This window comes from Novosphingobium sp., assembly GCF_031417815.1.
GTDB lineage: Bacteria > Pseudomonadota > Alphaproteobacteria > Sphingomonadales > Sphingomonadaceae > Novosphingobium.
Genome location: NZ_JANOWI010000043.1, coordinates 55,357 through 110,986, shown reverse-complemented (window position 1 = coordinate 110,986; position 55,630 = coordinate 55,357). Strand labels below are relative to the sequence as shown.

The following is a 55,630-nucleotide window of genomic DNA, read 5'->3' as shown; positions in this document are numbered from 1 at the left end:
CAGGCTCGCCGGGTTGGCGGCGAATTCCTTTGCCACCACGACATCATAGGGCAGATGCACGGTGCAGCCGGCTTTGTCTGCGCTGTCGAGGATCGCCTCGCAGGTGGACGCGAGTTCGTGTTCGCACAGGCTCTTGCCGACATTGACCCCGCGCGCAGCGAGGAAGGTATTGGCCATGCCCCCGCCGATGATCAGGTGATCGACCTTGGTGACCAGGTGGCTCAGCACATCGAGTTTCGACGATACCTTGGCCCCGCCAACCACCGCTGCGACTGGGCGTTCGGGATCACCCAGCGCGGCCTGCAGCGCCTTGAGTTCGGCTTCCATCGCGCGACCGGCATAGGCCGGCAGCACATGCGCCAGGCCCTCGGTGCTGGCATGGGCGCGGTGCGCGGCGGAGAAGGCATCGTTGACGTAGATATCGCCATTGGCCGCGATCGCTTTGGCCAGGTCCGGATCGTTGGCCTCCTCGCCCTTCCAGAAGCGGGTGTTTTCCAGCAGCGCGATATCGCCGGGTGCAAGGATGCCGATCGCCTGCGCGACCACCGGCCCGGTAATCTCGGGCACGAACATTACCTCACGGCCCAGCACCGCCTGGACCGCATCAAGCGTCATCGACACCGACAGGGTCGAGACTTTCTCACCCTTGGGCCTGCCAAAGTGCGCCAACAGCAGCACCTTGGCGCCCTTGTCCGCCAGTTCCAGGATCGTGGGAGCGCAGGCGCGAACCCGCGTATCGTCGGTCACCCGCACGCCGTCCATCGGCAGGTTGAGGTCAACCCGCACCAGCGCGACCTTTCCGGTCAGATCGCCGGGAAGGTCATCGAGGGTTTTGAACTTGGTCATTGCTTACTCCAGTGCCCCTCCCGCCTGCGGGAGGGGTTAGGGGTGGGTGAGACAGCGGTTGCGGGTGGGGTCCCGACTGGCCCACCCCCGACCCCTCCCGCCAGCGGGAGGGGGGGTCATTACCCCAACTTCCCCATCGCCCCGGCAGTATCGATCATCCGGTTCGAGAAGCCCCATTCGTTGTCATACCAGCTGAGCACGCGGACCAGCTTGCCGTCGATCACCGTGGTTTCCAGGCTGTCGATCGTGCTCGAATTGGCGCAGCCGTTGTAATCGATCGAAACCAACGGCTCGTCAGAATAGCCCAGAATGCCGTTCATCGCGCCATCAGCTGCGGCTTTAAGCAGCGCGTTGACTTCGTCCTTGGTGGTATCGCGGCTCGGTGTGAAGGTCAGGTCGACCACTGAGACATTGGGGGTCGGCACGCGAATCGCCGAGCCATCGAGTTTGCCCTTCAGTTCGGGCAGCACTTCGCCCACCGCGCGGGCGGCGCCGGTGGTGGTGGGAATCATGCTCATCCCCGCAGCGCGGGCGCGGCGCGGATCTTCGTGGATCTGGTCAAGGATCTTCTGGTCGTTGGTATAGGCGTGGATCGTGGTCATCAGCCCGCGCTCGATCCCGATTGTGTCGTTCAGCACTTTGGCAAACGGCGCAAGGCAATTGGTGGTGCACGAAGCATTGGAGACCACGGTGTGGCCCGCTTCCAGCTTGTCGTGATTGACGCCGTAAACCACGGTCAGGTCAACGCCCTTGCCAGGAGCCGAAATCAGCACCTTTTTGGCACCGGCGGCAATGTGCTTTTCGCAAGACGCGCGATCGGTGAAGAAGCCGGTGCATTCCAGCACGATATCTATGCCGTTGGCACCGTGCGGCAGATTGGCGGGATCGCGTTCGGCGGTCACCTGGATGCGCTTGCCGTTGATGACAAGGTCGTTGCCATTGGCCGCCACGCTGCCTTGAAACATGCCGTGCACGCTATCGCGCTGGAACAGCATGGCATTGGCCTGCGCCGAGGCGAGATCGTTGATCGAGACCAGCTCGAGATCGTGGTCGGTCCGCGTCAGCAGCGCGCGCGCCACATTGCGCCCGATGCGTCCGAAACCGTTGATCGCAACCTTGATCGCCATGAAAATTCTCCTGCTTACTGGCCTAACCGGGCCTTGATCTGGGGGACAATCTTGTCAGCCGTAAGGCCGAAGTAATCATACAGCTGGTCCGCCGGGGCCGAAGCGCCGAACCGGTCGATACCGATCGCCAGGCCATCGCCGATGTATTTCTGCCAGCCCAGCGTCACCCCGGCCTCGATCGAAACCTTGAGCACGCCCGCGGGCAGCAGTTCGGCGCGGTAGGCACCGTCCTGTTCGTCAAACAGTTCCCAGCACGGCATCGAGACGACATCTGCGCCGATCCCCGCCGCTTCAAGCGCAGCCGCGCTGCCCAGCGCAATCTCCACTTCCGAGCCACTGGCGACCAGCACAACTTGCCGCGCAGCGTCTGCCGACTTGAGCCGGTAAGCGCCCTGGGCGGTCTTCATCTCGGCCTCAAACCGCACCGGCGGCAGGTTCTGGCGGCTAAGTGCCAGCACCGAGGGCCGGTTCGGTTCCTTGAGCGCCAGCATCCAGCTTTCGGCGGTTTCAATTGCGTCGGCCGGGCGGAACACCAGCAAATTGGGAATCGCGCGCAGGCTCATCACATGTTCGATCGGCTGATGGGTCGGTCCATCCTCGCCCAGCCCGATGCTGTCATGGGTCAGCACATAAACCACCCGCGTACGCTGGATTGCCGACATGCGGATCGCGTTGCGGCAATAGTCGGCAAAGACCAGGAAGGTCCCGCCATAGGGGATCACCCCGCCGTGCAGCGCCATGCCGTTCATCGCCGCCGCCATGCCGAATTCGCGGATGCCATAGTGGATGTGCCGTCCGCCATAATCAGCCACGCTGAACGGGGTGGTGGCCTTGGTCTTGGTCAGGTTCGAGCCCGTAAGGTCGGCGCTGCCCCCAACCAGTTCGGGGATCGATGCGGTCAGCGCCTCAAGCGCCATTTCGCTCGCCTTGCGGGTTGCCACCTTGGGCGGACCCGCGACCAGCGAGGCAAGATAATCGTGCGTGGCGCTCTCGTCCGCGGGAAGCGCACCCGCCATCCGGCGGGAAAGTTCTGGCCCTTGCGGATCGGCGGCCAGCCGCGCTTCCCATGCGGCCCGGGCAGTAGCACCCTTTGCGCCAAGGCTGCGCCAATCCGCCATGATGTCAGCCGGCACTTCGAACGGGGCCGAGGTCCAGCCCAGAAATTCGCGGGCCGCCGCAATCTCGTCTGCGCCCAAAGGCGCGCCGTGAACGCTGTGGCTGCCTTGCTTGTTGGGCGCGCCCTTGCCGATCACCGTCTTGCAGGCGACCAGTGAGGGACGCGGATCGGCAGCGGCTTCGGCCAGCGCGCGGCTGATATCGGCATAGTTGTGGCCATCGCAGCTGACGGTGTGCCAACCGCTGGCCCGGTAGCGCGCCAGTACATCCTCACAGGTCGAAAGGCTGGTATCGCCATCGATGGTGATATTGTTGTCATCCCACAGCACGTTAAGGCCGCCGAGCTGCAATGTCCCGGCCAGGCCAACCGCTTCGTGGTTGATTCCTTCCATCAAGCAGCCATCGCCGGCCACCACCCAGGTCTTGTGATCAACCAGATCGCCGCCGAACCCAGCATTCAGATGCCGCTCGGCAATCGCCATGCCCACCGCCATCGCCAGCCCCTGGCCCAGCGGCCCGGTGGTGCATTCGATCCCGGCCAGCTCGAAATTTTCGGGGTGGCCAGCGCAAGGGCTGTGCAGCTGGCGGAAGTTGCGGATATCCTCGATCGTCGGCGCGTCATATCCGGTCAGATAAAGCAGCGCATAGATCAGCATCGAACCGTGGCCCGCGGACAGCACAAACCGGTCGCGATCAGGCCATTTCGGCGCTGCGGGATCGAATTTGAGCGCTTGCGAAAACAGCACGGTCGCCACATCGGCCATGCCCATCGGCATTCCGGGGTGGCCCGAATTGGCCGCCTGGACCGCATCCATCGAAAGCGCCCGAATGGCGTTGGCCATGGGCGCGAGGCGGGTGTGATCGAGGCTCATGATGTCGTGGCTCCAGGCAGGCGCGCAGATACGCGGCGATTCGGCGCCGGGCCTCCTTTGCCAAGCCGCGCCCCCGCGTCAAGGCGGGGCCGCCTGCGCGGGCTAGCAAACCGTGGGAAAAGCATGGCCCAACGCTTTGCCTTGGCACTGTTTCGCGTTAAGCAACGCCGATGGACGGGGATCGCAGCAAATCGGCAATCGCACGGATCGAGGCAGCGCTCGCCCGGATCGAGGCCGCCGCGGCCCGCCCGCCTGCACCATCGGGCGACCAGGAACTGGGCAAATTGCGCGACAAGCACGACCGGTTGCGCGCCGCGGTGCAGGATTCGCTCGGACAGCTCGACCAGCTGATCGAAGGGGCACAGGGGTGATCGCGCGATGAGCAATGTCACACTCTTGATCGGTGGCCGCCAATACATGGTCGCCTGCGACGCCGGGCAAGAAGCCCATGTCGCCGCGCTGGGCGAAATGCTTGAGGCCAAGGTGCGCGAAATTGGCGCTACCGGGCACAACGAAGTACGCCTGCTGCTGTTTGCCGCGCTGCAACTGGCCGATGAAAACCATGAATTGAGGGCAAATGGCGGCGCTGCCCCTGCGGCTGCGCCCGTCAGCGAAGGCCCTGCTGCCGGGGCGCTTGAGGCACTGGCCGAGCGCCTAGAAAAGTGCGCCGCTATGCTCGAACAAACGGCCTGATCCCCGTTTTTCAGACCCTGCTGGTTCGCAAACGCAGTGGGTTGTCTGGAAACCTTTCAGGGCCTATCTTGCATCGCGACGGGTACTGCCCGGTGCGAGCCTTTGAAAATCCCTGAGGCTATAAGCAAATCCATGGGGGCTGTCCCTGGTTGGGCCCTGGCCTGGCACACACGGTTCCCACCTGACGTGAACGCGTCAGAGGATTTCCTGGCAACGGCCCACGGTGGTCCCGTCACCTAAATCCTTCCCGGTACGGGAAGGCGTTCCGGAGCCGTGCGTGACCGACAAGAAAATGCTGCGCGCCGAGCTTAAACGTCGCCGCGCCGAATTCGTGGTCGCGATTCCGGGCAACATGCGCGCGCTGTTGTTCAACCGCCCGCCCGCCGCGATTGCCGATCTGGTTCCGCAAGGCGCCGTAATTTCCACCTTCCACGAAATGCCGGGCGAACCCCCCGCATCCAATTATGGCCGCTGGTTTGCCGAACGCGGCCATAGCATCGCGCTCCCTTGGCTGGCGGCGCGCGGCGCGCCGATGCTGTTTCGCGAATGGGCCAACCCGTTTGCCAATGACGGCCTGGTCAGCGATCCCTATCAGGCGCTGCAGCCGCCCGCCGATGCACCGCTGCTGGTCCCCGATGTGATGTTCTGCCCGCTGCTGGGCTTTACCAGCCGCGGCGGGCGGATCGGCTATGGCGCAGGGTTCTATGATCGCTGGCTGGCGGCGCACCGCCCTTCCCTCGCCATCGGCCTCGCCTGGGATTGCCAGCTGGAAGAGGCGATCCCGCTTGAGCCGCATGATCAATCGCTTGATCTGGTAGTAACGCAAACCCGCGTCTATGGGCCGTTCGCATGAGAACTGAACCCACCCTGCGCATCCCGCTTGGCATCCTCGCGCTGTTTGCGGCGCTGATGGTCTATGGCGTGCTAGTGGCGCGCTATGTTGCGCCGTGGATCGAGCACTGGCCCGCACTGGCGCAGACCCCGGTCTATGTCGTGCTGGGGGTGATCTGGCTGCTGCCCTTGAAGCGTTTCCTGATCTGGATGGAAACGGGACGCTGGCGCTAAGCTGACGCGCAGCGTAACTCTTCGCCGAAGCAGGAGGGCAATCGCATGAGACGCATGATCGCGGTTGTCGCTGCTGTGCTGGCGATCACCATGGGACTGGTGCTGGTTTTCGGACGCGGTGCAATCGGTGAACGGGCGTTTCAAAGCGCGCTCGACAACAATGTCGGGGTGGATCAATCCGCCAAGCTCGGCGACGGCTTGCACGCCTATGTCTGCGGCAGCGGATCGCCGATGCCCGATGCTGACCGCGCCGGGCCGTGCATCGCGGTGCTGGCAGGCAACCAGGCCTTCATCTTCGACTCCGGCTCCGGTTCTGTCCGCAAGCTGATGCGGATGGGCTTCCCAGTGCAGAAGCTGCAGGCCGAATTCCTCACGCACCTGCACTCCGATCATATCGACGGGCTGGGCGAGGCTTTGCTGCAGGCCTGGGTTGGCGGCCACCGCAACACGCCGCTGCCGGTCTATGGCCCGCCGGGAACCGACAAGGTGGTGGCCGGGTTCAACGCGGCCTATCAGATCGACAGCACCTACCGCGTGGCGCACCACGGGCCCAAGGTGGTCCAGCCCGGCGGCTTTGGCGGGGTGGCGCAGATCATCGCGCTGGCCGACGGTGCCGACAGTCAGGTCGTCTATGACAAGGACGGGGTGCGCATCACGGTGATCCGGGTCAACCATGCCCCGATCAGCCCGGCTTATGGCTACCGGATCGATTACAAGGGCCGTGCGATCGCAATCAGCGGCGATACGGTCTATGCCCCCAGCTTCGTCTTAGCTGCCAAGGGCGCTGACCTGATGTTCCATGAAGCGCTGAACAAAAGCATGATCGCAGCGCTGGGCAAAAAACTTGCTGAGCGCGGGCAGGCCAGCAACGCGCAGATCATGACCGATATCCAGAATTACCATGCCAGCCCGGAAGACGCCGCGCGCGCTGCAAAGGAAGCTGGCGTCAACACGCTGGTGCTTTACCACCTCGTCCCGCCGCTGCCTTCGACGCTGATCGAGCCGTTGTTCCTGGGCCAGGCGTCGTCGATCTTTGGTGGAACCTTGCTGGTCGGCAAAGACGGCATGATCATCAGCCTGCCGGCGGGCGGCAAGGCGGTAAACGTAACGTCAGCGTGGTAGGAAAGTCCCCAAGTGGCGCGAGTGACGGGGCTCGAACCCGCGACCTTCGGCGTGACAGGCCGACACTCTAACCAACTGAGCTACACCCGCGCAGCCACTTGGGAGCAGCGCCACTAGGACAGCACGCCGGGGCTGTCAACTGCGTTCGTAGGAGACCTTGCGGCTTGCCGCAAATGCTTTCGTAAACCATCCGCAGTGGCGCAATTGCGGGGCTGGCGCGCCGCTGGTGGCGCAGCCCCTGCCCCGGCATTAACCATTCCTTTGCCCCGATTTGCGAGAAGCCTCGTGTCGTGTCGTACCGGCGCAACAGGGGGTTCTTACCGCGTGACATTTCGCCGCATTGCCGCCCGCCTTGGCCTCGCCCTGGCGCTTTGTATTCCGGCTGCCGCGCTTGCCGCGCCGCTGATCGCGTTCGACAGCGCGGTCTTCATCGAACGGATCAAGCCCGGCCAGGGCCGGCTGCTGCAGCCCGCCGCCACCTTCAAGCGCGGCGACCGCGTGATCTATGTGGTCAGCTGGATGCGCAAGAGCGGCACCGGCGCTTTCATCGTAAACAATGCGGTGCCGCGCACGGTCTATTATCAGGGTAGCGCCGACGGCTCGGAAGAGGTTTCGATCGACGGCGGCAAGCGCTGGGGCAAGCTAGAGCAGTTGCGCGTCGGCACCCGGATCGCCACCCCGGAAGATGTCACCCACTTGCGCTGGCACCTTTCCGCAGGCGATGCGGCGCGTGGATCGGGCGAAATCACCTACAGCGCGATCGTGCGCTGATTTTCAGCAGTTCTCGTACTTCCAGTTGCGCTTCTTGCCTTCGGCCAGCCATTCGACCGCCTGAACGATTCGTTTGTCGCGTGTTTCCGGGCGCTTGGCTTCGATAATCCATTCAAGATATTCGCGCCGGTGCGACGGGGCGAAGGCTTCAAAGGTGGCCTTGGCGGCTGGATTGACAGCAAGTACTGACACCAATTCGGGCGGCACCGGCAGTTCAGGCTTGGGCGCGCGCGGTGCTGCTTTTGGCTTGATCGCAGTGCCGGCCGTATCGATCCGCGCTGCCGCATCGGCCAGCTTGGCCTTGATCACATTATCGCCCGGCAGATCGGCCAGGCCGGCGATCTTGCCATACTGCCCCATCGCTTCACCGCGTCGCCCATCGCCGTGGATGATGAACGCACAATGCGCCTTGAACGCCGAAATCCCGGCCAGGTTCTTACCCTTGTACTGGAAGTGCGGCATGCCCCACTTGATCGTTTCAACCAACCCCGGCAGCGCGGCGTGGATCGCTGCGCGCAAATGGATCAGGATCGGCTGGGCGAACGGCGCAGCCTTGGCGATATAGGCATCGATTTTCGGGTCCTGCGCCATAGGTTCTCCCTTCCTTAGTTCCTCTCCATTTTTGGCGAAGGCCACAAATGGGGAGGTGGATGGGCCATAAGGCCCAGACGGAGGGGTTTTTGCCCTCGCGCCAATACCCCTCCGTCAGCGGCTGAACGCCGCTGCCACCTCCCCATTTGCGCCATTCGGCGAAAATGGAGAGGATCGAAGATGGTCAATCCGCCAGCAGCAGCACCGGCACCTCGATCAACCGCTTGACCGCCTGGATGTAACTGGCGGCATCCCAGCCATCAACCACGCGGTGATCACAGCTGATCGAAATGTTCATCAGCTTGCGCTTCTCGATCCGCTCACCGCCCATGCCATCGGGCACGAACATCGGGCGTTCGACGATCCGGTTGGGGCCGATGATTGCCACTTCGGGGCGATTGATGACGGGCGTTGTGGCAACGCCGCCCAAGGGGCCGAGCGAAGTGATGGTCAGCGTTGAACCTGACAATTCATCGCTCTTGGCGCTGCCATTGCGCGCGGCTTCGGCCAGGCGGACGATCTCGCTCGCCAGCTGCCACAGGTTCTTGTCCTGTGCATCGCGGATCACCGGCACCATCAGCCCGCCATCGGTCTGTGTTGCCATGCCCAGGTGGACCGCGCCATAGCGCTGCACCACCCCGGCTTCGTCATCATAGCGCGCGTTGAGCATCGGAAAGTCCGGCAAGGCGCGGCAGATCGCAGTGATCAGCAGCGGCAGCATCGTCAGCTTGGGGCGGTTTCCGCGCGCGGAATTGAGCTGCGCGCGCAGTGCTTCCAGCGCGGTGACATCGCATTCCTCGACATACGAGAAATGCGGAATGTTGCGCTTTGCCGCGGCCATGTTCTCGGCAATCCGGCGGCGCAGGCCGATCACCTTGACGGTCTGGTCGAGGCCCTTGGCCCCCGCCGCGCGGAAACCGCCAGCGGCGTTGTAGGACAGGAAAGCGTCAAGATCGGCGTGGCGGATGCGGCCATCCTCGGCCGGTTTGACCTGTGCCAGGTCGATCGCAAGTTCGGCGGCGCGGGCGCGCACGGCGGGGCTGGCAAGGACTTTGGCGTGATCACCCTGCCCTACCCCAGGATCCGTTCGCCCCGAGTTTGGCGAAGGGCTGCTCTTTTCTTCTGGGCTTGGTGCTTGCGGCGAAGGCAAGGGCGGTGCTTCGACAGGCTCAGCACGAACGGGAGGCGCTTTGAGAGGCTCTGCCGCAATCGGCGCCGAAGCCCCCGGCCCTTCCACAACCTCGCCCTCGACCGCGATCACTACCAGCGGCGATCCGATCGCCAGCATGTCGCCTTCCTCGCCGCCGATCGACAGGACGATCCCCGAAACCGGGCTTTCCATTTCGACCGTGGCCTTGTCGGTCATGACATCAGCGACCTTGTCGTCTTCCTCGATTCTATCGCCAACCTTGACGTGCCAGGCGACGATCTCAGCCTCGGCGATGCCTTCGCCGATATCGGGGAGGTTGAAGGTGAAAGTGCCCATTGTCTTATGCCTTCAAGAGCCGATCGACCGCTTCGCCAATGCGGACGGGACCGGGGAAATAAGCCCATTCAAGGCTGTGCGGATAGGGGGTGTCGAAGCCGGTGACGCGCTCGATCGGGGCTTCGAGGTGGTAGAAGCAGCGTTCCTGGACCAGCGCGGAAAGTTCTGCGCCAAAGCCGCCGGTGCGGGTCGCTTCGTGGACGATCAGGCACTTGCCGGTTTTCTTCACCGACGCCTCGATCGTTTCGATATCGAGCGGCACCAGCGTGCGCAGATCGATGATTTCGGCATCAATCCCGTGTTCGGCGCAAACCGCGGTGGCAACATGGATCATCGTGCCATAGGCCAGCACGGTCATCGCCTCGCCCTCGCGCACGATCCGGGCTTTGCCCAGCGGGATCTTGTAATAGCCTTCGGGCACTTCGCTGCCGGGATGCCTGGCCCACGGCTCGACCGGCTTGTCATAATAGCCGCTGAACGGGCCGTTGTAGATCCGTTTGGGTTCGAAGAAGATCACCGGGTCGTTGTCCTCGATCGCGGCTATCAGCAGCCCTTTGGCATCGTGCGGGGTGCACGGGATCACGGTTTTGAGTCCCGCCACGTGCAAAAACAGCGCCTCGGGGCTCTGGCTGTGGGTCTGCCCGCCAAAGATCCCGCCGCCAAACGGCGAACGCACGGTTATCGGCGCGGTGAAATCCCCGGCCGAGCGATAGCGCATCCGCGCCGCTTCGGAGACCAGCTGTCGAGCCCGGGATAGATATAGTCGGCGAACTGGATTTCGGGCACCGGGCGCAGGCCGTATGCCCCCATCCCCACCGCCGCACCAATGATCCCGCATTCGTTGATCGGCGTATCGAACACGCGGCTTTTGCCGTATTTCTTCTGCAGCCCCGCCGTGGCGCGGAACACCCCGCCAAAATAGCCGACGTCCTCGCCAAACACGACGACATTATCATCGTGCGCCATCATCACGTCGAGCGCATCGTTAATCGCCTCGATCATGTTGAGGCGGCGGGTGGGCGCATCGCTGAGGCTCACCGGGCCTTCTTCGATCTCGCTCATGTCTCTTTCCAATCGGGCCATTTGATCCGGCGCTCGCGGATCGCCTGTTCGGCCTGTTCCTCAAGGTTCCACGGCAGTTCCTCGAACACATCCTCGAACATGGTGTGGAACGGATGGTGCAGGCCGTGGCCCAGCACGCCGTTTTTCTCGGCCTCCTTGGTCGCGGCTTTGACCTGCTGCGCCAGCTCCAGGTCCATCGCCTCGTGCTGCGCTTCAGACCATTCGCCCAGCGCCACCAGGTGGCGCTTCAACCGCATGATCGGATCGCCCAGCGGCCATTCGCCGCGTTCATGCGCCGAACGGTAGGCGCCGGGATCGTCCGAAGTCGAGTGCCCCTCGGCGCGGTAGGTGAAGTGCTCGATCAGCGTCGGACCCTGATTGGCCCGTGCCCGGTCGGCGGCCCAGCGCGCCGCAGCATAGACCGCCAGAGCATCGTTGCCATCGACCCGCAGGCCGGCAATGCCATAGCCGATCGCCTTGGCGGCAAAGGTCGCCCGCTCCCCCCCGGCAAAGCCGGAGAAGCTCGAAATGGCCCACTGGTTGTTGACGATGTTGAACACGCAAGGAGCGTTGAATACGGTGGCGAACGTGAACGCGGCGTGGGCATCGCCTTCTGCGCTTGAGCCTTCGCCGATCCAGGCGCTGGCGATCCGGGTATCGCCCTTGATCGCACTGGCCATCGCCCAGCCTGCGGCCTGCGGGTATTGCGTCGCCAGGTTGCCGCTGATCGAAAAGAAGCTGTGCTCCTTGCTCGAATACATGATCGGCAGCTGGCGGCCCTTCAGCTTGTCAGCCCGGTTCGAATAGATCTGGTTGACCATTTCGACGATCGGATAGCCGCGCGCGATCAGGATCCCCTGCTGGCGATAGGAGGGGAACACCATGTCATCGTTATCAAGCGCAAAGGCCGAAGCAACGCTGGTCGCCTCCTCGCCAGTGCACTTCATGTAGAAGCTGGTCTTGCCCTGGCGCTGGCCGCGGTACATCCGGTCATCGAACGCGCGGGTCAGCGCCATCACCCGCAGCATCCGGCGCAGCGTTTCGGGATCGAGTTTCGGATCCCAGGCACCGACCGCCTTGTGATCGTCGTCCAGCACCCGGATCAGGCCGTGGCACAGGGCGTGGGTTTCAGCGGTATCGCAAGCCTCGTCCGGGCGCGGCAACTGACCGGCGGGCGGGATGTCGAGGAAGCTGTAGTCAACCGGATCGCCGGGGCGGAAATGCGGTTCGGGCACATGCAGTTCCAGCGGCGGCAAGTTGCCGCGCGGCGGTCCGGAATTTGCGGGGCCCTGGGCCATCGCTCGCTCTCCATGCTTGCTCCCGGATGGGACGCAAAATTTTAGGTACGCGACATATTATTTCAAACTGGTTTCAGCGTCAACTATACCGCCACCGGTGCGGAAATGGCTGCCTGCGGGGCATAGCCGCTGACCTCGAAGTCCTCGATCCGGTAATCGAACATGCTGTCCGGGCGGCGGTTGATGGTCATTACGGCCTCGCCCGCCGGTGGGCGCGAAAGCTGCTCTTCAACCAGATCGGCATGGTTCAGATAAAGATGCGTATCGCCGCCCAGCCAGACCAGTTCGCCCGGTTCCAGATCGCACTGCTGCGCCAGCATCCGCGTGAACAGCGCCGCCCCGAGCAGATTGAACGGCAGCCCCAGCGCGACATCGCAGCTTCTCTGATAGAGCGCGCAGTTGAGCCGGCCTGACCCGACGTGGAACTGATAGGTCTTGTGGCACGGCGGCAGCGCCATCCGGTCCAGCTCGGCCACGTTCCAGCCCTCGACGATATGGCGGCGGCTGCCGGGATTGGTCCGCAAGCTGTCAACCACTTGTGCAACCTGGTTGATCCCCGGCCCCTTGCGGTAAAGCCCTTCCCCTGCCGGTTGGTAAGTCGGCCAGTCGATCCATTGCTTGCCATAGACCGGGCCAAGATCGCCCCATTTCAACGCAAACGCTTCGTCATCGGCAATCCGGCTGGCGAAGTCTTCAAGCGAGATCGCCTCGCCGGTCGCCTTCACATAGCCTGCATGCGGCCATTCGTTCCAGATCTTCACCCCTTGCAGCACAAGCGGGCGGATGTTGGTCTCGCCGGTCAGGAACCACAGGAATTCGCGCACGGCGGTTTTCCAGTAGACCCGCTTGGTGGTCACCAGCGGCACCGCCCCGCCTGACAGATCAAAGCGAATCTGCGCGCCCAGGACCGATCTGGTCCCAATCCCGGTGCGATCGATCCGTTCGTCGCCATGCTCCCAGATGCGGCGCATCAGATCGAGATATTGCCATTCCCAGTGGGTCTTGTCGGTTGTCTGGGCGGGAATCGCTATGCTGGCCATAAAGTCACGTTAGCGTGAGATTGCCCGCTTGCCACCTGCGATATCGCCCCTTATAGGCGCGCTCCTGCCTTGCCCCTGCTTGGACCTGTTGGTTCTTCGGGGGCAGACGATCGGTCGGGGAATAGCTCAGCCTGGTAGAGCACTGTCTTCGGGAGGCAGGGGCCGGAGGTTCGAATCCTCTTTCCCCGACCAATTTTTGCGAAGAAGAAAACGTCCGGGGGACGTTTTCCGCAAAAATTCCCGAGCGCAAGCGTCGGGGCACGCTCTCGGCACGACAGGCCCGGTCCCGGCAACCCCTCCGCCCCGTCCCGTATTCCCCAAAGTCCACGCTCAATTGCACTTGCACCGCCGGCTCGCGTTCCGCACAATGCTGCAATGCACAATTCTTCGATTCTCCGGACAAAACGATGACCAACGCCAGCCTGACGGTGATGGAAGCCATCGCCCGCAAACGCGCCATTGCCGCCCTGTACAACGGGCAGCGGATCGTGCTCGCCCCGCATCTGCTGTTTGAACGGCACGGCGATCAGTTCGTTTCGGCACTCAATGCCGGAAAGTCCTGGCGCAGCGACGAAGAGCCGCGGCTTGGTCAATTCAAGTTGGCTGGTCTGGGCGCGCTGGAACTGCTGGACGAACCCTTTGAGCCGCTCGCATCGTTCTGCGGAATTTTGCCGCGCGAAGATGACGTTGCAATATTTGCTGTCTGATGCCTCAAGCGCCGCGCTGCAGGTAGCGATGCGCCGCAAGCCCCAGCCAAACGCTCCCCAGGATCCACAAGGCAACGATCACCGTCGCCGCCGCCCGGCTGCGCGGTAGCTGTCCTTGCGCAGCGGCACGCTCGCGTAAGTCCGCCAGTACCCGAGGCGGGATCAGCCGCAGCACCAGGCAAATTCCGACGGGAACCAGCAGCAGATCATCCAGCATGCCCAGCACCGGGATGAAATCGGGGATCAGATCGATCGGACTGAGCGCATAGGCCGCCACCACCCCGGCCAGCACTTTCGCGGTTAGTGGCACCGCCGGATCGCGCGCGGCCAGCACCAGCACCACTAGGTCGCATTTCACCGCGCTGGCCCATTGGCGCAAACGCGCGATCATCCGCCGCGCAGCAACTGCACCCCCCAATCGCGCTCGAACAGATAGAGCAGCAGCCGCGCCGCCTCGCCCCGCTCGCCGGTCAGCCCGCCATCGCGCTCCATCAACAGCCGCGCGTCATCGTGCGCGATCGGCAGCAAGCGCTGGATCTGCTCAAGGCTGGCGACGCGGAACGGGGTGTCGCCCGATTGCCGCGTGCCGAGCAATTCGCCCCCGCCGCGCAGCCGCAGGTCTTCTTCAGCGAGGCGGAACCCGTCCTGCGTTTCGCGCATCAAGGCCAGCCGGTCGCGCGCGGTTTCACTCAGCGCAGGCCCGCGCAGCAGCAAGCAGGTGCTCTTGCCCTCGCCCCGGCCGACCCGGCCGCGCAACTGGTGCAGCTGGGCCAGGCCAAAGCGTTCGGCCTGTTCGATCACCATCAGCGTAGCATTGGGCACATCGACGCCGACTTCGATCACTGTGGTGGCAACCAGCAGCTTGGCCGCGCCGCTGGCGAAGCGTTCCATCGCGGCGTCCTTCACTTCGGGTCGCAGCTGCCCGTGGACCAGCACCACCGCATCCCCGAAGCGCGATTTCATTTCGGCATAACGCGCTTCAGCCGCGGCGATGTCCTCGGTTTCAAGTTCGCGCACCATCGGGCAAACCCAATAGGCTTGATGCCCGCTTTCGATGTGCCGACCCAGCGCGGAAACCACATCACCCATCCGCTCGATCGCGACAACGCGGGTGTCGATCGGCTGTCGGCCCGGCGGCATCTCATCGAGCTTGGAAACATCCATCTCGCCATACTGCGCCAGGGTCAGCGTGCGCGGGATCGGGGTGGCGGTCATCGCCAGGCAGTGCGGGGTGCGGCGTCCTTTCTGGTTCAGCATCAGCCGCTGGGCCACGCCAAAGCGGTGCTGCTCATCAATCACCACCATCGCCAGGTTCTTGTAAGTGACGGCATCCTGAAAGATTGCATGGGTGCCGACCACCAGATCAATGCTGCCATCGAGCAGCCCCATCAAGATCGATTCGCGCGCGCGGCCCTTGTCGCGGCCAGTCAGCAGCGCGATTGTCACCCCGCTCGGCGCGGCCATCCGGCTGAGCGTTTCGTAGTGTTGGCGGGCAAGGATTTCGGTTGGCGCCAGCAGCGCAGCCTGCGCCCCGCCCTCCACCGCGATCAGCATTGCTTCCAAGGCAACCGCGGTCTTGCCCGAGCCGACATCGCCCTGCAGCAAGCGCAGCATCGGCGCGGCCTGCGCCAGATCGCCCTCGATCTCGGCAATCGAACGCTTCTGCGCGCCCGTCAGCTCAAACGGCAATTGCAGCCGCGCGCGCAGTGTGCCGTCGCCCACCAACGGCGTGCCGATCTGCTTGCGGTTCGAATTGCGCACCAGCAACAGCGCGAGACTGTTGGCGAGCAGTTCGTCATAGGCCAGCCGGTCACGCGCGGCGGGATGTTCGCCCTTGTGCGCCAGTTCCAGCGCATCGCGCCAGGCCGGCCACTGGTGTTTGTCGAGCAGGCCCGGCTCGATCCATTCGGGCAGCGGCGGCACACTGGCCATCGCCTGCTGGATCAGCGCGGCGATGCGGTTCTGGGTCAGTCCGTCGGACAGGGCATAGACCGGTTCGGTAAGTTGCCCCAGCGCAGCCGCGCTTTCCTCGGTCACGTGATCGGGGTGCACGATCTGCAGCATCTGGCCGTATTGATCGATCCGCCCCGCCACCCAGCGCGGTTCGCCCAGCGGCAGCGCCTTTTTGCCCGAATAGGACGCGCGGCCGAAATAGGTGATCGCGCAGATGTTGCCCGGCTCGTCGCTCGCCAGCACGCGGAAAGGGCCGCGCCCGGACGAAGTGCGGTATTCGACCGGGGTAAGCTTGACCACCACCTGCTCGCCCACGCTCGCCTCGTCCAGATTGGCGACTGCGCGGCGGGTGACGAAGCGATCAGGCAGATGGTAGGCAAAGTCCTTGACCCGCGCCAGGCCAAGCCGTTCCAGCGGGCGCGCCAGAGTGCTGCCAACGCCCTTCAGGCTCTCGGCTGTGACGAACAGGGGATTGAGGCGGTCGGGACGCATGACCCGTTCATAGCGCGGCGCGCGCCGCTGGGCAGCGGAATTTTCATGGCCTTTTGACCCAGCGCATGGACGATCGGAACCGAATGTCCTTTTGCTGCGTTCTCCCCGATCAAGGGCCCGACAAGGAGCAGGCAATGCTATTACCCCACGCTGCCGTCATCGCGCTGGTCGATGGCCAGAATTTCGAACTTTACCGCAACGCTGGCGATGAAGCAGAACCCGCGCTGACCGCGCTCGACAGCCCCAAACTGGATGCCAGCAACCATTCGGCCAGTGCCCACCATTCGGTTCCGGGCAACCATGCCAATCGCCAGGTTTCCGAAGACGCCCACGCCATCGCCGCAACCCACTGGCTCAACACCCAGGTGCTGGACGGTTCGATCAAGGCGCTGGTGATCTTTGCCAGCCCCAAGACCCTGGGCGAGATGCGCCGCCACTATCACAAGCTGACCGAGCAGGCCGTGATCGAGGAATTCAACAAAGACTATGTGGGCAAGGCACCGGCCGAGATCGTCGCGGCGCTGCGGGCCAAAAACTAACCAGCCTGCACCGCCTCCCAGGCGCTCCGCACTGCTTCCACGGTGATCTGGCCATCCTTGTCAGTCGTCGCGATCGAGCAGACGGATACCCGCATGACCAGCCGCCCGCGCCACAGTGACGTGCCCATGAAGGCGACCGCATCCTGCTGGATCCGCTCAACCGTAGCCTGGGTCAAGCGGTCGCCCGCCTGGTCGCCTTGATCCGCGCCGAAGCGGACAATGAACTGGTTGAGTTCGGGCTGGCCCAGCACTTCCACACCCGGGATCGCCGCCATATCCGCGGCCATTGCCTGCGCGATGCGGATATCGTCATCGACCATTTTGGCAATCCCGGCCCGCCCCAGCCGCCGCATCATCGCCCAGGCCGCAAACCCGCGCGCGCGGCGCGAAAGTTCGGGCACGTAAGCGCCGGGGTGGCGGAACTGATCGTTGTCGCGGGTCAGATAGCTAGCCTGCATATCCATCGCCCGGCGGTGCGCGGCTTCGTGGCGAACGATCGCGAAGCCGCAGTCATAGGGGGTCTGCAGCCACTTATGCCCATCGGTCGCCATCGAATCCGCCAGTTCGATCCCGTCCAGCAGGTGGCGATGCTTTTCGCTCGCCCGCGCCCACAGGCCAAAGGCGCCATCGACATGCACCCACCCACCCGTAGCGTGAACCATCGGCACGATCTCGGCGAAGGGATCGCTGACCCCGGTATTGATTTGCCCGCTCTGGCCGATCACGATTGCGGGATCGCTGCTGGCCTTCAACGCGCGTTCCAGATCGCCCGGCAGCATCCGGCCTAGGCTGTCGGTGGCGATGGTCGTGACCCGCTTTTCGCCCAAACCCAGATAGCGGAGACCGGAAAACACGGTGTTGTGCGCATCGGCCCCGATCAGCACGCGCAAGTTCGGCGCGCCGTACAGCCCGTCGCTCTCCACATCCCAGCCTTGCCGCGACAGCAATTCGCCGCGCGCCGCCGCCAGCCCGACAAAGTTGGCGATCGTTGCCCCGCTGACCAGCCCGACCGAACTTTCGGGTGGAAGATCGAGCAATTCGAGCAGCCACCGCGCCGCCACAGCTTCCACTGCTGCGGCAGCAGGCGACATCGGGATGCCCGCACCGTTCTGGCCCCAGGCTGAGGTCAGCCAGTCTGCCGCCACCCCGGCAATGTGCGAGCTGCCGTTGACCCAGGCGTAAAAGCGCGGCGCGACGATTCCGCGCAGGCCATCGCGCGCGCCGCTATCCAGTTCAGCAATCAGGCTGGGGGCATCGGTGCCGTGATCGGGCACCGGGCCATCGAAGCGGGCGTGGATTTCGCCGTACCCGGCAACCGGCACCGTTTCAGCAGCAGCAATGTCGCGCCGGTATTCCGCCGCCAACTGCGCGGCTAGTTCCAGTGCGGCGAAATCCTGATCGTTGGTGCTCAAACTGACTCTCCCTTGCGGCGGCGCTAAGTGCCCCCTAATCGCGCCTTATGAGCGACACATCCCGAATCAAGCGGCTAAAGTTCCGCGCCTGGCACCGCGGCACCCGCGAGGCCGATTACATGATCGGCTGCTTCTTCGATGTCCACCATGCCGGGTGGTCGGCAGCCGAACGCGATTGGTTCGAGGCGCTGCTGGACGAAGAGGATGTCGAAATCATGGCATGGGCGCTGGGCACGATGGACGTGCCGGAGAAATACCAGGGCGCGCAGATGGACGCGTTCAAAAAGCTCGACTTCGTTAAAATCCCGCGCTGAAAGTCCCCCTCCTGCTTGCGGGAGGGGTTAGGGGTGGGTCTGTTGGCGAGGGATAAGCAAACTCGGCTTCACGCCTGATTGACCCACCCCCAACCCCTCCCGCAAGCGGGAGGGGAGAACATTCGACATCGTCGGTTGGCATGGCTAAGGCCCCAGCTTCGATTCCCTACCCCGCTGGCCGCAAAAACGGCACGCGGGGCAATTGGCTATGCGCGAACGATGCCTGATCTGTCCAAACTGTTGAGTGCCAAGGCTCCGCTGACCCTCGCCTCGCTGGCGCGCGGGGCACAGCCGTTGGTGCTGGCCGATCTCGCCCGCGCCGCGAAGGGCCGCGCAGTGTTCATCGCGCCTGATGAAGCGGCGATGCAGGGTATCGCCGACAGCGCGCAGTTTTTCGCCCCCGAACTCGATGTGATCGCGTTCCCATCGTGGGACTGCCTGCCCTATGACCGGGCCAGTCCGGCGCTGTCGGTATCGGCGCGGCGGTTGGCGGCACTGCAAAAGCTGCAATTATCCGGCACCGCGCCGCAACTGTTCGTCACCACGATCAACGCCGCGCTGCAACGCGTGCTGACCCCGTTCCGGGTGCGCGAAAATGTGAAACTGCTGAAGCCCGGCATGGTGATCGGGCGCGAAAGCCTGATCGCGCTGCTCCAGCGGCAGGGCTACAGCCGCACCGATACCGTCGCCGACGCCGGCGAATTTGCGGTGCGTGGGTCGATTTTCGATGTGTTCCCCTCAGGGCTGGAAGGCGGCCTCCGGCTCGATTTCTTTGGTGACGAGCTGGAAAGCCTGCGGCTGTTCGATCCCAATACTCAGCGCACCACCGGCGTGCTGGACGAGCACGTGCTTCTACCTGCCAGCGAAGCACTGCTCGATGAAGACAGCATCAAGCGCTTCCGCGGCCGCTACCGCGAACTGTTCGGTGCCAATGCCACCGGCGATCCGCTTTACCAGGCCGTCAGCGACGGACGGCGGCTGGCGGGGATGGAACACTGGCTGCCGCTGTTCGAGGACCGGCTGGTCAGCCTGTTCGATCATCTTTCCGCCAATGACGTGATGGTGATCGACAGCGCCGCGATGGGCGCGGCCGAGGAACGGCTTGGCGACATTGCCGATTATTACGCCGCCCGAACCGAAAACGCCGGCAAGGCGGCGGGCAGTTATCGCCCGCTCGGGCCCGATGCGCTTTATCTTGCGCGCGGCGAATTCGATGCGGTGCTGGCGGGGCATCCGGTGCACCGCGCTGATATCTTTGCCCAGCCCGAAAGCGCCGCTGTGGTCGATTTCGGTTTTGCCAGCGGACGCGACTTTGCGCCTGAACGCGCCCGCGGTGACAACGTTTACGAGGCTGCCGCCAAGTATCTCACCGGCCAGGCCAAGCGCGGCAAGAAGGCGCTGATCGCCGCCTACAGCGAAGGCAGCCGCGCCCGGATTACAGAAATCCTGGGTGAAGCGGCGCGCCCGGCCCCGGTCCTCGCCAACGGCTGGCAGGAAGCCTTGGGCATGGCGGCCAAGGGCACGCCGGTGGCGATGGTGCTGCCGCTGGAAAGCGGGTTCGCCAACGACGAGATCGACCTCGTTACCGAGCAGGACATTCTGGGCGACCGGTTGGTGCGCCGCAAACGCCGCCGCAAGGGCGCCGAAGCCTTCATGGCCGAGCTGGCGGCGCTTTCCCCAGGCGATCTGGTGGTCCACATGGAGCACGGGATCGGACGCTATATTGGCCTGCAATCTATCCCGGTCGGCAAAAGCCCACATGACTGCGTGGCGCTGGAATATGCCGGCGGCGACAAGCTGTATGTTCCGGTCGAGAATATCGACGTGCTGTCGCGCTATGGCTCGGACGCGGAATTCGTCGGGCTTGACCGGCTGGGCGGCGAAGGCTGGCAAAAGCGCAAGAGCCGGCTGAAAGAGCGCATCCGCGAAATCGCGCACGAGCTGCTTAAAACCGCCGCCTTGCGCGCGCTGCGCACCGCCCCGGCGCTCGAGGCCGATGGCAGCTACAACCAGTTTGTCGAAGGGTTCCCGTGGCAGGAAACCGAAGATCAGGAAGCCGCGATCGACGATGTGCTCAGCGATCTGGCGCAAGGCCGGCCGATGGACCGGCTGGTGTGCGGCGATGTCGGGTTCGGCAAGACCGAAGTGGCTTTGCGCGCCGCTTTCGTGTCGGCAATGGCCGGGCAGCAAGTGGCGATAATCGCCCCCACCACGCTGTTGGCGCGCCAGCACTTCACCAATTTCAGCGAGCGGTTTACCGGCTTTCCGCTGAAAGTCGGGCGACTTTCGCGGCTGGTGGGAGACAAGGAAGCCAAGGCAACCAAGGCCGGGCTGGCCGAAGGCACCACCGATATCGTCATTGGCACCCATGCGCTCCTGGCAAAAAGCCTGAGCTTCAAGCGGCTTGGCCTTGTTATCGTTGATGAAGAACAGCGCTTTGGGGTGAGTCATAAGGAAGCGCTCAAGCAACTGCGCACCAATGTGCATATGCTCACGCTTACCGCCACGCCCATCCCGCGGACGCTGCAGATGGCGATGTCTGGCCTGCGCGAACTGTCCACCATCCAGACCGCGCCGGTCGACCGGCTGACGGTGCGGACCTATGTGATGGAATGGGACGAGATCGTGATGCGCGAGGCCTTGCTGCGCGAACATCACCGCGGCGGGCAGAGCTTTATCGTCGTGCCGCGCATCGCCGATATGGCCGATGTCGAAAAGTGGCTGCACGATACTGTGCCCGAAGTGCGCTTCATCGCGGCGCATGGCCAGATGGCGGCCAGCGAAGTGGAAGAGCGGATGAGCGCCTTCTACGAGAAGAAGTACGAAGTGTTGCTTTCGACCACGATCGTTGAAAGCGGCCTCGATATCCCCAGTGCCAACACCATTATCATCCACCGCGCCGACCGGTTCGGCCTCGCCCAGCTCTATCAGCTGCGCGGGCGGGTGGGCCGATCAAAGCTGCGCGCCTATGCCTATCTCACCACACCGGCCGATAACCAGCTGTCCGAAGTGGCGGAAAAGCGACTAAAAGTGCTGGGCGACCTCGACTCGCTCGGTGCCGGGTTCCAGCTCGCCAGCCATGATCTCGACATTCGCGGCGCGGGCAACCTGCTCGGCGATGAACAATCGGGTCACATCCGCGAAGTCGGCTTCGAACTTTACCAGTCGATGCTGGAAGACGCGATTCTGGCGGCCAAGGCGGGCGAAATGGGCCTGGCGCGCGAACGCCATGCGATGAGCCCGCAGATCACCGTCGATGCGCCGATCATGATCCCCGAGGACTACGTGCCCGATCTGGCGGTGCGCATGGCGCTCTATCGCCGCCTCAACGACGCCGAGGACCAGGCCGAGATCGAAGGATTGTCGGCCGAAATGATCGACCGGTTCGGTCCATTGCCGCCGCCCACGGTCAATCTGATCAAGCTGATCCAGATCAAGCGTCAGGCGATCGAGGCCAACATTGCCAAGATCGACGTTGGCGAAAAAGGCAGTCTGGTCTCGTTCCATGGTGACAATTTCCCCGATCCCGCCGCCCTCATCAACTATGCCGCGCGGCTGGAAGGCACGATCAAGCTGCGTCCCGACAGCAAGATCGTGGTCACCCGCGTCTGGGCCAATCCCGAAGCGCGGCTCAATGGCCTGTTCCAGCTGACCAAGGGACTGAGTGCGATTGCCCGCAAGGCGCGCCGCTAGCCCAGCGCAAGCGTTTGCCAAATTGCAGGAATTTGGCGGCATAAACCGTTCCATGAAGCTACGCATCCGCCCCACGGCCCCAATCGCCGCGCTGATCCTGGCGCTGTCGGTGCTGGTCACCCAGTTTGTCAGCCTGGGACGCGAAGTGATCGATCCCGATGAATCAACCTTCATCCTGATGGGCGCCGATGTCGCGAGCGGCCATTTGCCGTTTGTGGCGATGTTCGATCTCAAGCCGCCGATGATCTTCCTGCTGATCGGTAGCGTGCTGGTGGCATTTGGCAAAAGCCTCGTCGCGGTGCGACTTTTGGGCGATGTCCTGCTGTTCGGCACCGCGATGCTGACATTCCGCTTCGCCCGCCACCTAACCAGCGGCTGGGCGGCATTGGGCGGCGCGCTGGGCTATGTCGCTTTTGCCAGCATGGATCTGGGCCAACCGACCTACAGCGAGATTCCCGCGCTGTTCTTTGGGATGTTCGCGTTGCTGATGCTGGTACGCACACCCGTGTCGCCGGGCCGCGCCGCGCTGGCCGGGCTGGGATTGGCGCTGGCAGTGCTTTCACGCACCAATCTTTATCAACTGCCGATCGTGTTCGGACTGCTTTTGCTGGTCGCTTCGCTGCGCCAGCGCGAGCAGGCGCACCCGCGCGCCTGGCTGGCCTTCGGGCTGGGCGGGCTGGTGCCGGTGGCAGCACTGGTGCTGACTTATGCTGCTGCCGGACAATTGCCCGTGCTCAAGCTGGCAATGATCGACGTACCTTGGGCCTATGCGCAGCAAGTCGGCCCGGCTGCGGCGGTGATCGAGCATATCAAGCAGTTCTACGTCAGCACGACGATGGAGCCGCTGATCGTCATACCGTTTGTGCTGCTGGCGCTGGGCGGAATGGGGCAGGCGGTGCGGTTGTGGCGCGATGCGGCGCAGCGCTGGGCCGTGATGCTGATCACGCTGGCAGCGGGCACACTGCTGGTCAGCCTTGCGTTGAGCGGGGCGGTTTACCCGCATTACTGGCTACAGTTGCTGCCGGTCCTGGCCGTGCTGTGCGCGCTTGGACTGGACCTTTTCGCCAGCCTGCCGCGCGCCGCGCCGCTGGCTGTGCTTGCAAGCTTGCTGCCGATCGCCGCCGCCAGCGCCGAACGCCTGCCGCAAGCCGCTGCGGTAATCAGCGATCCTGCAGCCATCGAAGGCTATTTCGAGGTGGCCAAGGCGGCACGCTTCATCACCTCCACCGGCGGCCCCAAGGCGAGCGTCTGGCCGTGGCGCTATCAACTGGTCAGCTGGTATCTTGACGATGCGCCGCTCTCCAAAGCCGGAGTTCAGCCCGAGAACATCGGTCGCCCGCCCATCGTCCGCCCGCTCGCTGAACATGGCTATATCGGGCCTGACGAAATCGGACGGCTGATGCAGCTGAAACCCGATTTCATTGTCACCGATGCCAAAGGCAAGGGCCAGGCTTGGCTGCGCGCGACGGAAAAGCCGATCGACGCCTGGCTGGCGCAGAATTATGAACTCGAAGCGCAGTTCGGCGACGTGCTGGTCTATCGCCGCTTCAGTTACTGAGCGCGTACTCGCGAAACGCTGCTGCATCCATCGGTTGGGCGCGCAGGAAGCCCTGATAGTGGCTGCAGCCCTCGCCCGCGGCAAGCTGGCGCTGGGCTTCGCTTTCCACCCCTTCGGCAATAACCTTGAGTTCAAGCGCGCGGGCCATCGCGATGATTGCGCGTAGCACCGCCAGATCGCGGGCACTGCCGGCCACGCCGTCGATCATTGCCCGGTCGAGCTTGAGGTAGTGGAGTGGCAAGAGCTGGAGATAGCGGAAATTGCAGAACCCCGCCCCGAAGTCATCCAGCGCAATCTGGATGCCTTGCGTCGCCAGCCGCCCAAGTACATCGGCGGCATGGGTAACATCGCCCAGCAACACCTGCTCGGTCACTTCCAGCGTCAGCCGCCAGGGGGCGAACCGGGTCTGCTTGATCAGCGCCGCAAGCTGTTTGTCATAGTCTGCCCCGGCAAGGTCTGCAGGCGTGACGTTAAGCGACAGGCGCAGGTCCATCGGCCATTTGTGTGCCGCCTGCAGCGCGAGGCGCGCGATATGTCCGGAAAGCTGCGCCACATGGTCGGCGCGTTCGGCAATGGTGAACAGCGCGCCGGCCCCCAGCTTGCCAAGCTTGGGGTGGTTCCAGCGCGCCAGCGCCTCCGCCCCGGTCAGGCGGTTGTCGGCGCAGGCGAACTGCGGCTGGAACACCACCTCGATCTCGCCCCTGTCGAGCGCCTGGATCAGATCGGCTTCGAGCTGTGCGGCGCTGAGACCAAGCCGTGTGGCTTCGCCATCCGCCCAGGCCAGACGGCGCCCGGATTGCGCCATCGCGGTTTCCAGCGTCTGCCCCAGCCGGTCGAGCACGCTCGCGGGATCATCAGCATCGGTCGCGCGCAGCAGCGCGGCGCGCGGCGACAGGCGCAAGGTGCCGGCAGAAGTCACGATCGGCCGGGCCAGCGCGGCCAGCAATTGCCCCGCCGCAAGCTGCCAGGCTTCGCGGCTGCACGGCTCATTCGCGATCAGCAGGAACCGGCTGCCGCCATCGCGCACGGCCAGCCACGCGCCTTCGATTTCGGCGGCGGCGAAGTGGCGCAGGCGCTGCGCCACTTCGACCAGCGCGGCATCGCCAGCGGCGGTTCCGAAGGCCAGGTTTTGCGCATCAAAACGGCGAAAGCCGACCAGCAGGGCATGGATTGATCCGCCCGCCGTCTGCCATTCGGCCAACCGCGCCAGTGCCGTATCGCGTGTGCCCAGCCCGGTCAGGGCATCGCCTTGCGGCGCGGGATCGCAGGATGGCGGCGCGTTCATCTCTGGCTGCTTAGCAGAATGGTCCTACCAAAGTGTTGGCCAGAAGGCGTTCCTGCCGTAAAGCGCCAGCGATGCCGAATTCCTCCCGCCTTGCCCTGCTTGTCAGCGATACCGAACGCGCGCAGGCCGCTGCCGAAATGCTGCGCCAGGACCATGCGTTCGTGCCGCTTGACGAAGCCGATGTGGCAGTGGTGCTGGGCGGCGATGGACAGATGCTGCACGCACTGCACCAGATGCTTGATGCGGGGCGCGTGATCCCCGCCTATGGCCTCAACCTTGGCACCGTTGGCTTCTTGATGAACCAGCCGCGTTCCAGTCGTCCTTTGGCAGAGCGGATCGCCCGGGCGCGGCCGCTGGCGGTCAATCCGTTGGCGATGACCGCGTTCACCGGCGACGGGCGCGAACACAAGGCCAGCGCGATCAACGAAGTGTCGTTGCTGCGCGAAACCCGGCAAACCGCGCGGCTCGAAATTCTGGTCAATGGCAAGGTCCGGATTGCGGAGCTGTTTTGCGACGGGATCCTGGTGGCGACGCCCGCGGGCTCCACCGCCTATAACCTGTCAGCCCATGGCCCGATCCTGCCGATGGGTTCGGCGATGCTGGCGCTGACCCCGATCAGCCCGTTCCGCCCGCGGCGTTGGCGCGGGGCGATCATCCCGGACAATTACGAGATCGAATTTCGTGTGCTCGATCCCGAAAAGCGCCCGGTGGCTGCGGTGGCCGATCAGCAGGAATTGCGCGATATTCTCTCGGTCAAGGTCAAGGTCGCGCGCGAAGAGCAGCTGACCTTGCTGTTCGATCCGGGCAAGACGCTGGAAGAGCGGATTTTCGCCGAACAGTTCCAGATCTAGTCCCCCACCCGCTTGCGGCAGGGGTTAGGGGTAGGCCTGTTCGGGGATTGGATGCGACGCGCCCACCCCCGCCCCCACCCGCAAGCGGGAGGGGAGAAACTTGTCGGCCATATCTTGCCAAACCGAATCGCCCTGTTATAGGCGCTCCCCTGCCCGCAGGTGGGGGGAACATTCCCCGATAGCTCAGCGGTAGAGTAGGTGACTGTTAATCACTTGGCCGTAGGTTCGAATCCTACTCGGGGAGCCACCCCACCCGGGCATATGCAAAGCCCCGCCCTCACCGGCGGGGCTTTTGCTTCAGGTCGGCCAGAGCAGCCGCGTACCGGCCCAGATGGTCAGCGCGGCGGTCAGCCAGCGCAGCACCCGTTCGGGCAAGACCCGCAGCGCCAGCAGGCTGCCGATCTGTCCGCCCAGCACCACTGCAATCAGCAACGGCAAGGCACCGGTCAAAGCCTCGCCAAACACGCCCGCGCCGTGCTTGATGGCCTGGCCGTATAACCCGGCCAGCGAATTGATCAGGATGAACAGCGCGGTCGTCGCCGCAATCGCGCGGGCACTGGCCCAGCGGGTGAAATGCAGCAGCGGCGCGAGAAATATGCCACCGCCAATACCCGTCAGCCCGGCCAGATAGCCCAGCGGCGCAGCGGCCAGCGGCATGAACCGTGCTGCGGCGCTTGGCGGCGCATTCGCGGTGGCCGCTCGCGGCAACAGCAGCGCCAGCCCTGCGCCGACCAGACTGAGACCCAGCAAGAACAAGAAGGTGGCCTCCTTGATCGGCGTCATCCCGCCCAGCAAAGCCGCCGGGGCGGCAACCGCCGCCAGCACCAGCGCGCGCTTCCACGGCGTCACCCCGGCGCGGCCAAACCGCAGCGAGCTTCCGGTAACCACTGCCACGTTGCAGCACAGGCTGACGATCGGCAGCAGCCGGTAATCGAACCCCGCCAGGCTCAGCAGCGCACTGTAGGTCGATCCGCCGCCGAACCCGACCGAGGCATAGAGCAGCGCGGTGACGAAGAATCCGATCGGCAGCCAGATCACGTTGGTCTCCCCTCCCGCTTGCAGGAGGGGCCAGGGGTGGGCCACTCCGGTGATTGAGCAAAGCAGGTGACTGACCCACCCCTAACCCTTCCCGCAAGCGGGAGGGGGATTTTCAAACCATCGCCCCGTGGCAATGCTTGTACTTTTCGCCCGAACCGCACGGACACGGTGCGTTGCGCGAAAGGCCGAGCTCGGCATAGGGATCGCCCGCGCCCGGGTTGGCCAGCACGCCGCTCGCCGCCGAAGCTTCGGCCGCGCCCAGCGCGCTCATCATCGCCAGTGCGCCCGGGGTGCTGGCGTCATTTTCCCCGGTGAAGGGATCGATGTGGCTGGTCAGAAAATCGGGCAGATTGGGCATTTGCACCGCTTCGGGCATGCGCAGCTCGCTGTTCATCAGGATCCGCGTCACGTCTTCACGGATGGCTTCGAGCATCCGTTCGAACAGGCCGAAGGCTTCCTGCTTGTATTCGTTGATCGGGGTTTTCTGCGCATAGGCGCGCAGGAACACCACCTGGCGCAGCGCATCGAGCGTGGCGAGATGCTCTTTCCAGTGATGGTCAAGCCGGTCGAGCATGATCTGCTTTTCAACCTGGCGCCACATTTCGGCGTCGCTGCCGATCTTTGCCGCCATCTTTTCGTCTGAAAGCGCGGCGATCCGCTCCTCGATATCCTGCGGTTCAAGGCCATCTTCCTTGAGCCAGTCCTGCACCGGCACGTCGATCCCCAGCACCTCGAAGGTCCGGCCGCGCAGCGCGTCGATGTTCCACTGTTCGGGATAGGATCCCGGTGGGCAGGCATCGCCGACAATCGCGTTGACGGTATCGTTGCGCATGTCTTCGACCACATCGTCGAGCGTATCGGCATCCATGATGTCGGCGCGCTGTTCGTAGATCACCTTGCGTTGATCGTTCATCACGTCGTCGTATTCGACCACCTGCTTGCGGATGTCGTAATTGCGCGCCTCGACCTTTTTCTGCGCGGTCTCGATCGCTTTTGACAGCCAGCGCGAACCGATCGCCTCGCCGTCAGCCAGGTTGGCGTTCATCATCTTGCTGAACAGCGTGTCCGGTCCGAAGATGCGCAGCAGATCGTCTTCCAGGCAGAGGTAGAACTTCGACAGGCCAGGATCCCCCTGACGGCCCGAACGGCCGCGCAGCTGGTTATCGATACGGCGGCTTTCGTGCCGTTCGGTGCCGATCACGCAGAGGCCGCCAGCGGCCAGCACGCGCTCCCTTTCGGCGTCGATTTCGGCCTTCATCTGGGCGATCGCCTTTTCACGGACCTTCTCGTCCGCTTCATCCTTAAGCTCATCATCGATGCGGAATTCAAGGTTGCCGCCGAGCTTGATGTCGGTGCCGCGTCCGGCCATATTGGTGGCGATGGTCACCGCGCCCATCCGCCCGGCCTGAGCGACGATGTGCGCTTCCATCTCGTGGAAACGGGCGTTGAGCACGGCGTGCTTGACCCCTTCCTGCGTCAGGTAGTCCGACAGCAGTTCCGACTTCTCGATCGAAACCGTGCCGACCAGCACCGGCTGGCCGATCTTGCTTTTCTCCGCGATCAGCTTGGCGATCGCCTGGAACTTGTCAGCAGTGTTCTTGTAGAATTCGTCTTCCTCGTCGATCCGCAGCACCGCCACATTGGTGGGGATGGTGACGACGCTCAACTTGTAGATGTCGAAGAATTCGGCCGCTTCGGTGGCGGCGGTGCCGGTCATCCCGGAAATCTTGGGGTACATGCGGAAATAGTTCTGGAAAGTGACCGAGGCCATCGTCTGGTTTTCAGGCTCGATCTGGACGCCTTCCTTGGCTTCCACCGCCTGGTGCAGGCCGTTCGACCAGCGCCGCCCGTCCATCATCCGGCCGGTGAATTCATCGATGATAATGATCTTCTCATCCTTGACGATGTAATCGATGTCGCGCTTGAACATGACATTGGCCTTGAGGCTCTGGTCAAGGTGGTGAACCACCTGGGTGTTCTCGACATCGTAAAGGTTCGATCCGGTCAGCATCCCCGCCGCTTCAAACTGACGTTCGGCCCATTCCACCCCGTCTTCGGTCAGGGTGATGTTCTTGGTCTTCTCGTCCTTTTCATAATGGGCTTCGGCCAGCTGCTTCACCACCGCATCGACCGACAGGTACAAGTCGCTCTTGTCATCGGTCGGGCCCGAGATGATCAGCGGGGTGCGGGCTTCGTCGATCAGGATCGAATCCACTTCATCGACGACCGCGAAGTTGAACGGGCGGTGCACCATCTGGCCGCGCTCGTGCTTCATGTTGTCGCGCAGGTAATCGAAGCCCAGCTCGTTGTTGGTGGCGTAGGTAATGTCCGAAAAATACGCCTCGCGGCGTTCCGGCTCGCTGAGGTTGGGCACGATCACGCCCACCGTCAGCCCAAGGAACGTGTAGATCTGCCCCATCCAGTCGGCGTCGCGGCGGGCCAGGTAATCGTTGACCGTGACAACGTGGACACCCTTGCCCTCCAGCGCATTGAGATAGCAGGCCAGCGTCGCCACCAGGGTCTTGCCTTCGCCGGTGCGCATCTCCGCGATTTCGCCGCGGTGCAGCACCATGCCGCCGATCATCTGGACATCGAAATGACGCATGCCAAGCGTGCGGATCGAAGCTTCGCGCACCGTGGCGAAAGCTTCGGGCAAGATATCGTCAAGGCTGCGCCCTTCGGTCAGGAAGCGGCGGAACTTGTCGGTCTGGGCCTGCAGCTCTTCATCGGTCAGCGCCGCGATGCTGGGTTCGAACGCATTGATCTGCTGGACAACTTTTTCCATCTTCTTGACGTAGCGGTCGTTGGACGAACCGAAAATGCGCTTAGCAAATGCCCCGATCATGGGAAATTCCTGTAATTAGAATGATGTGAGAATATGGTTCAACGACGCCATGAATGGCATCGCAGCCTTGCTGGACAGGCTTGAAAAAGCGTCGGCGCTATTCGCGCGCGCGGTCGGCACCCAGCCGGACGGTCGGCGCCGCCCATGCGGGCAGCGGCAGCGCTTCAGGTGCAGGGCGCGGTGCCATGAACTGCGGCTGCGGCGCGGCGCGGAATGGCGCAGCGGCAGCAACCGCCACCACCCGCGCCGAGGTTTTGCTCCCCAGTGTCGCGCCGATCTCGACCTTGCCGCAAACCCGCGCCTCGGCAGGGGCAACCTGCGCGGCGAGCCCTGCAAACAGGGCGAGGATGGCAAGGACGATCCGGTTCATGCGTGAAGGCATATATAGGCGGTCTGCCTTAACGTCCAGTGGACGCGGTTGATCTTCGCGCCCCAAGCTGTTGTAACAGGCCAAACAGGGAGGGAATCCAGCATCATGGCAACACCGGCAGCCGCCCCGGCGCATAGCCCGCGCATGTTCCAGCTCGACGGACTGCGCGGCATCGCGGCCTTCATGATCGTATTCTACCACCTCGATATCGTCTATGGCATCGGCGGCCCGTTCCAGCGCGGCTACCTGTTCGTCGATCTGTTCTTCCTCCTCTCCGGCTTCGTGCTGGCGGTTTCGACCGAGAAGAAGCTGCTGAGCGGGATTGGCGCGGTGGAATTCACCTGGGCGCGGTTCAAGCGGCTGTGGCCGCTGGTGGCGGTGGGGGCCGGCGTGGCGGTGGTGCGGGCCTTCGTGATCGGGATGGCCGATCCTTTGACCCTGCTGTGGTGGCTGGCGCTCGATCTGGTGATGCTGCCCAGCCTGGCCGGTGTGGGTCCGTTTTATCGCTACAACGGCCCGCAGTGGACGCTGTTCTACGAATTGCTCGCCAACTTCCTCCACGGCGCGGCGCTCAAGCGCGTGGGCACCGGGGCGATGCTGGCATTGGCTTTGGTCATGGGGGCCTGGTTGATCTACACCGTTCGGATCCACGGCTCGGACACGATGGGGGTCAACGCGCCGACCTGGAAGACCTGGTGGTACGCCCTGCCCCGCGTGTTCTTCGCTTATATTCTGGGGGTGTGGATCGGCCGCAAATACCGCGAAGGCTTCCGCACGCCGGGCCTGCCATGGTGGCTGGCGCTGGCGCTGCCGGTGCTGGGGACCGCCGCAGTGCCCTATCTGCCGCTGGGCAAGGTGGCGGGTGATCTGGCCTTCGTGATGCTGTTCCTGCCGTTGATGATGTGGGTGGTGGCGATGAGCCAGCCGCCCGCTGCGCTCAAGGCGCCGTTCGAATGGCTCGGCACCTATTCGCTGCCGCTCTACTGCGTGCACTTGACCGTGCTGGTCTGGACCAAGGAACTGGCCGGCAGTAACAGCGCAACTGTGGCTGCGCTGGCGGTTGGGATCGCGCTGGTGTTGTCGTGGGTCTTCTCGAAGCTGGTCAGCTTTACGAGCAAGCCGACGGTGGCGAAGGGTGCTCCTTCGACGTCTTGAGCGACAATCCCAGCTAAATCCTATTTTGGCGCAGGTGCGACCCACTTTGCACGCGCAGTGTACGATCCATTTGTCGGTCGGTTGTATCCGCTTCGTGCAGGGACAAATTTCGCGCGCTTCATCAGAACTTCGCATGTCTTTGCGTCAAGTTCTGGGTGGCCCGATGAACTCATAACGTCGCAAGCAATCGGTTTGCCCGTGTCGCTGATCAACAACCGGAACTGTGTGACGCCGGATTGGCCATTGCGCAGCTGTTTGGGATAGTCAGAACTGCGAACCCAACCACTTGGATCGCCTTTTGGCTTGGGTGGCGTGCGGGGATACGGCGTTGGAGGCGGCGGCGGCGGAGGCGGCGCTGGCGGCGCGGGAGCAAATACCGTTGCGGGCGGTTCGGCCTGATCAACAGCAGCAGCGCCTGCCTGAGCCAGGGATACGATCACGATTGGGATAAGTAGCATCAACCCATTATATTCGGACCAGACCCAAACACAAAACGCCGCGCCTGCCCTAGGGACAAGCGCGGCGCTTGAAACCGGAAATCCGGGGAACGCGTCTTAGTTGACGGCGTCCTTGAGGCCCTTGCCGGCCTTGAACTTGGGCTGCGACGATGCCTTGATCTGCATCGGTTCGCCGGTGCGCGGGTTGCGGCCGGTCGAGGCCTTGCGCTTGGCGACGTTGAAGGTGCCGAAGCCGACGAGGCGCACTTCGTCGCCCTTCTTCAGCGCGCCGGTGATGGCTTCGAACACGCCTTCGACGGCCTTGGTGGCGTCGCTCTTGGTCAAGCCGCTGGCGTCAGCAACTGCGCCGATCAGGTCATTTTTGTTCATATTGGGAACCCCCTACCTTGGTTAAGTGTGAAACGTTTTGATTCGACTTCAAACATGGCCGCGAATTGAGCGATTTTTGCGGAACCTGTCAAAGCCAAAGCGCGCATGTGACAAAAGATTATCCCCCATTTTCCGCCATTTTCGACGAACCGAGCAGAGACCGCGCTGCAGCGACGCCCATGCCGCAATGCAGCATCAAATTTAACCGATCGGTTAGTGTGCGGTTGTCGAAGGTGACGCGCCCGAACCACCCGGCTGGCTGGCCAGATCGTCCTCCTCGCTCCACTCGATCGCCTCTGGCGCATGAACCAGGGCGCGGGCCAGCACTTCATCAACGTGTGAAACTGGTATAATTTCAAGCCCTTCGAGCACGTTTTGGGGAATTTCGACGAGGTCTTTGCGGTTATCCTCGGGGATCAGCACGGTGGTGATCCCGCCGCGCAGCGCCGCCAGCAGCTTCTCCTTGAGGCCGCCGATCGGCAGAACCCGACCACGCAAAGTGACCTCGCCGGTCATCGCTACGTCCTTGCGCGCTGCAATACCGGTCAGCGTCGAGACGATCGAAGTGACCATGCCGATGCCGGCCGAAGGGCCATCCTTGGGCACCGCGCCTTCGGGCAAGTGGATGTGGATATCCTTGCGCGCGATCAGGCTGGGCTTGATTCCATAGGCCGGCGAGCGCGCTTTCACGAAGCTGAAGGCCGCTTGAATCGATTCGGTCATCACTTCGCCAAGCTTGCCGGTGGTCTTGATCGCGCCCTTGCCGGGCACGGTCACGCTCTCGATCGTCAGCAGTTCGCCGCCGACCGAGGTCCAGGCGAGGCCCGTCACCGCGCCGACCTGGTTCTCATCCTCGCCCATGCCGTGCTTGAACTTGCGCACCCCGGCATAATCGCCGAGGTTTTCAGGCGTGATCGTAACCGATTTGGTCTTGCCTTCGAGGATCTGGCGCAATGACTTGCGGGCCAGCCTGGCGATCTCGCGCTCAAGCGTGCGGACCCCGGCTTCGCGGGTGTAGTACTGGATCAGCGCACGCAGCCCCTCGGTGGTAAGCGCAAATTCGCCCTTCTTGAGGCCATGCGCCTTGACCTGCTTTTCAAACAGGTGCCGCTCGGCAATCTCGACCTTTTCGTCCTCGGTGTAACCTTCCAGCCGGATGATCTCCATCCGGTCAAGCAGCGCCTGCGGCAGGTTGAGGCTGTTGGCGGTGCAGACGAACATGACGTCCGACAGATCGTAATCCAGCTCAAGATAGTGGTCCTGGAACTTCGAATTCTGTTCGGGATCGAGCACTTCCAAGAGCGCCGAAGCCGGATCGCCGCGAAAATCCTGGCCGAGCTTGTCGATCTCGTCGAGCAGGAACAGCGGATTGCTGGTACCGGCCTTTTTTAGGTTCGAAATAACCTTGCCCGGCAGCGAACCGATATAGGTGCGGCGGTGGCCGCGGATTTCGGCTTCGTCACGCACGCCGCCCAGCGACTGGCGAATGAATTCGCGGCCCGTCGCCTTGGCAATCGACTTGCCGAGCGAGGTCTTGCCCACCCCCGGCGGGCCGACCAGGCACAGGATCGGGCCCTTCAGCTGGTTGGTACGGGCCTGCACGGCCAGATATTCGACGATCCGGTCCTTGACCTTGTCGAGCGCATAGTGATCGCCATCAAGGACGGCCTGGGCCGCCGCGATATCCTTCTTGAGCTTGCTTTTCTTGCCCCACGGCAGCCCCAGCAGCACATCAAGGTAGTTGCGGATTACGGTGGCTTCCGCGCTCATCGGCTGCATGGTCTTGAGCTTCTTGAGCTCGGTATTGGCCTTGGCGCGGGCTTCTTTCGACAGCTTGAGTTTGTCGATCTTGTCCTGCAGTTCCTGCAGTTCGTTAGCCTCGCCATCATCGCCGCCGCCCAGCTCGCTCTGGATCGCCTTCAACTGCTCGTTGAGGTAATATTCGCGCTGGGTCTTTTCCATCTGGCGCTTCACGCGCCCGCGGATCCGGCGCTCCACCTGGAGCACGCCAAGCTCGCCCTCCATGAAGGAATGGACCATTTCCAGCCGCTTGAGCGGGTCGGCTTCGCTCAGCAAGGCCTGCTTGTCGGCAACCTTGGCCTGGATATGCGCGGCAACGCTATCGGCCAGCAGGTCGGCGTCAACGATATCACCCAGGTTGTCACCCGCATCTTGCGGCAGCTTCTTGTTGAGCTTGGCATATTCGCCGAACGTATCGACGACCGTGCGCATCATCGCCGAAACTTCGCTGCCCGACACGCCGACCGGCGCGACTTCGTCAACTTTGACCACGACCATTTCGCCGCCGACACCCTGTTCCAGCCACAGCGCTTCATGGCTGGCACGGTGCTTTGCTTCAACCAGCACGCGCACAGTGCCATCGGGCAGCTTGAGCAGCTGCAGCACCGTGGCAACCACACCGATATCGTACAGATCGTTCTCGTCCGGATCGTCACAGCCGGGATCAAGCTGGGCGAGCAGGAAAATATCCTTATCGCTTTCAGAAGCCATCGCCGCTTCGAGCGCGGCCACGCTTTTCTCGCGGCCGACGAACAGCGGCACAACCATACCGGGGAACACGACAATATCGCGCAAGGGAAGCAGGGGGTACTGTTTCATATGTCCATCCAATCGGCCCATCGCCCGAGGCCATACGGGTGAATCCCGTCCTTGAGGCGGGATATGGGACTGCCCTGCCCGCGGTGCAATGGCCGTTCAGCCTATCGTTGTGGATTGGCTGTTGACCCGGACTTTCGCCCAGCCCACTCCGTACGCCCGCCAACGCAGGAAGCCTTGCCCAATGGAACACCGCATCACCCTGGCCAAAGTCCCTGCCGTTACGCTGGGTTTCTGGATCATCAAGATCCTCGCCACCACCCTGGGCGAAACCGCAGGGGACGCGGTGAGCATGTCCTGGCTGGGCGAAACCACCAGCGCGGCAACCGGCTGGGGCTATTTGATCGGAACCGCGATCTTCATCGTACCCTTGGGTTTGCTGGTCGCGGCACAGATCAGAGCGCGGCAGTTTCATCCGGCGCTCTATTGGCTGACGATCATCGCCTCGACCACCGCTGGCACCACCATGGCCGATTTCGCCACCCGCTCGATGGGGATCGGCTATGCTGGCGGATCGCTGCTGCTGCTGATTGCCGTGGTGGGCTGCCTGTGGTTGTGGAACCGGACGCTGGGCTCGATCGATGTGGGCACAGTATCTGAACCCAGGGCCGAGGCGTTCTATTGGACCACAATCACGTTTTCGCAAACGCTGGGCACTGCGCTTGGCGATTGGGTGGCGGATTCCGGGCCGGGTTACCTGGGCGCAGCATTGCTGTTTGGCGCGGCGCTGGGGCTGGTGGCGTTGCTGCATTACCGCACCAGCATCAGCAAGGCAGTGCTGTTCTGGGCCGCCTTCATCCTCACCCGTCCGCTCGGCGCCACGGTGGGCGATTTTCTTGACAAGCCGCTGGCCAGCGGCGGTCTCGATATGAGCCGCCCGCTGGCCAGCGCAGTGCTAACCGGGTTAATTGTGGCGCTGGTTTGGATGCTGCCGCAGCGCGCAGGACAGCATCCCAAGACCTAGAGCGGCCGCCCCGAATAGCCGGCGGCGCTGCGCAGATCGTCGGCGTTCATCAGCTTGCCGTCCATCATCACCCAGCGGGTCTGGCGCAGATCGCCCATGCGTGCTTCGGGATCGCCTTCAACCAGCACCAGATCGGCTACCTTGCCGACCACGATCGAGCCGGTCTTGCCGTCCACCTTGTTAAGCCGCGCCGGATTGATCGTCGCCGTGGCCAGCGCCTCGCCCGGGGTCATGCCGGCCTGCAGGTAAAGTTCGAGCTCGCGGATCAGTTCGATCCCATAGCCGTCGGTACCGGCAACGATCGGCACCCCGGCCTTATGCATCAGGCCGATCAGCGCGATCATCCTGGCAAAGCTGGCACGGTAGTCTGCGCGGGTCAGCCCGGCGGGCACGGCAAAGCCGCCTGAACGCATAAAGCGCTCGGTCGCGACCGGCAAAGTGCCGATGAACGGCGCATAGGCCGCTGAAAGATCTCCGTTCTCCGGCACATAGAGGCCTTCGAACGTAACGATGGTCGGATCCGAATAGACCCCCTTGGCCGCCATCGTGCTGATCAGCGCGGTCATTTCCGGGCTCTTGAAGTCCATGTCTTTGGCATAACGCCCGGGCGCCTCGAACCGGGCGATGCCGTTGTCGAGAGGCAGCACTTCGGCCGGTACGCCTTCCATCACGATCCAGTTGATATGCGTGATTTCGTCATAGCCATCGGCCACCGCGACGCTTGGCCGGATCGAATTGGGGATATGGCCATGAACGTGCAGCCCCAGCCTGTGCGCCTCGGCAATCGCGGCGGGCAGCCAGTGGTAATCGAAAGTGCCGTAGAATTTGACCCCGGTGAACCCCAGCGCCTTGGCCCGGCGGACATGGGCGATCGCCTCGTCCTGGGTGGTCGCAACACTGGCCATCTGGGCGGTAAAGGGACCCTTCCCGTCGATCAGCATCGAGGCATAGACGTGCGGCAGCAGCAATTGCTCGGCTTCCACCCGCTTGCGCCGGTCCAGCGTGCGCGAATCGCGGTTACCCGGATCGCGCACCGAGGTGACGCCCAGCGAAAGTTCCTGCGGCCCGGTGTAATCGTCGGCAATGTGCATGTGGCTGTCCCACAGCCCGGGCAGCAGCGTCTTGCCGGTGCCGTCGAACACCCTCGCGCCCGCAGGCACCGGCGTCGATCCGGCCGGACCGACTGCGGCGATGATCTTGCCCGATACCACCACCGTCTGGCCGGTCAGGAAGCGCTTGTTGTCGGCATCGTAGAGTTTGACGTTGGTGAAGGCCACCGGCGTGGTCGGTTTCTGGACAAGCTGCTTGTAAAGCCGCGGTGCTGCCTTGGCCAATTCGGCGGTCTGGATCTGGTCAAGCCGCGCGCCTTCACCGGCATAGGCATCGGGCAGCCACGACAGGAACCCGGTCGATCCGAAGAACTTGCCCTTGGCATCGGCCCACATCGTAACCGGTGTGTTGGATAGCCCCAGGATCTGCCACAGCGTAACCGGCTTGGCAGTCTTGCCCTTGCCGACCACGACCGTCACCAACCGTTCGGCCCGCGCCTCACCGCCCGGCAGCAGCGCCATCTTGCGGCCCGGCGCGGTGAGCAGACGTTCGAGCGCCCAGCCGCTGGTATCCATCGGCCCGCCCAGGGTCAGGTAGAACTTGCCTTTGGCATCGCGCGCTTCGCCCTTGTCCACCGGGCTTTGCCAGTTGGCGATCCCGCCAGTCAGGCTGAAGGATTCTGCGGCATCACCCTGCGGCGTCACCCCGCGCACCGTCACTTTGGCTGGCATCCCGTCGCGCCCCGGCTTGCCGGTATAGTCAACGTCCCACACCTGTCCGCGCAGGTTGAAGCTTTCGCGCGCCTTGCGGGTGCCATCGGGCAAGGTCCACGACCAGCTATCGCCATGCTTGCCGGCGGTTGACTGGATCACGAAGTGGCGGGCACCTGCCGGGGGTTTGTCCAGCTGAGCCGATGGGGTCTGGGTAATCGCGCTGGAAGCCATCAACAGCGCGGCAAGGGACGCAATCGCGATACGCATGAATAGTCCTCCAAGAAGAAACCGTGCGACCGCCTGCTCTTGCCGCCGGTTATGCACCCGATTGCGGGGCGCGCAAGTGGCCAGTTGCCAAGTGCCAATCGTCGCACGATAACCCGCACCCGGGACCGCAACACAGGGAATTCGATCCGATGCGCAAACTCACATTCACTGCACTGGCCAGCGCGCTGGCCTTCAGCATGCCGGTGGCATCGCAGGATGCCGAAGCCCCCAAGCAGACGGTCATCACCGCAGCGCGCTACCTTGACGTCGCCAGCGGCAAATACATCGAATACCCCGCGATCTTCATCGGTGCAGACGGCCGCATCACCGGCATTGCCGATGCCCGCACGGTGCGCTGGGGTGCAAACGTCAAACATATCGACATGAGCGGCAAGACCCTGCTCCCCGGCCTGATCGACATGCACGTCCACCTTGATAGCCCGGCTGACATCGGCGGCTGGCGCGGACTTGAATATACCGACAGCTTCTTTTCGGTGATGACCGCGGCCAACGGACGGACGATGCTCGATGCCGGGTTCACCACGGTCCGCAATGTCGGCAGCGGCAACCGCAACGATATCGGGCTGCAGCAGGCGGTCGATAGCGGGCGGATCATCGGCCCGCGGATCGTTGGCGCGGGTTATGCGCTGGGAACCACCGGCGGGCACTGCGACATTACCGGGCTGCCCCCCAGCATGGAGAAAGAGCGCAAGGCCGAAGGGGTCGCCGATTCGCCAGTGGACTTTCGCTATCAGGTGCGCCGCCAGAAGAAATACGGCGCGCGGGTGATCAAGATCTGCGCCACCGGCGGGGTCTTCTCGCACTATGACGAGCCCGGTCAGCAGCAGATGACTGCGCCCGAACTGGAAGCGGTGGCAGACGAAGCACACATGGCCGGGCTGCGCGTTGCGGCCCATGCCCACGGCGCAAGCGGAATCAAGGCCGCGATCCGTGCCGGGATCGATACCATCGAACACGCCAGCCTGGTTGATGATGAAGGGATCAAGCTGGCGGTCGAGCGCAAGCAGCCGGTGTGGTTCGCGATGGACATCTACAACACCGATTACACCCAGGCTGAGGGCAAGAAGAACGGCGTGCTGGAAGACAGCATGCGCAAGGACCGTGAGATTGGCCAGTTGCAGCGCGACAATTTCCGCAGGGCCTACCGGGCCGGTGTGCGGATGATCTTCGGCACTGACGCCGGGGTGATGCCGCACGGCCTTGCCGCACACCAGTTTGCGGTGATGGTGCAATACGGCATGACCCCGCTCGACGCGATCCGCGCCGCCACGCTCAACGCCGCGATGGCGCTGGGCTGGGAAAAGGACGTCGGCCAGATCGCGGTGGGGCGTTATGCCGATTTCGTTGCGGTGGACGGCGATCCGCTCGCCAATGTCCGCGAGCTGGAAGGCGTCGATGGGGTAATCAAGGGCGGTGTGGTGATCGAACGGGCGCGATAAAGCACAGCGGTTGAATCCTCTCCATTTTGCGAAGCCAAATGGGGAGGATCAAAAAATCACATCCCGGGCAGCTTGAACCCCGGCGGCAGGCCCATGCTGCTTTGCATCCTGGTCATTTCTTCTCCCGAAACCGCATCCGCCTTGCTGCGCGCGTCGTTGAAGGCGGCGGCGATCAGGTCTTCAAGGATGCCCTTTTCTGATGGCTGCAGCAGGCTGTCATCGATCGAGACGCCGATCACCCGGCCCTTGGCCGAGGCGCGAACCTTGACCAGTCCTCCACCCGAAACGCCTTCAACCTCGATCCCGTCGAGCTTGCCCTGCATTTCGTCCATCTGCTTTTGAATGGTCTCGGCCGCTTGTTGCGCCGCCTGGATCATTTCTTCCATCGATTTCACGTCAGCTTCTCCATTTGTTGCCCACGCCGGCAACGCGTTGGTCTTTTTCCTCATCGAGCAGTTCAGCCCCGGGGAACGCGGTCAGTGCGGCTTCGACCATCGGATCGGCCAGCACAGCAGCGCGTGCAGCATCGCGGGCCGCTTCAGCGGCTTCGCGCAAGGTCGGCGCGGCATCGCCTTCGATCCGGCTGACCTGCCAGCGCTCACCCGTGGCGCGCAGCAAGGCATCGCGCAATTCTGCACTGGGATCGCCGGGATAATCGGGGGCGAGCGCATAAGTCAGCTCGCCGTGCTGGAGGTCCGCAACGCGCACCCAGTCATGCATGATTTGCGATATCCGCAGCTGTCCGGATTGCTCAACCATGTGGACCAGCGCGGCCCAATCGGCAGACATCGGCGCGGCCGCTTGGGGTATTACGGCGGGCGATTCATCCGGCACGGCGGCAGCCGGCGCGCGCGCGGCCAGTTCCTCCAGCTTCTTCACCAGCTTGCCCGGATCGGGCAGATCGCCGGCATGCTGGACCCGCAGCAAGGCCATCTTCGCGGCGACCAGCGGATCGGGTGCGGCGCGCACTTCGTCGTGGCCCTTGAGCAGCAGTTGCCACAAGCGGTGCAACTGGCCCGGCGTCAGCGCCCCGGCCCATTCGGCAATTGCCGCGCGTTCTTCGGCCGAAATGCCATCGCCCCCGCCCTTGCCCAGCTGGGCGACGGTGATCCGGTGAGTCAGTTCCATCGCCGAACGCATCAGCGCGATCGGCTCCACCCCCAGCGCGAACTGGTGATCGACCAGATCGAGTAGCGCGCTGCCATCACCGCCCAGCAGCGCAGCAAACAGGTGGCGCTGCACCGATTTGTCCGCCAGCCCCAGCATGTCACGGACCTGCGCGGCGCTGACCGTACCGGCCCCGCCCAGATCGGCGTGGGCAATCGCCTGGTCGAGGATCGAGAGGCCATCGCGCGCCGATCCTTCGGCGGCGGCGGCGATCATCGCCAGCCCCTCCGCTTCGGCCGCAACGCCCTCGGCTTTGCAGATCCGGCCGAAATGATCGGCGAGCAGTTCGGCTGAAATGCGCCGCAGATCGAACCGCTGGCAACGGCTTAGCACGGTGACCGGCAGCTTGTCCGCCTCGGTTGTCGCAAACAGGAATTTCACATGCGGTGGCGGCTCTTCCAGCGTCTTCAGAAGCGCGTTGAAAGCGTTGCGGCTAAGCATGTGGACTTCATCGATGATGTAGATCTTGTAGCGCGCTGAAACCGCAGCATAGCGCACCGCCTCAATGATTTCGCGCACGTCGTCCACCCCGGTGTGGCTGGCGGCGTCCATTTCGATCACGTCGATATGGCGGCCTTCAGCAATCGCGACGCAGGGTTCGCACACACCGCAGGGATCGATCGTCGGCCCGCCCTGCCCATCGGGCCCGATGCAGTTGAGCGCCTTGGCGATCAGCCGCGCGGTTGAGGTCTTGCCCACCCCGCGCACCCCGGTCATCAGGAAGGCATGCGCCAGCCGCTCGCGCTTGATCGCATTGGCCAGCGTTTGCACCATCGCATCCTGGCCCAGCAGCTCGGAAAAAGTCTGCGGGCGATATTTGCGCGCTAGCACGCGATAGGGCTGCGCCGGAATATCTGCGGACGCAGCACTGGGCGTTGGCGCAGGCGGCGCGGCCGATTCCGGCGCGCCGAACATCGATTCCTGCCCGGCCGCTTCCAGTTCGGCGGCGCTGGGCGCTTCGTCTTCGGGCTCGTCGCCGGTAAGGTGGGGGGAATCGTCCATCGCTTTGCAGGTTAGGCTGCCGCGCGGCGAAAGTCGATTGGCGCAGGGCGCGGCTACACGAATTGTCCGCTTGTCGGGCAATGTCGGTTGGGGCTGTCATGCCGGGAAAGGAAACTTATCCCATGCTCACTGTTCTTGCCATGGTTGCTGCCGCTGCGAGCAGCTTCGGCCTGACCAAGCCGAACCCGGCTGAAATGCCGGTGCTGGCGATGGCCGATTGCGAAAGTGACAGGACGCACAATGTCCGCGACCCTTCTTAATGTTTACTCCTCGATATGGCAGCGCGTTTTGCGCACTATTCTCCGCTGCATTGCTCTGGCCCAAGTTTGCTGTCAGATTGCGCCATACGGCAGGGGGAGTTGTTCACATGCTGACCATTCTAGCGTTTTTGGCCGCCGCCGCCGCCAGCCCTGGCGTGACCAAGCCCAAGCCGATGACCATTCCCACACTCACCACGGCCATGTGTCTTGATGAAGATGCTGCCGCCAAAATCGGGGAGGAGCTGGATGGACCGTTGGGTCCGGGGGATGACGATTACAACGAACAATGGCAGCAGTATATTTCAGCCCGTTTGGCCAAACTGGGTCTGTCCGAGCCAGAACAGAACGCGCTGCTGCAACGGGTAACTACATCGAAGAAGTACACCGATCTTGATGCGAAGAATCAGAAGATCCTGGCGTCCGTGGGCAAGGAAATGGAAGCGCTCGACGAAGCGGAGGATGAAGCTGAGGAATGCAGGATCATGGTCCGGGCCTTCGCCAGGATGAAGCCGTTGGCCCTAAACACCCAGAAGCAGTGGGAACTGGTCGACGCCGAAATCGTGGCCGAGGCGAAACGCCGGAAGATCAAGCTCGATTGAGCGACCTCGTTCGGCACTGCGCTGAAAAGGAGCCGACCGACCCGCCGCAACCCGTTGTGGCTGCTTCCTTCCGGACCTGACCAAGTTGGCGAGCGCAAACGTCCGACCGACTCCCGGCGGCGCATATGGCGGCGCTGTCGCGTTTGCGCAAGCCTGCGCTTTGCGAATCGTTCTAGGCAGCGGGCTCGACTTGCTCGAATTGGGGGCAATCGAAAGCGGCCGGTCTCTTGCGGACGGGCCGGGAAGCGGCGATCGCGCAGTGCCTACTTGCGCGACCCAGGCACTGAAGGTCGTCGCTTCCAATTCCCCGGCTTCAAGGGGAGGAACCCTTACCGGAAATTGTCGGCGTAGGTCTGCAGCTTCAGTTTGCGCGGCGGAACGGCATGAACCGCAGCTTCGATGCCGTATTTTTCGGCATAGGCCTGCGCGGCCGCGGCGCTCGGAAAGGTCAGCTGCACCTGCGCCTGGGTATCGCCCGAACCGGACCAACCCATCAACGGATCGGGCAGCCGCGCTTCGGCCGGCGCGAAATCGAGAATCCATTCGCCAAGTCGAGCCTTGCCAGATTGCATGGCGTTTTTCGGGCGTTGATAGATGCGTGCAGCCATGCCTTGCGCAGTGCGTCGTTTTGCGCGGGAAATCAAGCCGTCGTTGCCCTTAGTCCGCGTCAGGATGTTCGGTTGAATGCGTTCTTCGTCTTCAGGCTGGGTACTTCGGTCCACGGCTGGTCGGGCCAGCGGTGTTTGGGATAGCGACCTTTCATGTCGCGCTGCACATCGTTCCACGATCCGCGCCAGAACCCGGGCAGATCGCGGGTGGTCTGGAGCGGCTTGTGGCCTGGGTCCGTCAGCTTGAGCAGCAGCGGCTGCGCCGGACGACCGAAACCGGGGTGCGCATCAAGTCCGAATAGCGCCTGCACCCGAAGTTCGACCGAGGGACCACCAGGATCGTCGTAATCGATCGCGTGGCTGGTGCCGACCGGCGAAATGAACTGCGCCGGAGCCAGCCGCTCCAGCGTCTGCTGCGCAGCATAATCGAGCCTCGCCCGCAGCGCCTCATGCAGCTTTTGCGGATCGGTCTGATCTAGCCTGCGGCCCAACATCGGTGCGAGCCAGTGTTCAAGGTCGTGCAGCAAGACCTGTTCGGACAGCGCGTCGATATCGGCATAGCGCGCGCGCTTGATCAAATTCATACTGGATTTGCCCAGCGGCACCAGCAACAGCCCATCAGCGCGAATCCGCTCGATCAGGAAGGCGCGGATTGCATCAGGGCTGGGCGATGGATCGCTGCCGCGCGCAAGGGTAACTGCGCCAAGCCGGGTTTCGAGCAGCGCCTCGACCCGCCGTTCATCGGCAATCCAGCGCAAGGTGCTGCGCCGTTCGAGCCGGTGCGCGAGCCAGGCCGTAACCTCACCTTCGGTCAGTGTTATCGCGCCGGTGATCCTGGCGCCCTTCGCCTCGCCCTGCGCCTCTCCCACCGCCAGATATTCCGCGCGGGCCAGCGGGCTGGCGGGATCGAGCCGCAACCCCCGCCCTCCAGCAGTCAGCCAGTGTTCGCCCGAACCATCGCGGCGGCGCGCAACATTGCCGGGATAGGCTTCGGCCAGGAGCACGCCCAGCGGCGGCGCTTCTGCGCCGGCAGCAGTGACCAGGCTTGTGGCAAGCGCGGCCCAGCGCGCCGCGAGCTTGCGCGAAGCGTCGGCACGCGGTGATCGATCGCCGTTCCACCGATCCAGCCGTTGGGCGAGGTCTTCGCCGCGCCCGCCCAGCCCGCGTTCCTGCAGCAGCAACGCCAGCCGTGCTGCGTTTTGTGCTGCACCATGCTGCGCAGCATAAAGCAACATATGCGCCAGCGGCGGGTCCATCGGCAGGCGCGCCATCGCGCGGCCATGGTGGGTGATCCGGCCCGCGCCATCGAGCGCACCGAGCGCTTGCAAGGTCGATCTTGCTGCAGCCAATGCTGCATCAGGCGGCAGATCGATCCACGGCAATCTGGCAGGCTCTGCCGCACCCCACTGCGCCAGGCTGAGCAGCAGGGGCGCAAGATCAGAAGTGAGCATTTCGGGCGGATCGAATGCTGCCCGTCCGGCATGGGCGGCTTCTTCCCACAAGCGGTAGGCGACCCCCGGGCCTTGCCGCGCGGCGCGGCCGGCGCGCTGCGCGGCCGCAGCCTGCGACGCCCGGTGGGTCACCAGCCGCGTCACGCCGGCCGCCTTGTCATACTCCGCCCGGCGCGAAAGCCCGGCATCGATGACGACCGCTACGCCGTCAAGCGTCAGCGACGTTTCGGCAATCGCGGTCGCCAGCACGATCCGCCGCCGCCCTTCCGGATCGCGCTTGATCGCCGCACGCTGCGCCGCTGGTTCGCACTGGCCGTGCAGCGGCAACACCAACGCAGCGGGCAATTTTTCAGCGAGCCGTTCGCGGGTGCGTTCAATCTCACCGACGCCGGGCAGAAAGGCCAGCACATCCCCCGCTTCGTCGCGCCAGGCGGTCAGCACCGCCGAGGCCATCGCATCTTCGGTCCTCAGTTCCGGCCGCGCGCCAAGCCACCGGATCGTCAGCGGGTGCGCTTTGCCTTCGCTTTCGATCACCGACGCATCGCCCAAGAGGCCAGCAAAGCGGGTACCGTCAATGGTCGCGCTCATCACCACCAGCCGCAAGTCCTCGCGCAGCACCGCCTGGCTTTCGATCGCCAGCGCCAGGCCCAGGTCACTGTCGAGGTGGCGTTCGTGCGCTTCGTCAAACAGCACCGCCGATACGCCCGCCAATTCTGGATCGCCAAGAATGGTGGCAACAAAGATCGCCTCGGTCATCACCACAACCCGGGTGCGGGCAGACCGCTTGCTATCGAGCCGGGTGACATAGCCGATGGTTTCGCCGGTGCGCTCACCCAGCAGCTCCGCCATCCGTTCGGCTGCAGCGCGCGCGGCAACGCGGCGGGGGCTGAGCACGATAACGCTGCCGGTGCACCACGGCTGTTCCAGCAAGGCTGGCGCCACCGCAGTGGTTTTCCCCGCGCCTGGCGGCGCGATCAGCACGGCGCTGTTGCGCGCGCTCAGGGCGGCGAGCAGATCGGGCAGTACGACGTGGATCGGAAGCTGGGTCACGCTGATCCTCTAGCGGAGCGAATTGCGCTCCACCACCGACTTCGGCAGCGTTGCCCCTCCGTCAGTTCCTGCGGAACGGCCACCTCCCCATCGCGGGTCGATAGGGAGAGTTTACGCCAGGTTCGCTTGATACTCCCCATCGACCCGCGATGGGGAGGTGGCTGCACGCAGTGCTGACGGAGGGGCAATCAGCCCATCGGGTACATGATTTCCTTCGAAACCTTGTGCAGTGCCTTCATCACGTCCGCACCCAGCACCAGATCCTTGGCGGCAAAGATTGAACCAAGCTGATCTTCCTTCGAGACCCCGACAATCGTCGAGGCAACAAAATCATGCTGCTTCGACCAGGCCACTACCATGGCGACCAGATCCAGCCCGGCCTCGCGCGCGATCTCGGCATAGCGGGCGGTGGCGGCCAGTGATTTATCGTTGACGAAACGCTTGCCCATATCAGCCTGCCGCCCTTCCATGGCAAGATAGCGGCTGAACCGCGCGCCTTCGGGCCGGGCGCCGTCATTGTACTTGCCCGACAGGACCCCGCCGGCGATCGGCGAATAGGGGATCAGGCTGACCCCTTCCATCCGGCAGACCTGCGCCAGTTCATCTTCGAAGCGGCGGTTGTTGAGGCTGAAATTGTTCTGGATCGTGTGATAGCGCGCGGTGCCAAGTTCCTTGGCCACCGCGATCGATTTCATCAGCCCCCAGCTGGTCTCGTTCGAACAGCCCAGCACCCGCACCTTGCCGTCACGGACCAGCTCGTCGAGCGCCTCCATCGTTTCGTCATAGGGCAGTTCGTGATCGGGCCAGTGGGTCTGGTAGAGATCGATGTAATCGGTGCCGAGCTTGGTCAGGCTCTGCTCGACCGCGGTGACGATGTTGCGCCGATCAAGCGCGGTCATGCCCGAACGCAGCGGGCTGCGGAACCAAACATGGCTGGGGCCCGAAACCTTGGTGGCCAGGATGATCGCCTCGCGCGGTTTGGTCTTCAGCCACTTGCCGACGATCTCTTCGGTGCGGCCAACCCATTTGGCATCGGGCGGCACCGGATATCCTTCGGCGGTATCGTAGAAATCAATGCCTTCATCGAAGCACTTGTCGAGGATGCGCAGCGCCTCGGCTTCGCCGGTCTGGCTGCCGAAGGTCATCGTGCCCATGCAGATATCGGACACGACGATTGAACTTTTGCCAAGGCGGCGACGATCCATGATTGGCTTCTCCCGGTAAGTCTGGTTGCTCGATGCAACCGACCGTGCCGGTTTGCCTGCCCATGGTCAAGGGTGCTCCCCTCCCCGCCTGAGGGGAGCGCCTTGCTGTCCGATTGCTCAGGCTGCGACCAGCTCGTGCGCGCGGTGCTGCGCGTGTTCGCGGCCCCGCCGGCGCGCGGCGCGGTCTTCCTGCGCCCAGGCCACACGCAGCCCTTTGACCCCGGCACGGTCCATCGCGTGCTGCCAGGAATAGAATTCCTCGAGGCTGAGGCTGTAGCGATGCATGACTTCGTCAATCGTCATCAGACCGCTATCCACCGCAGCCACAACTTGCGCCTTGCGGCTGGCAACCCAGCGCGTGGTATCGGGCGGCGGCATGGTTTCGCGGGTCAACACTTCGCTGTCGGGTCCGATGATCCGCAGCGGGCGGGAGTTGGTGTATTCGATCATTTTACGGCCCTCGTACTAATGACCCGAATCCGGGTCGAACGTTGGCCCCCAAGCACATGGAAGGTCGGCCCTGCGTGGTTAAATAGAGGTGAATCCGCGGCTCCGCTCACCGCGCGAAAAAGGCGGGGATCGCCGAACCGGGGCTGACGATGGACGAGCCGTGCGGTGCGATGTTTGTCGCATTTCGGGGTTGTTACAAAAACGGTTGCGGGCCATGCCTGCTGGGCTGCAACGCCATGATCAGGGGGGCTTTCCCGAAGATGTCCGAAAGCGAACAATTCGTCGATTACTATGCCATGTTGCGGGTGATCCCGACCTGCGACCCGCGCACGCTTGAAACTGCCTATCATGCGCTGGCCAAAAAGTATCACCCCGACCATGCCGAGACCGCCGATGTCGCCAAGCTGACCGAAGTCATCGATGCCTACAAGATCCTCAGGGATCCCGGCAGCCGCGCCGAATACGATCTGGTCTATGCCCGCACCACGGGTTTTCTTTTTTCAGAAGCGGGTGACGGCCTGAGTGAGGAACGCGCCGCCATGTCGGATGCCGAAGCGCACGCCAAAGTTTTGCATTATCTTTACAAAAAGCGGCGCGATGCGGCGCGGGATGCCGGGGTTGGCCAGTTTACCGTCCACGAAATGCTGGGCTGCTCGGATGAGCTGTTCGATTTCCACTTGTGGTATCTGCGCGAAAAGGGCTTCATCCAGACGACCGAGCAAGGAACCCTGGCCATCACCATCGAAGGCGTCGATCACGTTATCGCCACGTCGCGCACGGTTTTGAAGGAAAAGCTGATGATCGCGCAATCGGGCGAAAGCGCGGAAATCTAGAACCGCCGCGCCACGGCAAATTCCGCCGCTTCGGCCATCGCCGCCCGCGCCTCGTTGGCAGGGAAGCCGGCGATCGCATCGATCGCCCGGCTGGCGTAGTGGCGCGCACGGTCGCGGGTGGCACCAAGCGCGTCGTGACGCTCGATCAGGCGAACGGCGTGGGCCAGATCATCGCCCGAAGTACGGTGTCCCAGGATCGCGTCCTGCCAGAAACTTCGTTCTTCCGCGCTGCCGCGGGCATAGGCCAGGATCACCGGCAGAGTCATCTTGCCCTCACGGAAATCGTCGCCCCTGGCCTTGCCCATTTCGAGGCCATCTGAATCGTAATCCATCGCATCGTCGACTAGCTGGAAGGCGATGCCCAGGTTGCGGCCATAGTCTTCGAGCGCGCGCTCCTCGGCCTCGCTCTTTTCGGCGACGACTGCAGAGATGCGGGTGGCGGCGGCAAACAACGCGGCAGTCTTGGCGCCGATGATCCCGAGGTAACGCTCCTCGCTGGTTTCGATCTGGCGTTGCGCGGTCAGCTGATCGACCTCACCCTCGCTGATCACCGAACTCGCGCCCGAGAGAATCTTGAGCACCTTCAACGAGCCGTCCTCAACCATCAGCTCAAAGCTGCGGGTGAACAGGAAATCACCGACCAGCACTGTGGCAGGATTGCCGAAGATCAGGTTGGCGGCCGCCTTGCCCCGGCGCATCTCGCTGCCATCGACCACATCGTCGTGAAGCAAGGTGGCGGTGTGGATGAATTCGACCGCAGCCGCGAGCTTGTGGTGGCGCGTGCCCTGGTAATCGAGCAGCGCCGCCCCGGCGAGCGTCAGCATCGGGCGCATCCGCTTGCCGCCGCCCGCGATCAGGTGCCCGGCCAGCGCCGGGATCAGCGGGATTTCGCTTTGCATGCGTTCCAGGATCACCTGGTTGACCGCGTTCATGCCCTGCGCTGTCAGCGCCATGATCGGAGCCAGCGAAGGTTCGCTGCTGCGCGGCTTGAGAGGGATCACTTTGGCGCTCATCTTGGGAGGTCCATTGCGCAGCTTTCGCAGCCCTTGCAAGTGCAAAGCGGGCAACGGCGCTTGCGCAAATCGGCAACTGCGGATGCTAGCCGGGCCGCCGGGACGAAATGCGCTGCCAGATCGGCCCGGCGCGCAAGTGGACGAAGACAAGTCCCAGCAGCGTCACCGCCAGCATGAACCACAGCGCCTCGCGCAACAGGATGCCGATTACGGTCACCAGCAGCTCGCCACCGCTGCCGGGGGTGAACAGCGCCTGCAGGTGAACTCTCAGCGGGAAGAGATACATCAGCGCCACCGCGATGGCGGCGATCGCCCCGAACCGCTGCCCCGGCACTGGGCGCAGGGCATCCAGCCCCGGCAGCACCAGCAGCACGAAAATCATCCGGTAAACCAGGTTCTGGTTGCCGATATAGGCCCCCAGCAGAACCAGCGATCCCACGATCAGGAAGCGCCACTGCGCCGCGCTCATCGCGGCGCGGACATTTGCCAGCGCAAATTGCGTCGCGCGCTGCCAGCCGATCACCAGCAAGGCAGCGGTAACTGCGAGCTGGATTGCCAAGGCACCCGGGCCGTCCGCCAGCCCCAGTTCGCTCGCCATGATCGGCAGGTCCTTGATCCCGAAGACATAGGACCCGGCAGACATCGTCACCATGCTGGCCAGTGACAGTGGCAGTTGGGTCCCGGCCAGCCACACAAACATTATCAACACACCGCCCAGTGCGGTGACCACCCATACAGCCACGCGGGGCCGCTCGCCCCCGGCCCAACCAAGCGCCGCAAACGGAAAATACTTGAGCAGACCTGCCAGCAGCAGCAGGCCGTAGCCCAGCGCCGGTCTCCACCCCAGCGCCGCAATCGCTGCGACGGTGATCGCAAAAACCAGCATGTCATTGTTGCCGTAATCGGCGGCCATAAGCGTTGCCGGTGACAACACCGCCAGCGCGCCCAGCAGCTGCCCGCGCCGGCTCCCCGCAAGCGGCAGGAAATACAGCGCGGCGGCGAACACGGCGATGAAGCCCAGCGCCACCGGCACAGTCCAGCTGCCATCCATCGGCATCAGCGCCAGCAGCTTCCAGATCGGCGGATAGACAAAGGTCACCGGCTTGTAGTGGCACGGATTGCCCAGATAGGTCTCGATCCCCTGCCGTTCACAGGCCATCGCGCTGGTGATCCCGTGAGCATCGCCGAACGGCGGCAAGTCATAATGGACCAAGTAGAAATCAAGGAAACCGCGCAGCAACGGCTCCGCTCCGCCAAGGTACAGCGCGCCCAGCAGCGCCAGCATGGCAAGGAACAGCAAAGGCAGGAACAGGCGGTGCATCTGGGCTATGTGTCTAGGCCCGCGCAGACGCCAGCGGCAAGTGCGCCGCCCCGGCAAATCCCCCGCGATGCCGCGCCATGCGCTCTGGCCTTGGCCCCGATGCCCTTTGCATGCTAGCCAACCCGGCGATGACTACGCCCCAACCCGATCCGGTGCTCGCCGGCTACCGCGCCTCGATCGACAATATCGACGCCGCGCTGATCCACATCCTGGCCGAACGGTTCCGCATCACCAAGGCGGTCGGCACCTACAAGGCCGAACGCGCCCTGCCCGCCAGCGATCCCAGCCGCGAGGAAGCGCAGATCGCCCGGCTTCGCAAGCTGGCCGGCGACGCGCAACTCGATCCGGAGTTCTCGGAAAAGTTCCTGCGCTTCATCATCGAGGAAGTGATCCGGCATCACGAACAGGCGGCGGGAAAGTAGGCTAGAATTCGCTACTTTAAGCGGCACCCGGAAAGCGAATATCCGCCCATGATTGCTTCTCCGATCTTCTCGCAAACAAATGAGATTTTGTCGCCTTTTTTGAAATTTGCGATCGCCTTGCCATCCTCCTGAGAAAATGAAGCACCTGCAAATTCATTGATGTAACCGTCGGAATGGCCGAGAAACTGAATCACGGGGGCAGCCGCATCGCCAGCAAAGTCCGCTATCTTTTCATTGGTGAACTGCAACCTGCTGCCACCGTACTTTTGTCCCGCAGAAACTTTGTTCGCTTCAATATCCGTCCAAATCTGCTTGACGTTTGCTTGCAGTATCGGTGCCGCAGAAAGGTCTTTGGTCTCGCCGTTCGTGTTGAAAGTATCACGATTCAGCGCCGTCCCGACGGCTTGGGTGCCTTTGATCCATGAGAAGCAAACAAACAACGCAATGACACCAGTTATAATCCCTGCAATAGCCAGCGATCTTGAGGTACGGCGAATAGCGATCAAACCGAAAATGACAGCAAGCGGAGCCAGCAGCCATGAGACAAACCCAACAATCGGAATGAACGAAAGAACCAGCGCTATCAAACCTATTATGAAGCTCGCTTTGCCAAGGGAGTTGCGATCAGGGACTGGCGCGTTGGAAGCAGTGGCCATATTTACCTCTAAGAAATATCAAGAGAAAATTCCTCAAAATTGATCCGTTCGTCAAGCCATTTCCTACTTTGAAGATTATTGACGACTTGCTGTCCTTGGCTAGCTTGAAACTTAACCCGCCCTCGGTAACCTGAGCTTCACCAGCAACCCGCCCAGGTCCTCGCTTTCATCAAGCGTGACACTTCCGCCGTAAATTTCCGCCACATCGCGCACGATTGCCAAACCCAGCCCGGTGCCGGGCTTGCCGGTATCGAGCCGCGCGCCGCGATCGAAGATGCGTTCGCGTTCTACTTCGGGGATGCCGGTGCCGTCATCCTCGACCCATACTTCGCACCACTTGGGATCGCTGACTGGATCGATGGTGACGAACACCGATCCGCCGCCGTATTTGGCCGCGTTCTCGATCAGGTTGCCGAGAATTTCATCAAGATCCTGCCGTTCGATTGCGACCTGCGCGGCGCGGTTTCCGTCAAGATCGAAGCGCGCCTTGTCATACAGCACGGTAACCGCGCGCAGCACCGCTTCCACGCTTTCGCCCACTTGCGCGCGGGCCTGGCCCACCGCGCGGCGGCCGACGGCGCGGGCACGGGCAAGATGGTGATCGACCTGACGGCGCATCACCGCTGCTTCGCGGATCACGGTATCGGCCAGATCAGGCGCGTGCGCAGTGGCGGCATTCATCACCACGGTCAGCGGGGTCTTCAACGCATGCGCAAGGTTGCCGGCGTGGGTGCGCGCCTCTTCGGCCTGGCGCTGATTGTGAGCAAGCAACGCATCAAGTTCCAGCACCAGCGGTTGGACTTCCAAGGGCAGCGGCTCGGTCACGCGGTTGCTGCCCGAACTGCGCATCCGCTGGATCGCCCGGCGCACCCCGCGCAAGGGGCCAAGACCGTACCAGGTTTGCAAGGCCGCCATCACCAGCAGGCCAAGGCCCAGCACCGCGAAGCTGCGCAGCAGGATCCGGCGGAAGCGGCCTATCTGCTCGTCAAGGTTGGCCTTGCGCTCGGCCACGGTGAACTGCCACACCGTATCGCTGCCCGGCATGGTGACCGAACGTTCCATCACGCGCAGCGGTTCGCTGGGAAACTGGTTGGAAATGTAGGCGTGCGGTTCCTTGTCGCGATGATCGGTGCGCACGTCCAGCGTGCGGTCCCACAACGAGCGCGAGGGGAAATCATCGTGCCCGGTGCCGCGGATCTGCCAGTACAGACCACTGTTGGGCTCAAGCAGGCGCTGATCGCCAAGAGCGCGGTTGAAGAACACCTCGCCGTCGGGGCCGATTTCGGCCGAGGCGATCATGCCGTTAAGCAGATAGGACAGCTGAGCATCGAAATTGCGGGTGATCTGCCCGGTCAGCGTCCGATCCAGCGCCACGCCGCCGCCCAGCAGCAGCACCGCGATCCAGCCGGCCGCAATCAGCATCATCCGGCGCGCAAGCGATCCCGTATGCGGCACGGTCGCTGGCTGCCCGGCGGGCGTCAGGTCAGTTGCGCTCACCTGGTTCGGCCCGCCTCACCATGTCAACCGCGGCTGCCTTCAGCCGGATCGTCGAGGCTGTAGCCAAGGCCGCGGATCGTGGTGATCACATCGGCGCCCAGCTTTTTGCGGATGCGGGTAACGAACACTTCGATCGTGTTCGAATCGCGATCGAAATCTTGATCGTAGATATGCTCGATCAATTCAGTCCGGCTGACCACCTTGCCCTTGTGGTGGAGCAGGTAGGACAGCAGTTTGTATTCCTGCGCCGTCAGTTTGACCGGTTCGCCCTTCAGCGTGACGCGGCCCGAGCGCGTATCCAGCCGCACGTCACCGGCGGTCAATTCGCTGCTGGTGTTGCCCGATGCGCGGCGGATCAACGCGCGCAGGCGGGCGATCAGTTCTTCGGTCTGGAACGGCTTGGCAAGGTAATCGTCCGCACCGGCATCGAGGCCTGCTACCTTGTCGGACCAGCTGTCACGCGCGGTAAGCACCAGCACGGGAAACTTGCGGCCTTCCTTGCGCCACATCCCCAGCACGGTCAGCCCGTCGATCTCGGGCAGGCCAAGGTCAAGCACCACCGCATCGTATTCTTCGGTGCTGCCCATGAAATGGCCGTCCTCGCCATCGACCGAAAGATCGACCGCATAGCCATTGCCTTCGAGCGTATTCTTGAGCTGTTTGCCGAGGGTCGGTTCGTCCTCGACGATCAGGATGCGCATTGTCTGGTTCCCCAATAATGTTGCCACTGCAAATGGGGCTTAAGCACCATAGCGTCAAGGCGGCCCTAGCGCGTGCGGCGCAGGGTCTGCCCGGTGCGGGCATCGACATCGACGAAAATTACATGCCCGTCGCGGATGAATTTAAGCCGATAGGCCATCGCGGCGGGATCGTATTCGAAACCAAGGTATTGGGCATCGCCCATCGTTGGCAGCACCGCGTTTTCGATATCGCGGATCTGCATGATCTTGCCCGCGCGCAGATCCTGCCGGGCCTTGCCCTGGGCATCGCCGGGGCCAGCGTGCAGCGGCGCCGCTGGCAGGGCCAGCACAGCAAGCAGGAGCAGAGCGGTTTTCTTCATGACAAGGCGGCTTCTAGGGCAAGGGGATTGAACCGATTGTGAATGATTTAGCTGGCGCGCAGCAAGGTGATGTAGCGGGCCCGCAATTCGCCGGTCACCGTGCCGGGGCCGCCGTTGCCGATTGGTTTGCCGTCCACTTCGACCACTGGAAGCACCAGTGTCCCGGCACCGGATATGAAAGCTTCACGGGCGGCGAACAGTTCCTCGGGCGTGAAGGGGCGTTCCTCCACCGCCAAGCCCATGTTGCGCGCGATCTCCATCACGCTGATCCGGGTGACCCCGGGCAATACGCCGTGATCGACCGGATGCGAGACCAGTACGCCGCGGGCATCGATGATATAGGCGTTCGAGCTCGTTGCTTCGGTAATCACGCCGTCTTCGACCAGCCAGGCGTCGTCGGCCCCGGCCTCGCGCGCTTCGGCTTTCATCATCACCGCGTAAAGCAGCTGCGTGGTCTTGGCCGACCGCACCTGCCAGCGCAGGTCTGGCCGCAGCACAATCCTGAGGCCGTTCTTACCCCAGGGCGTTTCGACCAGGCTGTCAGCCTGGGTAAAAGCAAAGCGGTTGGGCGATACCGATGGATCGGGCAACGGAAACGCCCGGTCGGCGGGCGCACCACCGGTAATCTGCAGGAACACCCGGCCTTCGACCAAGCCATTGCGTTCGATCAGTTCCGCCAGCACGGCAGGCCAATCGGTATCGTCGGCAATCCGCGCGATCGCCATGCTGCGCGCCAACCGCGCGGCGTGATGCGGCCAGTTGCGAAAGCGTCCGTCGATCACTGGCGAGACCTCATAGACCCCCTGCCCGAAATTGAGCGCGCGGTCGAAGATCGAGATTTTGGCCTCATCTTCGGGGAGGAATTCGCCATTTAGCCAGACAATACGCATGACCGCCTCTCTCGTTCGGGCAGCGCGCCTTGTCAACGCGGCTTGCGCACCCTAGACGCCCGCCCACCATGGCCGCCGCACCGATCTTTTCGTGGGAAGAACTCAGCCTGATCCAGGGATCGGGGTGGCTGTTCCGCGATCTTGACCTGCACATCGCCCCGCGTGACCGGCTGGCCCTGATCGGGCGCAATGGCGCGGGCAAGACTACGCTGCTCAAGCTGATTTCGGGCGAAGTAGAGGCCGACAAGGGCCGCCGTTCGATCCAGCCGGGCACCAGGATCGTCTATCTTGAGCAGGACCCGTTCTTCACCGGCTATGCCACGCTGATGGATTTTGCGCTGCACGGGCCGGATGCCCCGCCGCGTCACGAAGTGGAGGCGATCGCCAGCCAGCTGGGTATCGACATGAACCGCCCGTCCGACAGCGCCAGCGGCGGCGAACGGCGGCGCGCCGCGCTGGCCCGCGCACTCGCCAGCGATCCCGATCTGCTGCTGCTGGATGAGCCGACCAACCACCTTGATCTCGCCGCGATCGACTGGCTGGAAGACTGGCTGAGCCGCTACAAAGGCGCCTTCATCGCCATCAGCCATGACCGCACGTTTCTGGAACGACTGACCAAGGCCACGCTGTGGCTTGATCGCGGATCGCTGCGCCGCAAGGACATCGGCTTTGGCGGCTACGAGGCCTGGATGGTAACGATCTATGCCGAGGAAGCCCGCGCCGCCGACAAGATGGACGCCAAGCTGAAGATCGAAGCGCACTGGCTGGAACGCGGCGTCACCGCCCGGCGCAAGCGCAACCAGGGCCGGCTCGAGAAACTGTGGGAAATGCGCTCCGCGCGCGCTGCGATGCTCACTCCACAAGGCGCGGCAAAGATTGCGCTTGGCACCGATGATGTGAAGACCAAGGCGGTGATCGTAGCCGACAAGGTCACCAAGACGTTTGGCG

51 protein-coding genes, 3 tRNA genes, 1 other RNA gene and 1 pseudogene (2 of these 56 running past the window's edge) are annotated in these 55,630 nt (G+C 63.5%); 22 read left to right on the top strand and 34 right to left on the bottom strand.

Annotation, left to right across the window (positions count from 1 at the left end):
* The 3 genes from RMN99_RS11455 to tkt form a co-directional block, all read right to left on the bottom strand.
* On the bottom strand, positions 1-846 hold the 5' portion of the coding sequence (locus RMN99_RS11455; protein WP_309623447.1) for a phosphoglycerate kinase. 360 nt of this gene lie to the left of the window's left edge; the window shows 846 of its 1,206 coding nt (coding positions 1-846); it begins with the start codon at positions 844-846; the stop codon falls past the left edge of the window.
* Positions 847-965: 119 nt separating this feature from the next.
* Complete coding sequence (gene gap / locus RMN99_RS11450; protein ID WP_309623446.1) at positions 966-1,973, bottom strand: type I glyceraldehyde-3-phosphate dehydrogenase; 1,008 nt, start codon at positions 1,971-1,973, stop codon at positions 966-968.
* A gap of 14 nt (positions 1,974-1,987) precedes the next feature.
* The gene (gene tkt / locus RMN99_RS11445; RefSeq protein WP_309623445.1) at positions 1,988-3,961 is read right to left on the bottom strand and encodes a transketolase; all 1,974 of its coding nucleotides are present in this window, start codon (positions 3,959-3,961) and stop codon (positions 1,988-1,990) included.
* A gap of 170 nt (positions 3,962-4,131) precedes the next feature.
* Here tkt and RMN99_RS11440 point away from each other — a divergent pair, with 170 nt between their 5' ends.
* From RMN99_RS11440 to RMN99_RS11420, 5 genes are all read left to right on the top strand, one after another.
* On the top strand, positions 4,132-4,332 hold the full coding sequence (locus RMN99_RS11440) for a hypothetical protein (RefSeq protein WP_309623444.1): 201 nt from the start codon (positions 4,132-4,134) through the stop codon (positions 4,330-4,332).
* A 7-nt stretch (positions 4,333-4,339) separates the two neighbouring features.
* Positions 4,340-4,654, top strand: coding sequence for a cell division protein ZapA (locus RMN99_RS11435; protein ID WP_309623443.1), 315 nt, complete (start codon positions 4,340-4,342; stop codon positions 4,652-4,654).
* 277 nt (positions 4,655-4,931) lie between these two features.
* Positions 4,932-5,507 carry a 5-formyltetrahydrofolate cyclo-ligase gene (locus tag RMN99_RS11430; RefSeq protein WP_309623442.1) on the top strand — a complete coding sequence of 192 codons (576 nt, stop codon included), beginning with the start codon at positions 4,932-4,934 and terminating at the stop codon, positions 5,505-5,507.
* A complete protein-coding gene (locus RMN99_RS11425) occupies positions 5,504-5,719 on the top strand; it encodes a DUF2842 domain-containing protein (protein WP_309623441.1) in 216 nt (71 codons plus the stop codon). Before RMN99_RS11430 ends, RMN99_RS11425 begins: the two co-directional genes overlap by 4 nt.
* A gap of 45 nt (positions 5,720-5,764) precedes the next feature.
* Positions 5,765-6,841: an MBL fold metallo-hydrolase gene (locus RMN99_RS11420; protein WP_309623440.1), complete on the top strand. Its 1,077-nt coding sequence runs from the start codon at positions 5,765-5,767 to the stop codon at positions 6,839-6,841.
* Positions 6,842-6,854: 13 nt separating this feature from the next.
* Here the strand turns inward: RMN99_RS11420 and RMN99_RS11415 are convergent.
* Positions 6,855-6,931: transfer RNA gene (locus RMN99_RS11415), tRNA-Asp, on the bottom strand.
* A 234-nt stretch (positions 6,932-7,165) separates the two neighbouring features.
* On the opposite strand from RMN99_RS11415, the gene RMN99_RS11410 reads away from it, so the two are divergent.
* Positions 7,166-7,612 carry a hypothetical protein gene (locus RMN99_RS11410; protein WP_309623439.1) on the top strand — a complete coding sequence of 149 codons (447 nt, stop codon included), beginning with the start codon at positions 7,166-7,168 and terminating at the stop codon, positions 7,610-7,612.
* A gap of 3 nt (positions 7,613-7,615) precedes the next feature.
* Here the strand turns inward: RMN99_RS11410 and RMN99_RS11405 are convergent, their stop codons facing one another.
* From RMN99_RS11405 to thyA, 5 genes and pseudogenes are all read right to left on the bottom strand, one after another.
* Positions 7,616-8,203, bottom strand: coding sequence for a YdeI/OmpD-associated family protein (locus RMN99_RS11405; RefSeq protein ID WP_309623438.1), 588 nt, complete (start codon positions 8,201-8,203; stop codon positions 7,616-7,618).
* Positions 8,204-8,387: 184 nt separating this feature from the next.
* Positions 8,388-9,689, bottom strand: coding sequence for a dihydrolipoamide acetyltransferase family protein (locus tag RMN99_RS11400; protein WP_309623437.1), 1,302 nt, complete (start codon positions 9,687-9,689; stop codon positions 8,388-8,390).
* Positions 9,690-9,693: 4 nt separating this feature from the next.
* A pseudogene (locus RMN99_RS11395) lies at positions 9,694-10,751 on the bottom strand (alpha-ketoacid dehydrogenase subunit beta).
* On the bottom strand, positions 10,748-12,049 hold the full coding sequence (locus RMN99_RS11390) for a 3-methyl-2-oxobutanoate dehydrogenase (2-methylpropanoyl-transferring) subunit alpha (RefSeq protein ID WP_309623436.1): 1,302 nt from the start codon (positions 12,047-12,049) through the stop codon (positions 10,748-10,750). Before RMN99_RS11390 ends, RMN99_RS11395 begins: the two are co-directional and overlap by 4 nt.
* Before the next feature lie 83 nt (positions 12,050-12,132).
* Positions 12,133-13,089 carry a thymidylate synthase gene (thyA, locus tag RMN99_RS11385; RefSeq protein ID WP_309623435.1) on the bottom strand — a complete coding sequence of 319 codons (957 nt, stop codon included), beginning with the start codon at positions 13,087-13,089 and terminating at the stop codon, positions 12,133-12,135.
* A gap of 115 nt (positions 13,090-13,204) precedes the next feature.
* Here thyA and RMN99_RS11380 point away from each other — a divergent pair.
* Both RMN99_RS11380 and RMN99_RS11375 read left to right on the top strand, forming a co-directional pair.
* A tRNA-Pro gene (locus RMN99_RS11380) sits at positions 13,205-13,281 on the top strand.
* Positions 13,282-13,496: 215 nt separating this feature from the next.
* Positions 13,497-13,796, top strand: a complete 300-nt coding sequence (locus tag RMN99_RS11375) for a hypothetical protein (RefSeq protein WP_309623434.1) — start codon at positions 13,497-13,499, stop codon at positions 13,794-13,796.
* A 4-nt stretch (positions 13,797-13,800) separates the two neighbouring features.
* Here the strand turns inward: RMN99_RS11375 and RMN99_RS11370 are convergent, their stop codons facing one another.
* A complete protein-coding gene (locus tag RMN99_RS11370; protein WP_309623433.1) occupies positions 13,801-14,187 on the bottom strand; it encodes a DUF1232 domain-containing protein in 387 nt (128 codons plus the stop codon).
* Positions 14,184-16,241 carry an ATP-dependent DNA helicase RecG gene (recG, locus tag RMN99_RS11365; protein WP_309623432.1) on the bottom strand — a complete coding sequence of 686 codons (2,058 nt, stop codon included), beginning with the start codon at positions 16,239-16,241 and terminating at the stop codon, positions 14,184-14,186. Before recG ends, RMN99_RS11370 begins: the two co-directional genes overlap by 4 nt.
* A gap of 134 nt (positions 16,242-16,375) precedes the next feature.
* On the opposite strand from recG, the gene RMN99_RS11360 reads away from it, so the two are divergent.
* A complete protein-coding gene (locus RMN99_RS11360; RefSeq protein ID WP_309623431.1) occupies positions 16,376-16,780 on the top strand; it encodes a host attachment protein in 405 nt (134 codons plus the stop codon).
* Here RMN99_RS11360 and RMN99_RS11355 read toward each other — a convergent pair.
* The gene (locus tag RMN99_RS11355; protein WP_309623430.1) at positions 16,777-18,192 is read right to left on the bottom strand and encodes a pyridoxal-dependent decarboxylase; all 1,416 of its coding nucleotides are present in this window, start codon (positions 18,190-18,192) and stop codon (positions 16,777-16,779) included. The genes RMN99_RS11360 and RMN99_RS11355 overlap by 4 nt on opposite strands.
* Positions 18,193-18,239: 47 nt before the next feature.
* Between RMN99_RS11355 and RMN99_RS11350 the strand changes: the two genes are divergently transcribed.
* From RMN99_RS11350 to RMN99_RS11340, 3 genes are all read left to right on the top strand, one after another.
* A complete protein-coding gene (locus tag RMN99_RS11350) occupies positions 18,240-18,506 on the top strand; it encodes a succinate dehydrogenase assembly factor 2 (protein WP_309623429.1) in 267 nt (88 codons plus the stop codon).
* 219 nt (positions 18,507-18,725) lie between these two features.
* Complete coding sequence (gene mfd / locus RMN99_RS11345) at positions 18,726-22,199, top strand: transcription-repair coupling factor (RefSeq protein WP_309623428.1); 3,474 nt, start codon at positions 18,726-18,728, stop codon at positions 22,197-22,199.
* 52 nt (positions 22,200-22,251) lie between these two features.
* A complete protein-coding gene (locus RMN99_RS11340; protein ID WP_309623427.1) occupies positions 22,252-23,757 on the top strand; it encodes a glycosyltransferase family 39 protein in 1,506 nt (501 codons plus the stop codon).
* On the opposite strand, the gene RMN99_RS11335 is transcribed toward RMN99_RS11340, so the two are convergent.
* Complete coding sequence (locus RMN99_RS11335; RefSeq protein WP_309623426.1) at positions 23,747-25,042, bottom strand: bifunctional diguanylate cyclase/phosphodiesterase; 1,296 nt, start codon at positions 25,040-25,042, stop codon at positions 23,747-23,749. The genes RMN99_RS11340 and RMN99_RS11335 overlap by 11 nt on opposite strands.
* A 71-nt stretch (positions 25,043-25,113) precedes the next feature.
* Here RMN99_RS11335 and RMN99_RS11330 point away from each other — a divergent pair, with 71 nt between their 5' ends.
* Positions 25,114-25,893: an NAD kinase gene (locus tag RMN99_RS11330; protein ID WP_309623425.1), complete on the top strand. Its 780-nt coding sequence runs from the start codon at positions 25,114-25,116 to the stop codon at positions 25,891-25,893.
* Positions 25,894-26,065: 172 nt separating this feature from the next.
* Positions 26,066-26,140 (top strand) — tRNA-Asn (locus tag RMN99_RS11325).
* Positions 26,141-26,190: 50 nt separating this feature from the next.
* On the opposite strand, the gene RMN99_RS11320 is transcribed toward RMN99_RS11325, so the two are convergent.
* The 3 genes from RMN99_RS11320 to RMN99_RS11310 form a co-directional block, all read right to left on the bottom strand.
* A complete protein-coding gene (locus RMN99_RS11320; protein ID WP_309623424.1) occupies positions 26,191-26,931 on the bottom strand; it encodes a sulfite exporter TauE/SafE family protein in 741 nt (246 codons plus the stop codon).
* Positions 26,932-27,043: 112 nt separating this feature from the next.
* Positions 27,044-29,776: a preprotein translocase subunit SecA gene (secA, locus tag RMN99_RS11315; RefSeq protein WP_309623423.1), complete on the bottom strand. Its 2,733-nt coding sequence runs from the start codon at positions 29,774-29,776 to the stop codon at positions 27,044-27,046.
* 97 nt (positions 29,777-29,873) lie between these two features.
* Complete coding sequence (locus RMN99_RS11310) at positions 29,874-30,146, bottom strand: hypothetical protein (protein WP_309623422.1); 273 nt, start codon at positions 30,144-30,146, stop codon at positions 29,874-29,876.
* 105 nt (positions 30,147-30,251) lie between these two features.
* On the opposite strand from RMN99_RS11310, the gene RMN99_RS11305 reads away from it, so the two are divergent.
* Entirely contained in the window at positions 30,252-31,301 is a 1,050-nt protein-coding gene (locus RMN99_RS11305; RefSeq protein WP_309623421.1) for an acyltransferase, read from the top strand.
* 20 nt (positions 31,302-31,321) lie between these two features.
* Here the strand turns inward: RMN99_RS11305 and RMN99_RS14405 are convergent, their stop codons facing one another.
* The 3 genes from RMN99_RS14405 to lon form a co-directional block, all read right to left on the bottom strand.
* Positions 31,322-31,759 (bottom strand): TonB family protein, encoded by a 438-nt coding sequence (locus RMN99_RS14405; protein ID WP_409035253.1) that lies wholly within the window; start codon positions 31,757-31,759, stop codon positions 31,322-31,324.
* A 96-nt stretch (positions 31,760-31,855) separates the two neighbouring features.
* Complete coding sequence (locus RMN99_RS11300; protein WP_309623420.1) at positions 31,856-32,128, bottom strand: HU family DNA-binding protein; 273 nt, start codon at positions 32,126-32,128, stop codon at positions 31,856-31,858.
* A gap of 213 nt (positions 32,129-32,341) precedes the next feature.
* Positions 32,342-34,747, bottom strand: coding sequence for an endopeptidase La (gene lon / locus RMN99_RS11295; protein ID WP_309623419.1), 2,406 nt, complete (start codon positions 34,745-34,747; stop codon positions 32,342-32,344).
* 181 nt (positions 34,748-34,928) lie between these two features.
* On the opposite strand from lon, the gene RMN99_RS11290 reads away from it, so the two are divergent.
* Positions 34,929-35,708, top strand: coding sequence for a hypothetical protein (locus RMN99_RS11290; protein ID WP_309623418.1), 780 nt, complete (start codon positions 34,929-34,931; stop codon positions 35,706-35,708).
* On the opposite strand, the gene RMN99_RS11285 is transcribed toward RMN99_RS11290, so the two are convergent.
* Entirely contained in the window at positions 35,705-37,738 is a 2,034-nt protein-coding gene (locus RMN99_RS11285) for an amidohydrolase family protein (RefSeq protein WP_309623417.1), read from the bottom strand. The genes RMN99_RS11290 and RMN99_RS11285 overlap by 4 nt on opposite strands.
* Before the next feature lie 149 nt (positions 37,739-37,887).
* Here RMN99_RS11285 and RMN99_RS11280 point away from each other — a divergent pair, with 149 nt between their 5' ends.
* Positions 37,888-39,198, top strand: coding sequence for an amidohydrolase family protein (locus RMN99_RS11280; protein WP_309623416.1), 1,311 nt, complete (start codon positions 37,888-37,890; stop codon positions 39,196-39,198).
* A 56-nt stretch (positions 39,199-39,254) separates the two neighbouring features.
* Here RMN99_RS11280 and RMN99_RS11275 read toward each other — a convergent pair whose 3' ends face one another.
* Both RMN99_RS11275 and RMN99_RS11270 read right to left on the bottom strand, forming a co-directional pair.
* Positions 39,255-39,593, bottom strand: coding sequence for a YbaB/EbfC family nucleoid-associated protein (locus RMN99_RS11275; RefSeq protein WP_309623415.1), 339 nt, complete (start codon positions 39,591-39,593; stop codon positions 39,255-39,257).
* 1 nt (position 39,594) lies between these two features.
* The gene (locus tag RMN99_RS11270) at positions 39,595-41,367 is read right to left on the bottom strand and encodes a DNA polymerase III subunit gamma/tau (RefSeq protein ID WP_309623414.1); all 1,773 of its coding nucleotides are present in this window, start codon (positions 41,365-41,367) and stop codon (positions 39,595-39,597) included.
* A 122-nt stretch (positions 41,368-41,489) separates the two neighbouring features.
* On the opposite strand from RMN99_RS11270, the gene RMN99_RS11265 reads away from it, so the two are divergent.
* Together RMN99_RS11265 and RMN99_RS11260 are read left to right on the top strand one after the other, a co-directional pair.
* A complete protein-coding gene (locus RMN99_RS11265; protein WP_309623413.1) occupies positions 41,490-41,627 on the top strand; it encodes a hypothetical protein in 138 nt (45 codons plus the stop codon).
* Positions 41,628-41,734: 107 nt separating this feature from the next.
* The gene (locus RMN99_RS11260) at positions 41,735-42,226 is read left to right on the top strand and encodes a hypothetical protein (protein ID WP_309623412.1); all 492 of its coding nucleotides are present in this window, start codon (positions 41,735-41,737) and stop codon (positions 42,224-42,226) included.
* A 22-nt stretch (positions 42,227-42,248) separates the two neighbouring features.
* On the opposite strand, the gene ffs is transcribed toward RMN99_RS11260, so the two are convergent.
* From ffs to RMN99_RS11235, 5 genes are all read right to left on the bottom strand, one after another.
* Positions 42,249-42,343: signal recognition particle sRNA small type (ffs, locus tag RMN99_RS11255), an RNA gene on the bottom strand.
* A gap of 212 nt (positions 42,344-42,555) precedes the next feature.
* The gene (locus tag RMN99_RS11250) at positions 42,556-42,834 is read right to left on the bottom strand and encodes an NADH dehydrogenase ubiquinone Fe-S protein 4 (RefSeq protein WP_309623411.1); all 279 of its coding nucleotides are present in this window, start codon (positions 42,832-42,834) and stop codon (positions 42,556-42,558) included.
* 59 nt (positions 42,835-42,893) lie between these two features.
* On the bottom strand, positions 42,894-45,335 hold the full coding sequence (gene hrpB / locus RMN99_RS11245) for an ATP-dependent helicase HrpB (protein ID WP_309623410.1): 2,442 nt from the start codon (positions 45,333-45,335) through the stop codon (positions 42,894-42,896).
* A 188-nt stretch (positions 45,336-45,523) separates the two neighbouring features.
* Positions 45,524-46,540, bottom strand: a complete 1,017-nt coding sequence (locus RMN99_RS11240) for an aldo/keto reductase (protein ID WP_309623409.1) — start codon at positions 46,538-46,540, stop codon at positions 45,524-45,526.
* A gap of 117 nt (positions 46,541-46,657) precedes the next feature.
* Positions 46,658-46,990, bottom strand: coding sequence for a DUF1153 domain-containing protein (locus tag RMN99_RS11235; protein ID WP_309623408.1), 333 nt, complete (start codon positions 46,988-46,990; stop codon positions 46,658-46,660).
* 260 nt (positions 46,991-47,250) lie between these two features.
* Here RMN99_RS11235 and RMN99_RS11230 point away from each other — a divergent pair, with 260 nt between their 5' ends.
* Positions 47,251-47,823, top strand: a complete 573-nt coding sequence (locus tag RMN99_RS11230; protein ID WP_309623407.1) for a DnaJ domain-containing protein — start codon at positions 47,251-47,253, stop codon at positions 47,821-47,823.
* On the opposite strand, the gene RMN99_RS11225 is transcribed toward RMN99_RS11230, so the two are convergent.
* Both RMN99_RS11225 and RMN99_RS11220 read right to left on the bottom strand, forming a co-directional pair.
* Positions 47,820-48,836, bottom strand: a complete 1,017-nt coding sequence (locus RMN99_RS11225) for a polyprenyl synthetase family protein (protein ID WP_309623406.1) — start codon at positions 48,834-48,836, stop codon at positions 47,820-47,822. The two genes, RMN99_RS11230 and RMN99_RS11225, sit on opposite strands and share 4 nt — an antisense overlap.
* Positions 48,837-48,921: 85 nt before the next feature.
* Positions 48,922-50,157 carry a hypothetical protein gene (locus RMN99_RS11220; protein WP_309623405.1) on the bottom strand — a complete coding sequence of 412 codons (1,236 nt, stop codon included), beginning with the start codon at positions 50,155-50,157 and terminating at the stop codon, positions 48,922-48,924.
* A 128-nt stretch (positions 50,158-50,285) separates the two neighbouring features.
* On the opposite strand from RMN99_RS11220, the gene RMN99_RS11215 reads away from it, so the two are divergent.
* Positions 50,286-50,579 carry a chorismate mutase gene (locus tag RMN99_RS11215; protein WP_309623404.1) on the top strand — a complete coding sequence of 98 codons (294 nt, stop codon included), beginning with the start codon at positions 50,286-50,288 and terminating at the stop codon, positions 50,577-50,579.
* An 11-nt stretch (positions 50,580-50,590) separates the two neighbouring features.
* Here RMN99_RS11215 and RMN99_RS11210 read toward each other — a convergent pair whose 3' ends face one another.
* From RMN99_RS11210 to RMN99_RS11190, 5 genes are all read right to left on the bottom strand, one after another.
* Positions 50,591-51,235, bottom strand: coding sequence for a DUF4190 domain-containing protein (locus tag RMN99_RS11210; protein WP_309623403.1), 645 nt, complete (start codon positions 51,233-51,235; stop codon positions 50,591-50,593).
* A 111-nt stretch (positions 51,236-51,346) separates the two neighbouring features.
* Positions 51,347-52,660, bottom strand: a complete 1,314-nt coding sequence (locus tag RMN99_RS11205; RefSeq protein WP_309623469.1) for a HAMP domain-containing sensor histidine kinase — start codon at positions 52,658-52,660, stop codon at positions 51,347-51,349.
* A gap of 95 nt (positions 52,661-52,755) precedes the next feature.
* Positions 52,756-53,433, bottom strand: coding sequence for a response regulator transcription factor (locus RMN99_RS11200; RefSeq protein WP_309623402.1), 678 nt, complete (start codon positions 53,431-53,433; stop codon positions 52,756-52,758).
* A gap of 65 nt (positions 53,434-53,498) precedes the next feature.
* Positions 53,499-53,792, bottom strand: coding sequence for a hypothetical protein (locus RMN99_RS11195; RefSeq protein ID WP_309623401.1), 294 nt, complete (start codon positions 53,790-53,792; stop codon positions 53,499-53,501).
* Positions 53,793-53,839: 47 nt separating this feature from the next.
* Positions 53,840-54,682: an aminotransferase class IV gene (locus RMN99_RS11190; protein ID WP_309623400.1), complete on the bottom strand. Its 843-nt coding sequence runs from the start codon at positions 54,680-54,682 to the stop codon at positions 53,840-53,842.
* A gap of 68 nt (positions 54,683-54,750) precedes the next feature.
* On the opposite strand from RMN99_RS11190, the gene RMN99_RS11185 reads away from it, so the two are divergent.
* On the top strand, positions 54,751-55,630 hold the beginning of the coding sequence (locus RMN99_RS11185; RefSeq protein WP_309623399.1) for an ATP-binding cassette domain-containing protein. Its footprint extends 908 nt past the window's final position; only the first 880 of its 1,788 coding nucleotides appear in the window; it begins with the start codon at positions 54,751-54,753; its stop codon lies off the right edge, out of view.

Excerpts from the sequence above, each read along its gene's own strand:
- gap (WP_309623446.1), bottom strand. The coding sequence starts at position 1,973 with ATGGCGATCAAGGTTGCGATCAACGGTTTCGGACGCATCGGGCGCAAT.
- tkt (WP_309623445.1), bottom strand. The coding sequence starts at position 3,961 with ATGAGCCTCGATCACACCCGCCTCGCGCCCATGGCCAACGCCATTCGG.
- RMN99_RS11440 (WP_309623444.1), top strand. The coding sequence starts at position 4,132 with ATGGACGGGGATCGCAGCAAATCGGCAATCGCACGGATCGAGGCAGCG.
- RMN99_RS11435 (WP_309623443.1), top strand. The coding sequence starts at position 4,340 with ATGAGCAATGTCACACTCTTGATCGGTGGCCGCCAATACATGGTCGCC.
- RMN99_RS11425 (WP_309623441.1), top strand. The coding sequence starts at position 5,504 with ATGAGAACTGAACCCACCCTGCGCATCCCGCTTGGCATCCTCGCGCTG.
- RMN99_RS11420 (WP_309623440.1), top strand. The coding sequence starts at position 5,765 with ATGAGACGCATGATCGCGGTTGTCGCTGCTGTGCTGGCGATCACCATG.
- RMN99_RS11405 (WP_309623438.1), bottom strand. The coding sequence starts at position 8,203 with ATGGCGCAGGACCCGAAAATCGATGCCTATATCGCCAAGGCTGCGCCG.
- RMN99_RS11400 (WP_309623437.1), bottom strand. The coding sequence starts at position 9,689 with ATGGGCACTTTCACCTTCAACCTCCCCGATATCGGCGAAGGCATCGCC.
- RMN99_RS11390 (WP_309623436.1), bottom strand. The coding sequence starts at position 12,049 with ATGGCCCAGGGCCCCGCAAATTCCGGACCGCCGCGCGGCAACTTGCCG.
- thyA (WP_309623435.1), bottom strand. The coding sequence starts at position 13,089 with ATGGCCAGCATAGCGATTCCCGCCCAGACAACCGACAAGACCCACTGG.
- RMN99_RS11375 (WP_309623434.1), top strand. The coding sequence starts at position 13,497 with ATGACCAACGCCAGCCTGACGGTGATGGAAGCCATCGCCCGCAAACGC.
- RMN99_RS11370 (WP_309623433.1), bottom strand. The coding sequence starts at position 14,187 with ATGATCGCGCGTTTGCGCCAATGGGCCAGCGCGGTGAAATGCGACCTA.
- recG (WP_309623432.1), bottom strand. The coding sequence starts at position 16,241 with ATGCGTCCCGACCGCCTCAATCCCCTGTTCGTCACAGCCGAGAGCCTG.
- RMN99_RS11360 (WP_309623431.1), top strand. The coding sequence starts at position 16,376 with ATGCTATTACCCCACGCTGCCGTCATCGCGCTGGTCGATGGCCAGAAT.
- RMN99_RS11350 (WP_309623429.1), top strand. The coding sequence starts at position 18,240 with ATGAGCGACACATCCCGAATCAAGCGGCTAAAGTTCCGCGCCTGGCAC.
- mfd (WP_309623428.1), top strand. The coding sequence starts at position 18,726 with ATGCCTGATCTGTCCAAACTGTTGAGTGCCAAGGCTCCGCTGACCCTC.
- RMN99_RS11340 (WP_309623427.1), top strand. The coding sequence starts at position 22,252 with ATGAAGCTACGCATCCGCCCCACGGCCCCAATCGCCGCGCTGATCCTG.
- RMN99_RS11335 (WP_309623426.1), bottom strand. The coding sequence starts at position 25,042 with ATGAACGCGCCGCCATCCTGCGATCCCGCGCCGCAAGGCGATGCCCTG.
- RMN99_RS11330 (WP_309623425.1), top strand. The coding sequence starts at position 25,114 with ATGCCGAATTCCTCCCGCCTTGCCCTGCTTGTCAGCGATACCGAACGC.
- secA (WP_309623423.1), bottom strand. The coding sequence starts at position 29,776 with ATGATCGGGGCATTTGCTAAGCGCATTTTCGGTTCGTCCAACGACCGC.
- RMN99_RS11310 (WP_309623422.1), bottom strand. The coding sequence starts at position 30,146 with ATGAACCGGATCGTCCTTGCCATCCTCGCCCTGTTTGCAGGGCTCGCC.
- RMN99_RS11305 (WP_309623421.1), top strand. The coding sequence starts at position 30,252 with ATGGCAACACCGGCAGCCGCCCCGGCGCATAGCCCGCGCATGTTCCAG.
- RMN99_RS14405 (WP_409035253.1), bottom strand. The coding sequence starts at position 31,759 with ATGCTACTTATCCCAATCGTGATCGTATCCCTGGCTCAGGCAGGCGCT.
- RMN99_RS11300 (WP_309623420.1), bottom strand. The coding sequence starts at position 32,128 with ATGAACAAAAATGACCTGATCGGCGCAGTTGCTGACGCCAGCGGCTTG.
- lon (WP_309623419.1), bottom strand. The coding sequence starts at position 34,747 with ATGAAACAGTACCCCCTGCTTCCCTTGCGCGATATTGTCGTGTTCCCC.
- RMN99_RS11290 (WP_309623418.1), top strand. The coding sequence starts at position 34,929 with ATGGAACACCGCATCACCCTGGCCAAAGTCCCTGCCGTTACGCTGGGT.
- RMN99_RS11285 (WP_309623417.1), bottom strand. The coding sequence starts at position 37,738 with ATGCGTATCGCGATTGCGTCCCTTGCCGCGCTGTTGATGGCTTCCAGC.
- RMN99_RS11280 (WP_309623416.1), top strand. The coding sequence starts at position 37,888 with ATGCGCAAACTCACATTCACTGCACTGGCCAGCGCGCTGGCCTTCAGC.
- RMN99_RS11270 (WP_309623414.1), bottom strand. The coding sequence starts at position 41,367 with ATGGACGATTCCCCCCACCTTACCGGCGACGAGCCCGAAGACGAAGCG.
- RMN99_RS11265 (WP_309623413.1), top strand. The coding sequence starts at position 41,490 with ATGCTCACTGTTCTTGCCATGGTTGCTGCCGCTGCGAGCAGCTTCGGC.
- RMN99_RS11260 (WP_309623412.1), top strand. The coding sequence starts at position 41,735 with ATGCTGACCATTCTAGCGTTTTTGGCCGCCGCCGCCGCCAGCCCTGGC.
- RMN99_RS11250 (WP_309623411.1), bottom strand. The coding sequence starts at position 42,834 with ATGGCTGCACGCATCTATCAACGCCCGAAAAACGCCATGCAATCTGGC.
- RMN99_RS11240 (WP_309623409.1), bottom strand. The coding sequence starts at position 46,540 with ATGGATCGTCGCCGCCTTGGCAAAAGTTCAATCGTCGTGTCCGATATC.
- RMN99_RS11235 (WP_309623408.1), bottom strand. The coding sequence starts at position 46,990 with ATGATCGAATACACCAACTCCCGCCCGCTGCGGATCATCGGACCCGAC.
- RMN99_RS11230 (WP_309623407.1), top strand. The coding sequence starts at position 47,251 with ATGTCCGAAAGCGAACAATTCGTCGATTACTATGCCATGTTGCGGGTG.
- RMN99_RS11225 (WP_309623406.1), bottom strand. The coding sequence starts at position 48,836 with ATGAGCGCCAAAGTGATCCCTCTCAAGCCGCGCAGCAGCGAACCTTCG.
- RMN99_RS11220 (WP_309623405.1), bottom strand. The coding sequence starts at position 50,157 with ATGCACCGCCTGTTCCTGCCTTTGCTGTTCCTTGCCATGCTGGCGCTG.
- RMN99_RS11215 (WP_309623404.1), top strand. The coding sequence starts at position 50,286 with ATGACTACGCCCCAACCCGATCCGGTGCTCGCCGGCTACCGCGCCTCG.
- RMN99_RS11210 (WP_309623403.1), bottom strand. The coding sequence starts at position 51,235 with ATGGCCACTGCTTCCAACGCGCCAGTCCCTGATCGCAACTCCCTTGGC.
- RMN99_RS11205 (WP_309623469.1), bottom strand. The coding sequence starts at position 52,660 with ATGATGCTGATTGCGGCCGGCTGGATCGCGGTGCTGCTGCTGGGCGGC.
- RMN99_RS11200 (WP_309623402.1), bottom strand. The coding sequence starts at position 53,433 with ATGCGCATCCTGATCGTCGAGGACGAACCGACCCTCGGCAAACAGCTC.
- RMN99_RS11195 (WP_309623401.1), bottom strand. The coding sequence starts at position 53,792 with ATGAAGAAAACCGCTCTGCTCCTGCTTGCTGTGCTGGCCCTGCCAGCG.
- RMN99_RS11190 (WP_309623400.1), bottom strand. The coding sequence starts at position 54,682 with ATGCGTATTGTCTGGCTAAATGGCGAATTCCTCCCCGAAGATGAGGCC.